Origin of the sequence: Streptomyces sp. NPDC096048 (genome assembly GCF_044763415.1) — a bacterium.
Taxonomy (GTDB): Bacteria; Actinomycetota; Actinomycetes; order Streptomycetales; family Streptomycetaceae; genus Streptomyces.
Window position 1 is genome coordinate 444547 of the sequence record NZ_JBIWGG010000004.1, and the last position, 54215, is coordinate 498761.

The following is a 54215-nucleotide window of genomic DNA, read 5'->3' on the forward strand; positions in this document are numbered from 1 at the left end:
GACGGCCGAACTCGCCGAGCGGTGCGGGCCGGCCTGCTCGGAGATGCACACGGAGACCGGGCGCTGCGTGATCGCGAGGAACCGATGAGGAACGGGCACAGCATGGACGCGCTCCTCGATGCCTACGCCGCGCGCGGAGTCGCCCTCGCTCGCGTGAAGGCCCTCGTCGACGCAGCGCTGGACGGCCCGCCCACCCCCGACCATGAGCGTCGACTCGTCCGGGGCCTCGCTCACCGGATCAGCGTGGCGATCAAGCCCAGCACGGCCGAGCGTCAGTGCACCTTCGACGAGGAACACGACGCGCACACCTACCCGTACGGCCCGGGTGAGAGCGCCGTCTACTGCCCGGGGCTTTCGCGGACCTGAGCATGACGACGGGGCGCGCCCACAGACCTCCCCAGGCCAGGCACGCCCCATCCGGTGGCCATCACGATACGCCGCCCCACCAGCACCATGGAGCCCCGATGACCACCACCTCCACCCACCTCCGCACTGTGGCCCTGCACTGGGGCGACCTCCGCGAAGCCCTCGGCCAGCCCGCCATCGTCAACGGCTTCGGCCAAGGCCTCCGCGGCTACCTTGCCGCCCTCGAAGAAGCCGAGCCCGTGATCCTCGCCCTGGACCACTACCAGAAGCTCACCACCGTCCGTGACGACCTCGGCCGCACCATCAGCTACCGATGCGAGCACTGCGGCGACGTCGACCCCGGCCACAACCACCCGATCGGCGAAGACCGCGACCCCACCCAGATCGGCCAGCGGCCCGTGCCGATCCGCCTCGTCATCGCCGACACCATGCGCGCCGTCGAGGCCGCCCTCGTCGCCTGCGCAGACGACATCGCCCACGCGGCACAGCGCGCCCCCATCGCCGGGCCCACCGCCCGCCGGACGGCCACGCACCCGTACCTCACCCAGCGCGAAGCCGACATCGCCGCCGCCGACCGGGCCCGCCGCGCCGAGCTGGCCCACGCGGACCTCGTCGACCCGAGGCGCTGGCGGTGGACCGGCCGGCGGACCGCATCCCACGCCGCGCTGTGGCTCCTCGCCCGGATCGAGCGGAAGCCGGGCCCGTGCCGCAGGATCACCGAGCAGGAGGAACAGCGGATCGGGACCGTCGCGGCCGGCGCCGCCGCCCGGGTCGAGCGGGCCCTGGACATCGCGGCACAGCAGAGGACCCTGGAACAGCGGTGCGCGTGCGGCGGCGCGATCGACGTCCACGGCGGGGAAGGCCGGGTGCCGGTCGCGCACTGCACCGGGTGCGGACAGATCTGGACGGAGGGCGGGGTGACTGCGGCATGACCCGCGAGCAGCGGCGCCTCCTCGCGAGGCTGACCGGGTGAGCGCTGCTCGTCGCGACGCTGGCGGTCGTGGCATGGGTGGCCATCACGGCCTGAACGCCAAGCGGCCCTCCGACCCCAGGGGTACAGGGGCCGGAGGGCCAAGCCTCCCCGGGTGGACCACCGACCGTACGCCCCGTCCGGTCAGTGCGTCCAGACGTCCGGCCCGCCCCCACGCCACTCGATCAACGCCGAGCGGACCACGTCCATCTCGTCGAACTCCTGCAACCCGGCCTCCTGCATAAACCGGGCCACATCCTGCACCCCATACGCCAGGCCCAGGATGGACCCGTCGACCCGCACGCGCCGGCCGCCCTGCTCATCGGGCGGGTACACGATCACGGGGCGGTCGGTGGCCATGCTCTTCATCGTCCGCGCGCCGAGCGGCGAGGGCACGGCGGGCGGAGCATCCTGGTGACGTGCCCCAGCAGCGCTACCACCTCGTCCTCCTCCTCGACGGCCAGCCGACCATGCACGGCTGGTGGGCGGACGAGACCGTGGCACGCCGGAAGTTCACCGCGTGGGTTGGTGCGTACGGCCAGGCCGGCGCCCACGTCACCCTCACGGACGAGGAGACCGGCGCCAGGTTGACGGAGTGGCCGGACCCGGGGTGATCGTCTGCCATCCTGTCCGGCATGGCCCACCGCCCGTACCCCGTCGCCGCCCGCGCCTGGCGGCAGATCCTGCGCCGCTACCGCTACGAGCGGCCCGCGCACTCGCCGGCCGCGCCCGCGCGGGGCCCGGTCGGCGAGTACAGGCTGTCGACCCGTCGGGGCCGGTAGCCCGGGCATGACGAAGCCCCCGCCTTGCAGGAGGACGGGGGCTGCGGTGCGGGCGGGCTACGGCCGCCATGCCTTACGGCGGACGATGTTATGCACCTGCGACTTCCCCAAGCCGTACTTGGCGGCCAGGGCTGCCTGCGTTGTGTTGCCGCTGTCCCACTCTGTACGCATGGCTTCAACGATGGCCCAGGTCACCTGAGCGTTCCCGTTCTCTTCTCCCCGACCTCCAGGTACCAGAGTGCTTGTCCCATGTCGAACAGCATCCGCCGAGTTCTCTGAAGGCGTGGCCCACCGGAGGTTCGCTGCCCGGTTGTTCGTCGGGTCACCGTCCCCATGAGCAACCTGGTGGGTGGCACTGGGACGAGGCCCATGGAACGCGGTGCACACGAGAAGATGAATCGGCTTACGCACGCCGCCCAACAGCATCACGGACGGGTAGCCCTTTCCCATGAGGGCAGGCACCAGGACGCGGCCACGGTGCCCTTGGCGTTGGCCGTCCTCCCGGGTGAATACACGATCAAGCGATCGGACGCGTCCCTCGTCGGACACCTCATAGACGCCTACGAATCCGGGTACCGGGCACCATTCTTCAGCCGAGGTAACCTCTGACATGTTCGACTCCTTCGCAGTCGGACCACGCCCCGGGACGGTTGCCGCCGTCGCCGGGGCTTCTAATTATCGCAGGTCAGCGACCCATTCGGGGCGGAATCCGGGCCGGTCCGCGTACGGCAGCGCGAGCAGGCGCACGGTCGCGCACGGGTACCGCGCAGGGAAGTGGCTGCACACCTGGCAGTCTGTGGCGACGCCCCCGCCGCTCCCCGTTGACCGCTGCTCCACGGGCTGGTGAAGCGCGAGCAGCTGCCGCTTGGCGTCGATCTCGCGCAGCACCCGCGCCGGTTCCCACGCCATCATGTGGTTCGCGATCGTCCGGTCGCCGACGTAGAACTCGTCGCCGCCCACGTCGATCGTGGCGGACGCGATCAGCTCCCACTCCAGCTTGTTCCCGGAGCCTTCCCACACGGTCGCCCGCACAGTGCGCTCGTCCTCGTCGAACTGCGCGCGCAGCCACACCACCAGGTCATCCATCCTGCGCCTCCAGCTTCCGCCGCTTCAGCTTCCGCGCCACGTCGGCCGCCTCGTGCCAGACCTGCGCCTTCTCCTCCAGGTCGCTGCGCATCTCCGCCTCGGCCTGCGTCGACAGCTCGCCGGCCTTCGCCTGGAGCGCCTCCACCACCTCGGCGACGACAGACGCCCGGTAGGCGTCGAGCATCTTCTCCGCCTCGTCCCACGGGACGCAGCGCTTCTCCGCGACCTCGTTGTACGGCGGCTCGTTCAGGTCGGACAGGATCGCGATCCGGGGATCGGTCGTCGTGGTCACTGGCGCTCCTTGCTGCTTGGGCGGGGAACCGCGCTTCTTGCCCGGCTGCGGCGGATTCGCCGCGAAGTAGGCGGCCACCTCGTCCTCACGGAACCGGGGCCGCGTGCTGCCCTCGCCCTCAACAGGCTGAGGGAAGGCACCCGCCCGCCGATACGCATGGATCGACTGCCGGCTGACCCCGTGCTCCGCCGCGATCTCGGTGGTGGTCATCAAGCGCGGGCTCCCCTCTGTGTCAGGGCTCTTGGGCACGGCAACATCCTTCCCGAACCCCTTGACCTTGTAAAGAGGTTCCTGCCAGTCTGGCACTGCACAACGAGAACGGCCCCGGTCGGTGTGTGAGAGCCCGGCCGGGGCCAGCCGAATCCCCTGAGCGACCAGGAGAAACGACCGTGGAACACGGTATCCGCACCACCCAGGCCCCGCCCAGCCCGGCGCACACCGCAGCCGAGCCGCTCGGTGATCTCGTCTCCGGCGACGCCCTCCACACCAACCCGGCCGCCGTGCATGCCCGCGGCCGGGTGGCGGTCGACGTCGCCGCCGAGGTCGCAGCGTCCGCCGACGCCCGCGCCGTTCACCCCACGACGGTGACCGCATGAGCGAGCAGCAGCGGGACCTCACCCCGCAGCCCAACCAGATCCTCGCCGAGCCCGCCACCCCGCAGGCCTGCGCCGCCGACCTCCGCACCGCCACCGAGCAGCAGACCGCCGCCGGCGCCGCCCGCGACCAGGCCGTGTTCGCCCGGATCAACGCCGCTCGCTGACCACCAGACCGGCCGCCTTCGCCACGTCCCCCGTCGCGGAGGCGGCCACCCTGCACGCTCCCGGAGGAGCACCGTGAAGACCCGCACCATCGAACGGACCCGCCTCGTCCCCCACACCGTCGACGGCGTCACCGAGATGGTCCTCGACCGCGAACTCGTCGAGGTCCCCCTCCCGCCCCGCGACTGGGACCAGCTGGTGCGCACCGCCGTCACCATCGGCGCCATCGTCCTCGTCACCGCGTCCCTGGTCTGGACGACCGCCAGCATCGGCGACCTCCTCGCAGCCGTCACCCTCCCAGTGGTCGCCTACGCCGCAGCCGTCGCCTTCGACGCCTCCTGGATCATGTGCATGGCCGTCGAGTGGCTCCTGCGCTACGACCCCAAGCGGGCCCAGGTCGCACAGCGCGCCGGATGGTGGGCGCTCGCCGTGTCCATGGCCGCGGTCTTCGCCCACGGCAACATCGTCGCCGACGAGTGGGTCATCGGCGCGGTCGGCGCGCTCGTCTCCGGCCTCGCCAAGGGCGGCTGGACGATGGCCATGCGCATTCACGCCCGCCCCCTCGACCCGCGCACTCAGCAGTGGGTCGAGGCGCGCCGCGCGAAGGTCGACGGGCAGCTCGCCATGATCCCGATCCGGCGCGACCTCCAGCGCGGCGAGCACCTCGTCGAGGCCGAACGGGCGGCCCTCACCACGGATTCCGGATCCGCCGGATCCACGGATCCGGACCAGTCCGGACCGTCCGCCGCCGATCCGGACCGGACCGTCACCCCGATCGACCGCAAGACGCTGACCACGAAGGACGCGGTCCGGATCGCATGGCAGGACGGAATCCGCGACCGGACAGACGTGATCCGCGAGGTGACCCGGCAGCTCGGCCGCCCGGCCTCACCGGACACCGTCGACCGCTACCTCCGCGACCACCAGCGGACCGCGTGATGAGCGCGCAGCCGGGCCCCGACGGGCAAGAGCTGCGCGCCCGCCACTATCTCCGCCGCCTCGGCGCCCGCCCCTTCGGCCACCAGGAGCCACCCATGCACGAGCCCGACCGCCGCCCCGTCACACCCACCCGGATCATCCCCGCCGGCACCCCGCTGCCCGCTCGGCCGCCCGAGCGCGGCGAACTCCCGCCCTGGCGGGAGAAACCCGCACCACCACCGCCCGCGACCCCACCCGCACCGGTCCGCAACGATCCGGATCCCGGTCTGGTCGAGGTCCGCCACACCCACGAAATCACCCTGACCTGGGCGGACCCCGATCCGGAGCCGGATCCGCCGCTGTGGGCGCGCGTCTGGGACTGGCTGTGGGAGCGGCTGTTCACCTGGCGGATGATCGTCGCGATCCTCGCCGCGCTCGCCCCATGGGCAGGCGGGCAGAGCCCGGTCGGCCTGTGGTCCGGCACCGTCCACCAGGCGCGCACCGAGGCCGGGATCCTCGCCGCGTACGTCATCGCGGGCGTGGCCATCGCCGCCACCTGGGCCCTGGACCGGCGTACCGGCCGCGCGCTCCCGCGGTTCCTCCTCGTCACCGCCAGCCTGGGCGCCGTCGGCGTCCTGCACTGGTGGGACCCGATCCTGTTCCTCACCGGAGTTCCCCGATGACCGGCACGACCACCCTCACCCTCGGCGGCCTCCTCGCCGCCCTCCTCATCCTGGTCGCCAACCTGCACCCCTGGTGGACCGGCAGCCGCGAGATGAAGCAGCTCGCCGCGTTCGGCAAGGGCTTCTCGGCTGCGGCCTGCGCCGCCGCCTGCCCTGGAGGCCTCCTCGGCTGGGCGCACTCCCGCGCGGGCACCGTCGGTAACGGCGCTGGCGAACGGGTCAGCGCCACGGCGGCCGGGTCGACGTCCGGCAGCACGGTCACCAGTGGCCAGCTCGTCGGCCTCGGCACCACCGGCGCGATCATCGCCGTCACGGTCGTGTTCCTCGTGGGCCTCTCCTACAAGGCCGCCGGGAAGAAGGACAAGAAGCGGATCATCGGCGGAGCCTTCGTCGGCTCCACGCTCCTGCTCACCGCCGGAGTGGCCGGCGCCCTGGAGTGGCTGCCCGGTGCACTCGACACCGTCGGCGAGGCGCTGAAGGACGCGGTTCAGGGGGCGGGCATCCTGTGACCCGCCTCTCCCGCACCGCCGACCGGATCGCTACCGGCTCCCGAACCCTGGCCCGACGCCTCGCCGCGCGCGTGGCCGCCTGGTGTGCGCGCGGCCGCCGCCACGACCTCACCGGCTGGCGGGCCGCCCTCGGCATCGTGGCCCGGTGCGCGCTGCTCCTCGTCGGCGCGTACCTCCTCGCCCGGATCGTGCGTGCCCTGCCCGCCCTGATGTGGCTGCTCACCACCGGCTGGACGATCGCCGCGTGGAGGGCCGGCCGACCCGCCACCGAAGCCCCCGCGGAGGCACCCGGGGAAGGGGCGCCGCCGCCCGACCGGGAGGCCGTCCACGCCCTCCTGCTGGAGGCCATGGGGGACGCCGACGCAGTGCACCTCCGCACGGTCCTCGCCCACCTCCAGCAGAAGGGCCACGGAGAGGGCTGGACGGTAGGCGACCTGAGGGCCCGTCTGGAGGCCCTCCACATCCCCGTCCACGCCAAGGTCAAGGCCCCCGGCTCCAAGAGCCCCACTCGGGGTGTCCGGCGGGCGGATCTGGCCCCTTCCCCGGCTGCCGCCGAGGAGGCGTCTACCGCCCCGTCTACCGCCGCCTGACCTGCACGTCTACCGGCGTATCTACCGCCGTCTACCGCCGGATCTACCGGCCCATCTACCCCGGGGCGACCGCCCGCCTGCCAGCTAGCCGGCCGCCCCGGTCCCATCCCGAACACACGAGACAGGAGCACCATCATGGGCATCCTCAGCCGCAAGAGCGAGACCGCCAAGCTCGACGAGACCGTGGACCAGCTGCCCGCGCAGGTCGCCGACTGGACCCCGCAGCAACGCGCCGCGTACGCCGCCCAGTCCGACCGGGCCATGCGCGAGCAGGCCGAGCAGCAGACGCGGAAGTAGCGTGGCTGCCACACTGAAGGCGCGCGCCAGGTAACGCCCGGCATCTGAGGCCCCGCCAGGCCCCCCGTCCTGGCGGGGCCACCTTTGTGCACCTAGTTGCAAAACCGGCGATCATGGCGCACCATGGGCCGCAGATCTGGCATGCCCGGAACCGGAACCCACCGGTGAGGCATCATTCCCCCCGTATCTCACATCCGTCCCAGGGGGGACCATGAACACCCGCACCGCCGCCGCAGCCCTCGCCGCCGGCGCACTCCTCGCCCTCACCGCCTGCTCCAGCAGCGACGACGGGACCGAGAACAAGCCGACACCCAAAGCCTCCGCCAGCCAGAAGCAGAAAGACGACGCCGCCACGAGCGGCGGCCTCCCGCCCAGGCCGACGGGCGAGAAGCGGCAGCAGCTCCTCGATGCGCTAGCGAAAGCCGCCCCGGACGTCGTCCGCTACGAGGACAAGGCCGTCGACGCCGCCCGCAACCAGTGCAGCGCCTTTGGCGAGGGCGTCGAGCGCCCGGACTGGCTCGCCTCGCAGCGCTTCACGTACAAGGACGTCACGACTACCGAGGCGCAGGGCAAGCAGATCAACGATGCCCTGAAGAGCATCGGCTTCTGCAACGCCTGAACCGACACTCACCTGACTGGCCCGGCCGCACCGTCCCGCGGTCGGGCCTTCGCACGTCCCGAGGAGGTGGCCCCGTGGCGGTACGCAAGGACATGCGCCAGGTCACCGACGCCGAACGCGCCGAGATCCTCCGCCTCCACGGCGAAGGCAAGGGCCGCAACGAGATCGCCCGGCTCATCGGCCGCGCCCAGCGCACCGTCTCCCTGATCTGCGCCGAAGAAGGGCTCGTCTTCGACGTCACCATGACCGAGGACGCCACCCGCGCCCGCGTCGCCCAGCTCGCCGCGCTGCGCACCGAGACCGCCATGGATCTGCACCTCGACGCCATGCGCCTCACCCAGCAGATGTGGGAACCCGGCAAGATCTTCAACTTCGGCGGCAAGGACAACACCTACCGCGAGGAGCCGGTCGACGAGCCGCCGGCCATCGACAAGAAGAACCTCATGGCCGCTGCCGGGATCGCGCTGGAGAAGTCGATGCGGCTCGTGCCCCCGGTCACGGAGACCGGCGAGGACGACGCCCGCTCGATGCTCGGCAAGATGATGAACGGCCTTCAGCAGGTCTGGAACGAGCAGCAGGCGGCCCCGCGCGGAGACGAGGGGGACGATGCTTCGTGATCTCCCCGTCCCTCTGTCGCTGAAGCAGCTCGACTACGTCGTCAACTCCACGGCCTTCGTGAACCTGGCCGAGGGGTCGATCCGGTCCGGGAAGACCGCCTCCTCGCTGCTGCGCTGGCTGATGTACGTTGCCACCGCGCCCCGCGGCGGCGAACTGGTCGTCGTCGGCCGCACCCGCGACTCCCTGAACCGCAACGTCTTCGGCCCGCTCATGGACCCCGCGCTCATGGGCCCGCTGGCGAAGTTCACGAAGTACACCAACGGCGCGTCCACCGCCACGATCCTCGGCCGTACGATCCACGTCCTCGGCGCCTCCGACGCCAAGGCGGAGAAGGTGCTGCGCGGCCTCACCTGCGCGGGCGCCTACGTGGACGAGCTGACCGTCATCTCGGAGGAGTTCTTCCAACAGCTGATGGGCCGCTGCTCCGTCGACGGCGCGCAAATCTTCTGCACCACGAACCCGGACTCGCCGGCGCACTGGGTGCGGACTCGGTTCCTCGACCGGCTCGGCCGCCTTCCGGACTGGCGAGTGTGGCATTTCCAGCTGGACGACAACCCGGTCCTCTCGCAGACCGTCAAGGAGCGCTACCGGCGGACCTACACCGGGCTCTGGTACCGGCGGTTCATCCTCGGCGAGTGGGTCGCGGCCGAGGGCGCCGTCTTCGACATGTGGGACCCGGCCCGGCACGTCATGCCGTGGGCGCAGCTCCCGGCGATGGACCGGCTCCTCGCACTCGGCATCGACTACGGCACCACGAACGCCACCGCCGGCCTGATGCTCGGCGTCGGCCGGGACCAGCGCCTGTACCTGGTGGACGAGTGGCGGCATGACCCGAAGCACGACCAGCAGCGCATGACGGACGGGCAGTTGTCCAACGGGCTGCGAACGTGGGCCCGCGAGCGGCACCTGCCGGCCGGGGGCCCGGACCGGCCGGAGTGGTGGGTTGTCGACCCGTCGGCCGCCTCGCTCAGGTTGCAGCTGTACCGGGACGGCGTGACGCCGCAGGCCGCCGACAACGACGTGTCTCGCGGCATCAGCCTGATGGCGACGCTCCTGTCGGAGGGCCAACTCGTGGTGTCGGACCGGTGCGCCGGCTTCATCCGGGAGGCCCCGGGCTACTCGTGGGACCCGAAGGCGACTGAGGCTGGCGAGGACAAGCCCATCAAGGTCGCGGACCACTCTCTCGACGGCGGCCGGTACGCGGTCGTGACCACGGAGCCGCTGTGGCGGCCTCTCGTTCGTAGCGCTCTGGAGGTGGCCGCCTGATGGCTCGACTCGGCCCGGTCCCGGGCTTCCCACGGTGGACTGGCGTCCGTGCCGACGCCTGCGGCCCGACCGCCGTCCGTGACGGCGCCCTCGTCGTGAACGTCGACGTCCGGATCACGCGTCGCGCCCGCTGGTGGGCGCGCTGGCGCATGCTCACAGGGAGGTGGCCCAGCGATGCCTCTGCCGACGGGTGACATGGCCTGGCCGCCCCCGTACCTCGGCCCCGCCCTCGACTCGATGAGCACCTGGGACACCTGGTGGTCCGGCGACCCCGACCGCCTGGAGACCCTCTACGGCGGCAGTACCGGCGGCGGCCCCGACCCCAAGCGATTGCAGTACGCCGGCGGAGTCGTCGGCCGGATGGCCCGCTGGTGGTGGGGTACACCGACCGCCCCGGGCGAGCGGCGCACGAAGATGCACGTGCCGATCGCTGGCGACCTCTGTGGCGGCAGCGCCGACCTGCTCTTCAGCGAGCCACCGGCGTTCACTGTCGACGACGACACGACGCAGAAGCGCCTCGACGTCCTCACCGACGACGGCATGCTCGCCACCCTCCAGACCGCCGCCGAAGTCGGTGCCGCGCTCGGCGGGATCTACCTGCGGCCGGTGTACGACAAGGACGTCGCCGACCGGGCCTGGATCACCGCGGAGCACGCCGACCGGGCCATCCCCGAGTTCACCTGGGGACGGCTCAGCGCGGTCACGTTCTGGAAGACGGTCCGCGAGGACGACGGCCAGGTCTGGCGGTGGCTTCAGCGTCACGAGCGCGGCGTCGTCCTCCATGGGCTTTACCAGGGCACCAAGGACAAGCTCGGCCGACCGGTCCCGCTGGAAGACTCTGAAGCGACGGCCGGCTTTGCGCCGCTGGTCAACGCCGAGGGCGCCATCGCCACCGGCTACGACAACGGTCTCGACGTCGTCTACGTGCCGAACCAGGCGTCCCGCCGCTGGCGGTGCAAGCCGAAGTTGCAGGAGTTCGGCCGCTCCGACTTGGACGGCGTCGAGCCACTCATGGATGCCCTCGACGAGACCTACTCCAGCTGGATGCGGGACATCCGACTCGGCAAGGGCCGCCTCGTCGTCCCTGAGAGCTACCTTCAGTCCAATGGGCCCGGTCGCGGCGCCTCGTGGAATCCCGATCAGGAAGCTTTCGCCGGGGTCAACGTCCTGGGCGATATGCAGCTCACGGTCGCGCAGTTCGCGATCCGGGTGCAGGAGCACAGGGACACGGCGGAAGACCTCGTCAACCAGATTCTGCGCTCTGCCGGGTACAGCGGGCAGACGTTCGGGATTGGCGGCGACGTCGCTGTCACCGCGACGGAGGTCACCGCGCGGGAGCGCCGGTCGATGACGACGCGCGGCCGGAAGATCTTGCGGTGGCGGCCGGCGCTCGCGCAGCTGGTGGAGGCGCTCCTCGCCGTCGACCAGTACGCGTTCGGTGGCGGGCTCACCCCGCAGCGGCCGACGGTCGAGTTCGAGGACAGCGTGCAGGAGGATCCGCTGTCGCTGGCGAACACGGCGGACGTGCTGCGGCGGGCGCAGGCCGCGAGCACGGACACGCTGGTGCGGATGGCGCATCCGGAGTGGGACGACATGCAGGTGGCTGCCGAGGTGGAGCTGATCCAGCAGGAGGCCGGTACTGCGGTGCCGGATCCGATGCAGACCGGTGCCCTGCCGTAAGGAGGCAACGTTGAGCAGCACCTACCGTCTCCTCTGCCTCTCTCACGATCCGGCGATCGTCGAGGGCGATTACTCCTCCAGCGCGGACGCCGAGCAGGCCCTCGCTGAAGGCATCGAAGGACACTCACGCTGCGACATGCTGGTCGGGCGGTTCTCGTACCCGCTGGTCGAGGTCGGCTGCCCTTCTTCAGGGGACCAGCCAGCGAAGCTCCGTTGCTATCACGGTGCCACGGTGTGGGCTGACGCTGGGTGGCTCCTGCTGTTGGCGTCCGCCTATCAGTCGACTGACGAGAACGTCACCGGCACCGTGGAACGGCTTCGGTTGCACTGCTGGCCGTGGGAGCGGCTTCGGCGGCTGCGCGAGGAACTCGGGTTTGCAGCGCAACGGGGGTGATCGGCTGTGCCCGTGTCACCGGCCATGGCCGAAGACCTCGCGGTCGCCGTCGCCGACCTGTACGAGACGGCCGAGGGCGTGCTGATCGAGAAGATCCGGCGGGCCCTCGTCGAGGGCATCAACTCTCCGGTGTGGGTGCAGCTCAAGCTCGCGGCCGTCGGCAACCTCCAGGCCGCGATCGACGAGGTGATCGCAGCCCTCCAGCTCGACGCGAACGGAGCGATCGGGCAGGCCCTCGCCGAGGCGTACGACCGCGGGCAGCAGGCGGCCGTCGCCGAACTGGGGGCGCTCGGTGTCGGCCAGGCCGCCGCGGCTGCGGTCGCGCTGCCGACGGCTCCGGTCGTGGACCGGCTCGCGCAGGCCGTCATCGCCGACACCGGCCCGGTGTATCTGCGGATGCTCCGCGCTTCGATGGACGCCTACCGTGACGTCGTCTCCCGGGCCGCCGCAGCACCCGTGCTCGGCGCGCAGATCCGACGGCAGGCCGCCCAGTCGGCGCTGGACGACTTCGCCGCCCGCGGGGTGAAGGGCTTCGTCGACTCCCGGGGACGCTCGTGGGAGCTGCGCTCGTATGTGGAGATGGCGATGCGCTCCGCTGTCGGCCGGGCCGCTGTGGAGGCGCACACGGACCGGCTCGGCGCGGCCGGCGTGGAGCTGGTGATCGTGTCGCAGGCGCCGGAGGAGTGCGATCTGTGCCGCCCGTGGGAGCGGAAGATCCTCTCCCGCACTGGGCAGCCTGGGAAGCGGACGGTGCAGATGGAACACGCGACGGAGGACGGCGAGATGGTCACCGTGCGGGTGGCCGGGTCGCTGCCGGAAGCCAGGTCTGCGGGGCTGATGCACCCGAACTGCCGCCACACCGTGTCCGCGTACCTGCCGGGTGTCTCTCGGATCCCGAAGGCGCAGGCGTCGCGGGGGACGTACGAGGACTCGCAGAAGCAGCGGTACCTGGAGCGGCAGGTCCGGAAGTGGAAGCGGCTGGAGGAAGCCGCGATGGACGATGCTCGGCGCAGGCTGGCGCGGGCGCGGGTGCGCGCGTATCAGACGCGGGTGCGTGAGCTGGTCGCGGAGACGGGCCTGCCCCGCAAGCGTCACCGCGAGCAGCTCACGACTGCGCGGTAACTAGCGGCGCCCAGCCAAGGGCGACCCACCAGCGATGGACGGGCCGGGCTTCGCCTCGGTCGGCGCGTTCGAGGTGACGATCGCGTACGCCTCGGCGAGGTAGCGCGCGTTCTCGCCACGGCCAGCTTCCGCAGCGCTACCGATGGCGTTGAGCAGTTCGATACGGACCTGGTCTGCGAGCTGAGCCTCGCTCTTGTTCTCAGTCATGAGCAGACCGTACGGCCAATCGGCAGGACGTGTTCCCCCTACCTCCTTTGTCGCAGGTCAACGGCACCAAATTCTTCCGCCCGCCAGGCGCGGGCCGGATCGCACAACCCCCGCCAGGCGCGGGGCCGAACATCCCGACGCGCACCAGGAGTGCACGCATGCAGAAGCGAACCCTCCCCAGGCTGGCCGGTGCTGGCTGGGCACACCCCTACGGCCACGGCCCTTTCGCGCCGTACCTGTACGCCGACGGCGGGGACGGAGACGACTCCGGATCCGACAGCGACGACAGCGGTGACGACGGCGCGGACGATGACCAGGACGACGACGCCGGCGGGACCGGCGACGACGACGCCTCGGACGACGCGGCCAAGGGTGAGAAGCCCAAGCCGAAGGCGCCCGCCAAGAAGGACGAGGACCCGGCGGCCGAGCTGGAGCGGCTCCGCAAGGAGCTGAGGCAGGCGAACGGTGAGGCGGCGAAGGCCCGCACGTCCGCGAAGAAGGCGGCGGCCGACGAGGCCCGCACCGAGATCATGAAGGAACTCGGGAAGGTCCTCGGCCTGGTCGAGGACGACGACAAGACGCCGCCGGACCCGGCCGCGCTCAAGGCGCAGATCGAGTCCGCCACGGCGGCGCACCGGGAGACCGCGGTCGAGCTGGCCGTGTACCGGGGGGCGTCGAAGCACGGCGCCGACCCGGACGCGCTCACCGACAGCCGGGCGTTCCTGAAGTCCATCGCCGACCTTGACCCGAACGACGAAGGGTTCGCGAAGGCCGTGAACGCCGCCATCAAGGCCGCGGTCACGGACAACCCCAAGCTCAAGGCCGCGAGCCAGGCGCCCGCGCGCACCTCCGGCGACTTCTCCGGCAGCTCCGGAGGCCGCCCCAAGAACGACGACTCCATCGACGCTCACCGCGAGGCACGCCGGAAGGCGCGCGGCGGCTGACCTCCGCAGAAGAGAGGGCCCCATGGCCAACACCTTCCTGACCCCCGACACCATCGCCCGCCGGGCCCTGGCCACGCTGTACGAGACCACGCACATGGCGCAGCTCGTCCACCGCGACTACGAGGCCGACTTCGCGGGCCGCGTCGGTGACACCATCACCGTCCGCAAGCCCGCGACGTTCGTCGCCAACGAGTTCAACCGGACCACCGGCATCGTGCCGCAGAACGCGACCGAGTCTGGGTTCCCGGTCGTCCTCAACCACCTCCCGGACGTGTCCTTCACGGTCACCACCGAGCAGCTCAACCTGGAGATCAACGACTTCGGCGAGCAGCTCCTCGACCCGGCCATGGAAGCCATCGCCCAGAAGATTGACCGCGACCTGCTGGCGCTGCGCGACGACATCACGCAGACCGTCGGCGCGGTCGCCGAGGACCCGCTCGGCGAGGACCACAACTACACCGACGGCGCGTACCCGTGGTCCGACTCGCGGGTCCTCATCGAGGCCGGCGCGGTCCTGGACACGAAGAACGTGCCGCAGGCGGACCGCAACGTCGTCGTCGGTCCGCGCACGAAGGCGCGGTGGATGGCCGAGAAGATCTGGCGCGCGGCCAACGAGCGCGGCAGCACGGTCGGCCTGACCGAGGCCCAGTTCGGCGCGCGGGCGTCCGGCTTCATGCCGTACATGACGCAGAACATCGCGGGCCCGGCCGAGACCCCGACCACGGGCGAGCCGACGACCGAGGTCGACGTCGCCTTTCACAAGACGGCGTTCGCGCTGGTGACCCGCACGCTGGAGGTTCCGCCCGGTGCGCAGGACGCCACGATCATGAACTACAAGGGGTTCGCCCTGCGCGTGGTCTACGACTACGACATCAAGTACAAGCAGACCGTGGTCAGCGTCGACTGCCTGTACGGCACCAAGACCCTCGACGCCAACCGTGCCGTGCTCATCCAGGGAGCTGCTGCCGCATGATCCGCTACCACAACACCAACACGGGTGACGTTGTCGAGCGCGAGCACGCCGACACCCGCCTGGACATGCTCCCGAACTGGGAGCGCCTGGACGCCGACGAGACCCCGGAAGCGCCCACCCCGGACAGCGTCCTCAAGCGCCCGCAGACCTCCCCGGGCGTTGCGCTCACCTCCACCGAGGGACCGCGCGCCACCGCCGAGGAGGAGCACCACGAGCAGCAGGAGGACGCCGGGGAGGCCCCGGACCGGTCCGCGTCCAAGGAGACGTGGGTGGAGTACGCGCTGAAGCGTGCCGTGTCCGACGAGGAGCGGGCGGAGATCCCCTCCCTGACCAAGGCCGTACTCATCGCGAAGTACGGCGAGAACCCGGTCACCTGACCGGTTCGTCGCGAGCGAGGGAGGCCCGACGGTGGCCTCCCTCTCGCATGTCCATAGGAGGGAGGCCGCATGGCTGATCTCGTGACGAACATCGGCAAGGGCCGACACGTGTACTACGCCGGCGTCGCGGAGGCCGGAACTGGTGGTGCGGTGCTGCGGGCGGTGGTGCTGGAGGCGACAGGCCTGGAGGGTGACGACGCGCTCCAGGACTACGACACGCTGGCAGCGCTGCTAGCGGGCGCCAGCAACGAGCAGGTGACGATGGGCCGCAAGGCCCTGACCGCGGTCGCCGTGACGGTGGACGACGTCGGCAACAAGGCGTCGTGGACGGCCGGGGACCTGGTGTGGGCGGACGCGACGGGCAACCCCACGGGGAAGATCGTCATCTGTTTCGACCCGGACGGCACCAACGCGGACGCCGGGATGATCCCGCTGACTGTGCACGACTTCGCGGTCACCCCGGACGGTACGTCGATCACCGCGTCGGTGGGTGCGGGCGGCATCGCCGTCTCGGAGAACGCCGCGTAGGAAGGGGGCGGTGCCATGAGGCTGTGGGCCGAAAGCTTCGACACGCAGTCGGCGGCCGGGTGGGACGTCACCAACGGCACCGTCACCTTCGACACGACCACGCCCAGGCAGGGCGCCGCGTCGCTGTCCTGCACCACAGCCACCGCCGTGCAGGCCAGCATCACGAAGCAGATCTACCCGACGGACACCCCGACAGCTCGCGTGCACCTGCGCGCATGGGTGCGGGTGAACGCGGCCCCGTCGGCGACGACCGCGATCATGGCGTGGAGCTTCAACGCCACCACGGTCAGCGGCTTCTACTGCATCAAGCTCCAGCCCAACCTGGCCCTGATCCCGACCCTGTCCGGTGGCACCACCGGTACCGCGTCCGCGCCGCTCACCCTGGGCCAGTGGCACTACGTCGAGATGTACTACGACGACACGGCAGGCATCATCAAGGCCCGCCTCGACGGCGTCCTGTGGGCCACCCGCACCAGCTCGGTCCTCGGCGGTGGTCGGTACGCCCGCTTCGGCATCATCAACCCGGCCATCGCGGACATCGACTTCGACGACGTCGTGGTCGACGACCGCACCCTCGGCCCCGCCCGCGCGCGGGACTCGGCCGGCCCCCTGGCCGGACGTATCGCCACGCCTACGGGCGAGCTGGTCGACGACTTCGACGACGGCATCGTCGACCCGGTCCTGTGGCCCGACTCGTACGGCGGCGTCACCGAGGCCGGCGGCCGGGCGCAGGTGCCGTGCGGCCTGGACTACGCCGCGTACGCCTCCGCGAAGGTCTACACCCTGCGCAACTCGCAGCTGGCGTGCCGCATGTACCCGGCGCCGGTCGGCGACTCGCTCGTGGCGTGCTGGTCGCAGGTCCTCATCCAGACCACCACCCCCGGCACGGACGTCGTCATCGAGCACAACGCGATCGCTGACACCCTCGGCATGGCCCTCCGCGTCGGATACGCCGACCCGGAGTACACCGCCATCCCCTACGACCCGGTCGCCCACGCCTACCTCCGTATCCGGCAGACCGGGGCGGATCTGCTGTGGGAGACCAGCCCAGACGACGCCACCTGGACGACCCGCCGCACGGTGGCCGCGCCCGCGTGGGTGTCCGACCCGAACCTTCAGGTTCAGCTCATCGCCCACCGAGACGACGGCACACCCGAGATCGCGGAGTTCGACGACGTCAACATGGCTCCGGCCGCCGTGGTGGTGCCGCTCGGCACAGCCTCCGAGGAGACCGGAGCCACCCCGTACGGCGCTTCGAAGGCCAGGGCGCTGACGAACGCCACCGACACCCAGGCGGCCGTGCCGCTGACCGGAGCCAAGGCCCGCACACTGGCCGACGCCCGAACGACGGACCAGGCCCGCGGGCTCACGGTCGCCAGGCGTTCCGAGCTTGGCGCAGCCACCGAGCAGTCGTCGGCCGGGCCCGTGGGGCACGCTCGTACGGCCGTGGTCGGCCAGGCCTTGGAGGTCACGGCGGCCGGAACCGTCGGGTACGCGAGCGCTCTGGTGCTCGGCACTGCGTGGGAGCATGCGACGGCGGCACCGGCCACTGTGGCCAAGACCGGGCCGGCCGGTGCGGCCAGCACCAGCGACAGGGCTCTGGCCCTGACCGCGGCGAAGCGGGCCGTACTCGGTACGGCGGGCACCGCCGAGGAGGCCCGCCCGTTCACGACCGCTGGGGAGACCCGGCTCGAAGACGCCCGCGCCACAGAGCGCGGGCTCCCGGTGACCGGCAGCAAGACGGCTCCCTGGCTCCTGGCGGCGGCCGGGGACACCGCGCTGCCGGTCACCGCGGCCAAGCATCAGCCCACCAGTGCGGCAACCTCGGCGGACTCCGCTGCCCCGCTGGCCGCTGGCCGCCGGGTCCCGCTCGTCGAGGCTCACGACCGTGAGCGCACCGGCCGCCTGACGGCGGGCAAGCAGCTGACGCTGGGCACGGCCACGGACGGCAGCCGGGCCCGGATGCTGCACCTGCGGTCGTCCGGTGACCTCGGCGCAGCCTGGGCGATGGAGAACGCAGGCAGGCTGCGGACCGCGAAGCAGCTGCTCCTCGGCACCGCCCGTACGGCGGAGACCGGGGGCGGGCTCGCTGCGGACCGTGAGGTGCCGCTCGGCGCCGCGTCGGCCACGGATTGGGCCGCCGAGGTGACGCGCGGCAAGGAGCACCGGCTCGGCGTGGCCCGCTGCACTGACCGGGCAACCGCCGCCACCAGCGGCAAGCACCACACCTTGGGCGCAGCGTCGGCCGCCGAGCGCGCCGGCACCATCCGGCAGCCGTTCCAGACCCGGCGCCTGCGCCCCGCCCGCGCGCACGACACCGCGGCCCCGATCGAGGGCCGCAAGCAGCAGCCCGCCGACACGCTCACCCCGTCGGTGACCGGGCCGACGCTGACCCCGTCGACGTCCGGCCCGCAGCTGGCCGCGTCCGTATCCGGGCCGTCCCTGACGCCCTCGACTTCTGGAGGTGGCTGATGCCCGATGTCGGAGACGTGGTCACCGCACGCCTGGTCGTCGCCCCGTACGACGACTCCACGACCGCCGCCCTGGTCGTGACCGCGCCGGACGGCACGCTGTCCACACCGGTAACGTCAACTGGGGACGGCGGACAGACGTGGACAGCACCGCTCGTCTACACCCTGGCAGGAGTGTGGCGCCTGTCGTGGACCGTGGCCGGCACGGGGGCGAGCGTCGAGCACGAGCTCGTGGCCGTCGCCCCCACCCCCGGCGCGAGCGCGGGCGGGCGCGTGTATGCGACGACGACCGACCTCGCGAACTACCTGCGGGCAGCGCCGCCGCTGGACAGCCAGCAACTCCTCGACGCCGCGTCGCAGATGCTCGACTCGCGGGTCCTGGCGTACTGCCGCTACGACGTCACCGGCCTGGGCATGCCCTCCGACTCAGACGTTGCTACGGCGATCAGTCGCGCGGTATGCGCTCAGGTCGCCTGGTGGGACGAGGTCGGCGACCACATCGGCGCGGCCGGAGCCGGGTACGGCAGCGTGTCTATCGGCTCCGTATCCCTCGGCCGCACCACCGGCAGCGCATCGTCGTCGGCCTCGGGCGGGGACGCTGCGGCCCGGCAGATCGCCCCGCAGGTATGGGACGAACTCCGGGCCCCAGCCCTGCACGACAAGCTGGCCCTCGGCGCTGTGGCGGTGCCCTGGTGAGCCGCGTTCCCGGCTGGCTGCTGCGCCACCGCATCACGATCGAGCCCTATAAAGGCGACTCCAGCACAGGCCCGGTGTACGGGCCGCCGGTCGAGGTCCGCGCGTTCGTCGACGAGCAGACCCGCGCCGTCGTCTCGGCCGGCGGCGAACAGGTCACCTCCTCGTCGACCGCCTATGCCCGGCCGGGTACCAAGGCGCCGCCACTGTCCCGGGTCACCCTGCCCTCCGGCCGTACGACGAAGGTCATCGCCGCTCTGCCCCGCGACGGCGGCGGCTTGCCGACCCCGGACCACGTGGAGATCCAACTCCAGTAGAAGGAGGCCCGCTGTGGCGCAGCGTTTCCGGCTCGACTTCAACGGGGCAGGCGTCGAGCGGAACGTCCGCGACGCTGCCGCCCGCGGCCTGCTCCTCTCCGCCGAGCACGTCCTGACCGAGGCACAGGAAGTCGTGCCGCTCGACGAGGGATACCTCCAGTCCACCGGTACCGCATCGGTCGACGAGGGCGACCTCACCGCCGCCGTGAGTTTTGACGGGCCGTACGCCGTCCGGCAGCACGAGGAGCTGGATTGGCGGCATGCCCCCGGCAGGCAGGCCAAGTACCTGGAGCAGCCGCTCAACGCCAACAGGGGCCCGGTGCAGCGGATCATCGCGGCCGAGGTCAGGCGGGCCCTGCGATGAGCCACGACGCGGACCTGTTCCAGGGCGTCGCCGAGCTGCTCGACACTGAGGGCATCGGCACCTACGACCCGGACGCGGTCCTGCCGGCCGACGTCACCGGCATCGTCCTCGGCAAGGTCCCGGACGGCCCGGACCGGGTGCTGGGCCTCACCCCGTATCCCGTCGCCGACGACGACAGCACCGACTCGGTCACCGGCATCCAGGCCCGCATGCGCTGGGGCACGGACGCGGCCGGGCTGGTGCAGCTCGCCGACGACGTCTTCAACGTCCTCCACAACCGCCGCTCCTACCGGCTGCGCGGGGTGTGGGTGGAGATCTCCTGGCGGAACTCCCAGGCCTGGATCGGCCAGGACACGCGCGGCCGCATGGAGCTGGTCGGCAACTACTACTTCCGGACCGTGCGGACCGGACCCCACCTGATCGACTGAGGAGAGAGCCATGTCGACACCCGTCGAGACCACCGAGACCGAGCTCGCCCGCGAGTGGCGCCTCGAAGTGAACATCGGCACGGCCGAACTGCCGGACTGGCAACTCTGCCCCGGCGTCCGCGAGTTCCAGCCGTCCGCCGAGCCGAACATCGAGGACAGCTCCGACTACGACAGCGACGGCTGGGCCGGGAACACGAAGACCGCGCAGGCCTGGGAGCTCGCGGTCACGATCCGCCGCAAGGCCAACAAGACCAGCAAGGTGTACAACGACGTCCACGAGGCGATCCGCCTCGCCGCCGACGCGTACGGCGAAGCCAACCTCGTACACCTGCGCTGGATGAACCGCAACGGCCTTCCCGAGGCGTACGAAGGCAAGGCCATCCCGACGTGGGCGCCGGCCGGAGGCGAGTACTCCGCCCTGGGAGAGGTCGAGATCACCTTCACCGGCGACGGCCCGCGCACGGCCATCGAGAACCCGCTCGTGGTGACCCCCTGATATGGCCACACAGTTCGAAGCGCTCGGGGACTTCCTCGACGACTACCTGGAACTGCCCGTCTCCGTCGGGGACGGGCAGACACGCGTCTACCGGATTCCCTCGCCGACCGCCGAGGCAGGCCTGCGTGTCGAGGCGATCACGAAGGCCGCAGCGCAGCTCTTCCTCGGCGGCGTCGCCCCGGACGAGGAACTCCTCAACGACGACGAGGAACGCGACCTGTTCCGCCTCGTCCTCGGCCCGGTCCACGACGAAATCGCCGCCGACCTGTCCTGGACCCGCTTCCGGCACGTCGCCATGACCACCATGGTGTGGGTCCTCAACGACCGCGACACCGCCGCCAAGTACTGGTCCTCGGGCGGCGACCCTTCTCTCTTGGCCCCGAACCGGGAAACCCGTCGGCAGCAGAAGTCTCAGCGCTCGGCGTCGGCTGCGGCGAATACGACCCGGTCACGGGGCTCTACGAGTGGTACGAGGGCGGGCTCCCGCCAGCGTCGCAAGCGCGGTCCCAAGGCAAACGGGTAACCCGCACCGACCTGCTGGAGCAGTGGCCGCTCGTCGAGGCGGACTTCCAGGACACCTACGGCCTCGACCTCGACGACGACCAGCTCCTCGCACGCCGGTCCTGGCGCTGGTTCCAGACCCGCCTCTACGGCCTCGTCTCGGCCGACTCCCGCGTAGCACGCCACTTCGCACCTCCACTCCCCAAGCACCCCCGTAGGAGGTAGCCGTGGCCCTCGTCGTTGGCGAACTGACCGGTGTCATCAGCCTCGACGCAGACGGGGTCAACCGCGGCCTGACACAGGCCGAACGCGCGATGCGCACGGCCGGGCAGGCAATGGGCGACGACGCCGAACGGGCCGGACAGCGTGCCGGGCAACAGCTCGGCGACGGCGTCACCGACGGACTCGACGGCATCCAGGACGACGCCGCCCGCGCGGGACGGCAGGCCGGGGAAGAACTCGGCGACGGCATCGTCCGCGGCGCCGACGGCCGCCTCCGCAACGCCCGCGGCCGGTTCGTCGCGGCCGGACGCGCTGCGGGGGACGCCGTCGGCGACGGCCTCCAGGACGGCGGCGAGGAGGGCGCCGACCAGGCCGCCGAGAGCATGGGCGACCGCATGAAGGGCCGCATGACGATGGCCGCGGCCGGTATCGGGGCCGCAGCCGGCGCGCTGCTGATGCAGTCCTTCGCTGAGGCGCTGAGCCAGGGTGAGATCACCGCCCGCCTTGGCGCGCAGCTCGGCACGACGCCCGCGGAGGCGCAGCGCTACGGCAAGCTCGCCGGCCAGCTGTACACGGGCGCCATCGTCGACACCTTCCAGGACGGCGCGGACACGATCAAGGCGGTGGCGTCGGCTGGGCTCATCCCGCCCGGGGCGACCAACAGCCAGATCAAGAGCATCGCGGCGAACGCTTCCGACCTGGCGGACCTGATCGGTGTGGACGTCACACAGGCTGCGTCCGCGGCCGGGACGATGATCCGTAACGGGCTCGCGAAGGACGGACGAGAAGCGTTCGACCTGCTGGTGAAGGGCTCCCGAGGCCTTGGGATCGCCAGCGAGGACGTGCTGGAGACGTTCACCGAGTACGGGCCCGTCTTCAAGTCCGCGGGCCTGTCCGGGCAGACCGCGATGGGCCTGATGCGGCAGGCCGTACAGGGCGGCTGGGGCAAGGACACCGACAAGATCGCCGACGCCTTCAAAGAGCTGAGCCTCCGGGTCACCTCGGGGTCGAAGGCGTCCCAGGACGCGCTCAAGGCGCTCGGCCTGGACTCGCAGCAGGTCATGGACGACCTCGCGGCCGGCGGCGCCAAGGGCGAGAAGGCCATGGACGACATCATCGACTCGATGGTGGAGCTGGGCCCGGAGACGGCAGGCGTGAAGCAGGCCGTCCAGGAGCTCTTCGGCGGGCCGGGCGAAGACCTGGGCGCTGCACTGTTCGCTCTGGACGTCGACAAGGCGGGCAAGTCCATGGGCACCGCGGCCGGGGAGGCGGACAAGCTCGGCAACGCGATGCGGGACAACGCGGGCACGAAGGTCAAGCAGTTCCAGCGGGGAATCCAGCAGGGTGTCGTCGACTTCCTCGGCGGCACGGTCATCCCGGGGATGGACAAGTTCCGGCAGTACGTGAGCGGCCGCTTCAACAGCATGTGGGCTGAAGCGGGGCGGGCGGCGGACGGCAACGAGTTCGCCGACAAGCTGGTCGCGTTCTTCCCGATCCTGGGCCAGCGGCTGGCGACCAAAGCCCGCGAACTGGCCCCGAAGATCATCGGCGGGATCGTAGACGCGGGCCAGGCCGTAGCCGAGTGGGTCATGGCCAACCCGACGCAGGTACTGAAGATCGCGGCGATCGCTGGGGCCATCACGCTGGCCCTGGTCGCCCTCCCTGCTCTTGCTGCGGCCGCGATCAGCACGGCCGCGATCTCCCTCATGGTGGGCTTCGTCGGCCGCCTGCTCACTGCCCTGGACGAGAACCTCCCGCGCTGGTGGGCGAGCTTCACAGGCTGGGTCACGGCGAAGGCCGGCCAGGCCGGGGCCGTGATGTCCGTGCTCGGTACGGCGATCAGCAACTGGTTCTCCGGGCTGTGGTCTCGATACGTGTCCGGGCCCGTCAGCCGGGCCTGGGCCTCGTTCATCGCCTCCGTGCAGGCCCTGCCGGGACGGGCGAGTAACGCCCTGTCCGGGCTGGGCTCGTCGATCACCGCCCGCGCGTCCAGCGCCTGGCGCTCCTTCCGCGACTCGACGGTCCAGCGTGCTCTCGGCGTGGTCTCGTGGGTGCGGGGACTGCCGGGCAGGATCGCGGGCGCCTTCGGGAACGTGGCCGGCCTGCTGTACGGCAAGGGCCAGGACGTTGTACGCGGCCTGCTGAACGGCGTCCGCTCGATGGGCGGCTACCTGCGCTCCCAGCTCATGAGCTTCGCCCGGTCCATGATCCCGGGGCCGATCGCCAAGGCCCTCGGTATCGCTTCGCCGTCGAAGGTCATGGCCAAGAGCGTCGGCCGGTGGATCCCGCGGGGCATCGTCGCTGGTATCGAGTCCTCGTCGGGGGAGCTCGACCGGACGATGGCGAACCTGGTGAACACGCCCACACCGTCCGCGTCGTACGCCGGCGCGGTGGGCTCTGCGATGGGCACGAGCGGCAGCGGCGGCGGTGGATCCGTTCGGACGGCGACGCTTACCGCCGGGGACGCACTCACCGATCAGATCCTCACCCTCATCCGCACCCAAGTCGGCATCAACGGCGGCGACGTTCAGGTCGTGCTCGGCAACACCAGGAGGTAGCAGTGGCGTTCCCGGAGACCCCGCTCGGGCTGCGAGTCGAGTTGCTGATCGACGGAGTCTGGACGGACATCACTGCGGACATTTACACCAGGTCCCCGATCACTCACCAGCGGGGGATCCGCAACAACGGAGCGGTCGCCGATCCCGCGTCAGTCCCGATGATGATCAACAACAAGTCCGGCAAGTACAGCAATCGCAACCCCATGTCGCCGTACTACGGACTGATCGGCAGGAACACGCGCGTACGCCTGTCCCTCCCCGGCGAGCAACGCTACCTTCAACTCGACGGCGACCCGGGCAGCGCCGCTTCCACCCCCGACCATGCCAGCCTCGACATCACCGGCGACCTTGACCTGCGCTGGGAGGGCGAGGTCGACTGGTACAAGCCCGGCTCCCAGATGCTCATGGGCAAATGGACCTCAGCCCCAGGCAACCGCAGCTACAACCTGCGCGTGCAGGACGGCCGCCTCTACATGCACGTCAGCACAACCGGCACGAACGGCCTATGGGGCGTGTGGACGATGCCCGCCCTGCCCCGGCATGCGGCACTGCGCGGCACGTGGGACGCCGATAACGGCGCCGGAGGGTGGACGGCCCGCGTGTATTGGGCCGAGACGCTGGACGGGCCGTGGACCCAGATCGGCGGGGACGTCGTGACCACCAGCGGCACCGCCCCTGTCTTCAGTGGCACGGCGCCCCTGTCCGTTGCTCCGTCCCAGCTCGACGTCACACCGCCGCGCGAGCCGATGGCGGGCCGCGTCTACAAGGCGGAGGTGCGCAGCGGAATCGGCGGTCCGATCGTCGCGAACCCGGATTTCACCGCGCAGGCCGCAGGCACCACCGCCTTCACGGACGGGACCGGCCGGCCCTGGACGCTGTCCGGCGCGGCAGAGATCCGGGACCGCGTGGACCGGTTCATCGGCGAGATCAGCGAGTGGCCGCAAAAATGGGTCCCCAGCGAGGCAGATGCGTGGGTACCCGTGCAGGCGGCCGGGATCCTGCGCCGCCTGGGCCGCGGCACCAAGCCGCTCGATTCTGCGCTGCGCCGCCGCATCCCCAGCTTCAAGCCGATGGCGTACTGGCCCATGGAAGAAGGCGAGCACGCCACCAAGGCGTACTCACCGGTCGCTGGCATCGACCCGCTTCGCTTCACGCAAGCCGAGTGGGCCGCCGACAACACCCTGCCCTCGTCGGGGCCGCTGCCCGCGGTCAACTCCCAGTCTGGGAACCTTTCCCACCTCGGTGGCGCCGTCCGCAACTACTCGTGGGCCTCGCTGCCCGGCTGGTCCGTGCACTGGCTGTACCGCATGCCGCAGGTACCACCCACCCGCCGCACGTTCCTGCTGATCCACTCCACGGGCACCGTCCGCGACTGGTACATCCAGTCAGGCCCCGACAACTCCCGCATCCTCGGCCTCGGCTACGAGGGCGAAACCCTCGTCGACCGGATCATCGCCACCTCGACGGATATCTTCGGCGACTGGGTCAAGGTCACCTTCTCCGTGGAGCAGGTCGGAAGCAACGTCCGCTACACGATCACCTGGTCCGACATCGGCGGCGACGCAGGCCAGTACAACAACACCGTCACCGGCGTCACCGGCCGCCCCACCGGCGTCTACTCCCCGCCCGGCGGCTACTCCGCCGACATCAACGGCATGGCCATCGGACACATCTCGGTGTGGGACACAGTCGAAACCCCCGCCTACGACAACGCCCTCGACGCCTGGTCCGGCGAGACCGCGGGCGCCCGCATGCTGCGCCTGGCCGGAGAGGAAGGCTTCCCCATCACGCTGACCGGGGCACCTTCTGACACGGATCCGGTCGGCTACCAGGGCCTGGCCCCGGTCCTCGACCTGATCCGGACGGCAGCCGACTCGGACAGTGGTCTGCTGACCGAGGACCAGACCGCACTGCGGCTGCTGTACCGGCCCCGATCGACGCTGTACTCGCAGGAGCCCGCGCTAGTCCTGGACTACGCGCAGGGGCAGATCGCCGGGCCGCTGGAGCCCGTGGACGACGACACGGCCATCCGCAATGACGTCACGGTGACTCGCGAGGCCGGGTCGTCCACACGTGTCGTCCTCGGATCCGGCCCGCTGTCGGTCTTGGACCCACCGGACGGCGTCGGCGTCTACAACGACTCCATCACCTTGTCGCTGGCCACGGATGACCAGACCGAGGGCAAAACGTACTGGGAGCTGCACCTGGGGACGTGGGACGAGCCCCGCTACCCGGCCGTCACCGTGAACCTGCACCGGCACCCAGAGCTGATCCCTGCAGTGCTCGCCCTGCGCGAGGGCGACGTCATCCGGCTGACGAACATGCCGAAGTGGGTGGCCCCGGACGACGTGGACCTCATGTACTTGGGGTTGAAAGAGCAGCTGCTACCCCGCACGTGGACGGCAACGTTCAACTGCGTCCCGGCGGGACCGTGGCGGGTCGGCGTGGTCGGTGACGCGGTCCTCGGCGTCGTCGACACGGACGGCAGCGAGCTGGCCGCAGCGGTCGACGCGAACGACACGATCCTGCCGGTGACAACGGCTGGTCCGCTCTGGATGTGGGAGACCGCGTTCGACGTCCGCGTCGGCGGCGAAGTCGTCACCGTCACGGACGTGACTGGCGCCGTCGAGGACCGCTACGACCGTATCGTCAGCGACGGCTGGGGCACGGCAACCACGGGCGAGACGTGGACCACGACGGGCGGCAGCGCCTCGGACTACAGCGTGCAGGGAGGATGACCACGTGGCTGACCTATACGCCTCGTACTCCGAGCTCGCGGCCGCGGAGACGGAGGGCGTCGACTACGAACGCCGCTCCGTCCCCCTGGCCCGGGCAACGTGGTGCTCGATCGCGATTCATGGCGGCGGCATCGAGGGCGGCTCCGGCGAGCTTGCCCGCGCGGTGGCACCGGGACTGATGTCGCACTACGAGTTCGCCGGCCTGAAGAACACCGGCAACGGTGACCTACACGTCACGTCGACGAACTTCGACGAACCGCAGTGCGAAGCCATCGTCCACACCGCCCGCCGCTGCCTGTCCTTCCACGGCTACAGCGGCACCCCGGGCGTGGCAGAGACAGCGATCGGTGGCCTCGACGAGCAGCTGGTCGCCAAGGTCACGCAGTATCTGGTGGCCGCCGGGTTCACGGTCATCGACGCACCGTCGGAGATCGCGGGGGACAACCCGGCGAACATCTGCAACGAGACCACGACGGGCGCCGGCGTCCAGCTGGAGTTGTCGCGGGCGCAGCGGGAGGCGTTCTTTCCCGGCGGGGACCTGTCCCGGGCCATGCGCGACTCCGGGCAGCGCACCCCGGCCTTCGACGCCTACGTGGCCGCCGTACGCCGCGCTTACCTAGGGCACGGCGTCATCACCCTGGGCAGCATCAACAACTCGCGCTACGCCACGGTCCCGTATCCGTCACCGGACGTCGACCTCACGGCCGCCATGGCTACGGATAAACTCGCCACCGGCGGCTCCCACTTCCTGCACCTGGTCGCCCGCTACGCGGACACGAACAACTCGTACCTGGCCAGGCTCGCCCTCAACACCGACCAGTCGATCACTCTCACCCTCCGCAAACGTGTCGGAGGCACGGAGACGCTCCTCGCTACGGCAGCCGGCACCGGCGGACTGACCCACGCCGCGGGCCGCCGGTTTCGCGTCCGGTTCCGAGTAACAGGCGGCACCCTCCGCGCCAAGGTGTGGCGCGACGGCGGAACGGAGCCGGACGCCTGGTCGGTGACGACGTCGGACAGCAGCCTGTCGGCCGCCGGCGCGGTCGGTATCCGGGCGATCCTGTCCGTCACGAACACGAACTCGCTGCCAGTGACTGCGAAGTTCGCCGGTTTTCAGCAGCTCACCCCGCAGCGGATGCATGTGGTCCGCTCGGCCAACGGCATCGTCAAGGCTCACGCGGCTGGGGCGGATGTGCGGCTGGCCAACCCGATGCGACTCGCCCTGTAGGAGGCAACCGTGCCGTATGAACCGTGGCATCCGGGCATGGTGGTGTCCGCCAGTCGCCTGCGGTCGATTTCACCGACGTGGCAGGACTGGGCACCGTCGTGGACGACGTCTGGGGCGTCCACACCCAGCTTCGGGGACGCGTCGGTGAGCGCACGGTGGGCGCAGTCCGCGCTCACTGTGTGGTTTCGGGTGGACATCGTGTTCGGGTCGACGACCACCTTCGGGTCGGGCACGGACAACTGGAGGATCTCCACCCCGGTGGCGGCCGCGTCGACGATCGGAGGGTGCGGGTCCGGGGAGATCCAGACCGCTCCTGGCTCGCCGGGCACGAGGCAGCCGATCCGGGTGCGGCTCACGACGACGCAGACGTTCGAGTTCGAGATGTCCGGCGGCAACGTCTCCGGTGCTGACACCAGCGCGGGCGCGGGCCTGATCGACGCGTCGACTCCGACCGCGTGGGTTGCCGGGGCGGCACTGCGGTTCTGGGGCACTTACGAGGCCGCCGCCTGACCTGCGATCCACTGACCGCCCCGCGCCACCAGGCCGGGGCTTTTCTCATGTCTGGAGGCCTGATGGCCGCACCGATGGGAGCACGCAGCTTCCTGCAAGCCCTCAGGGACGAGGGCCTCACCGTCGTGGAGGTCGGCGATTGGGAGGACCACAACCGCAACCACAAGGGTGCTTGGGGGCCCGTCCACGGAGTAATGATCCACCACACCGTGACGAAGGGCTCCGCCCGCACGGTGGAGATCTGCCGCAAGGGCTACGCGGGTCTGCCCGGGCCGCTCTGTCACGGCGTCATCACCAAGGACGGCAAGGTCCACCTCGTCGGCTACGGCCGCGCCAACCACGCCGGGAGCGGAGACGACGACGTCCTCCAGGCCGTCATCGGCGAACGCACGCTGCCCACCGACAACGAGGCGAACACCGACGGCAACCGGCACTTCTACGGCTTCGAGTGCGAGAACCTCGGCGACGGCGAAGACCCCTGGCCCGAGGTCCAGCTGGAGGCGATCGAGCGAGCCGCGGCCGCCGTCTGCCGGCACCACGGCTGGGACGAAGAGTCCGTGATTGGTCACCTCGAATGGCAGCCCGGGAAGGTCGACCCGCGCGGTTTCACCATGGCGTCGATGCGCGCCCGCGTCCACGACCGCCTCAAGCGCCCCGCTGGCGCAGACACCACCCCACCCAAGGAGGCCCTCGTGGCTGACAAGAACGACGTCAAGGTACTGGCCAAGACGGACGGCGTCTTCGACTCGCCGGACAAGACCAAGGACAACCCCCACTGGACGCTGGAGTCCTACCAGCGCTACGACTACCTGCAGAACCGCGAGACCCTCAAGCTCGTACGCGGCTTCAACACCAAGCTCGACGCCCAACAGAAGGTCCTCGACAAGCTCGTGGACGCGGTCGCGGCCGGAGCGAACGCCAACCTGGACGAGCTGAAGCAGGAGATCCGCGACACGCTCGCCGAGGCCGTCGTGAAGGTCGACGTCGAGGTCACCGGCGGAACCCCGGGCACCGAGTGATCGTCAACCTCACCCCGCACCCGATCCGCGTCTACATCGACGACCGGCCCGACGGCCTCGACGACTTGGAGCCCGGCCTCCGTTACGTCATCGAGCCCGAGGAGAAGCCCGCCAGGCTCGGCGTCATGCCCATCAAGTCCGAGCTGCGCGACGGGATTCAGGTGGAGCTCGTCCAGTACGGGCACGCCCTGGGTCTGCCCCGCCGCCGCGCGGGCGTCTCCTACGTGGTGTCGCTGCCCGTGGCGCTGGCGCTGGCTCCGCGCCGATCAGACCTGCTCGTCCCCTACCGCGAGGTACGCAACTCCGCGGGCACTGTCATCGGCTGCCGCCAACTCGCGCAGCCCGTCTGAGAGGAACATCCCATGGCATCTCCCTCCGCGCCCATCGAGAAGAAGGTCAAGGCGTCCAGCGCGCTCGCCTACCTGGCCAGCCTCGCCGGACTTGCGATCCTCGGTGGCGTCACCGACGACCCTTCCCTGATCTCCGGCATGCCCGACGTACTGGAGCCGTTCGTCCTGGCTCTCGTCCCAGCCGCTGGGTCCTGGATCGCCGGGTGGGCGGCACCGCATACCCCGCGTGCGGACGTCTGAGTCGGCCGCCTGGCCGCACTCCATCCCACTGCACCATCGGAGGACGCCCGTGGACGCTGCGACGCTCGCCGCCGTCGGAACGATCGTCGTCGGGCTCGCAGCGGCTGGCGCCGCGCTGATCGGACACCGCGGAGCCAACGCGGCAAGCCAGTCAGGGGCGGTGCTCGGTGGCTACAGCACGCTCGTGGACAACCTCCAGGAGGAGCGGGCGCAGTTGCGCGACCGCGTCGCTGAGGTCGAGAGGCTCCTCGCTGCGGCGTACGCCGAACTCGCCGCCGAGCGGGCGGACAAGGCCGCACTCCAGGCCCGGATCGCGGAACTCACCAACGAGAGCCAGCAGCTGCGCGAGCGGATCGCCGAGCTAGGGGGACAGACCACGTGAGTCGTCATGGGCAGCCGGTCCTCGTGCAACGGTGGCGGTCCCTCGCGGTCACGGCCGTCCTGCTGGTGCTGTCCGGGGCGGTCGTCCTGGTGTGGCTGCGTATCGACGCCGAGGCCCGCCGCGCGGATGCTCTCGCGGACGAGGCGAACCGGCGCGGCGACGCCGTTAGCACCTTGGCCGGTGACGTGCGGGTACTGCGCGAGCAGGTGAAAGCCGAGGGGCAGACGCCGGCGGTGCCGGATCCGGCCCGGGCGGTCGAGGATCTCCCCGACCGTGCGGAGGTGCCGGTGCCGATCCCAGGGCCGAAGGGAGACCCCGGGAGACCCGGCAAGGACGGTAAGCCGGGGGAAGCGGGAGAGGACGGGCCGCCCGGAGAAGACGGCCCGGAAGGAGCACCTGGCGAGAACGGCGAGCCTGGCACCCCGGGAGAAGACGGCATGGACGGAACGGACGGAGTGCAGGGCCCGCAGGGCGAGCCCGGCCCCGCAGGACCGGCAGGCCCCGCGGGCCCGGCCGGGCCGCAGGGAGAGCAGGGGCCGCGCGGCGAACAAGGGCCTGCGGGACCGTCGTGCCCGGCCGGGTACAGCCTCCAGCCGCCGGCCGATGACCCTGACGCCCTCGTGTGCCGCCGCGATGGGGCACCAGACGGCGACGGCTCAGAGGCACCGACGAGCCCTCTCGCATTGGCCCTGGACCCGCAGCGACGCCAGTACCCATGACCTTGGCCCCCATCGCCTTCGGGCGGTGGGGGCCCTTTCGTTATGCCCGGGTACCCTGCCCGCATGATTCGCGCTGTGATCTTCGACGTCGGCGAGACCCTCGTCCGCGACGACCGGTACTGGGCCGCCTGGGCCGACTGGCTCGGCGCCCCACGCCACACCGTCTCCGCGCTAGTCGGCGCCGTCGTCGCCCAGGGCCGAGACAACGCCGACGCCCTGCGCCTCATCCGACCGGACATCGACATCCCGACCGAGTACGCCGCGCGCGAGACCGCCGGCTGCGGTGAAGACCTGGACGAGACGGACCTGTACGACGACGTCCGGCCCGCCCTCGCCGCGCTGCGCGACCTGGGCCTGCGCGTCGTCATCGCCGGGAACCAGACCGCCCGCGCGGGCGAACTCCTCCGCGCCCTCGATCTGCCCGCGGACGTGGTCGCGACGTCCGGGGAATGGGGCGTCGCCAAGCCGCGGCCGGAGTTCTTCCAGCGGGCGACCGAGGCCGGGCAGGCACCGCCGGGCGAGACGGTGTACGTCGGCGACCACCCTGCCAATGACACCCTGCCTGCGGCAGCGGCCGGGCTCCGCACCGCGCACCTCCGGCGCGGGCCGTGGGGGCATCTCTGGGCGGACACGCCGGAGGTCGTCGGGACTGCGGACTGGCGGATCGACAGTCTCACCGACCTTGTGCCACTGCTGACCTAGCTCCAATGCCGGTGACTTAGGGGCCTGTGCCTCGTTGTCCTTCGTGTGGCGAGGGTGGGGCAGGTTGGAGTGCCTGCAGGTGAGCGGTTGTCGGACCGGATCGCGGTTGGGGTGCTGACGCAGGCATTTCCGCCTCATCTGGTGGATGAGGTGATCGCCGAGACCGGCCGGGCCGAGCAGCGCAGTCGCCTGCTGCCGGCGCGGGTGGTGGTCTACTTCGTCCTCGCGATGTGCCTGTTCTTCGGGCAGGGATACGAAGAGGTCGCCCGGCTCCTGGGCGAAGGGCTCGGTGGTCCGGGGCGGTCGTGGCGGGTGCCGACGACCGCTGCGATCGGCCGGGCACGTCGGCGTCTGGGCACAGAACCGTTGAGGGCATTGTTCGCCCGGGTCTGCCGGCCGGTGGCCGTGCCCGAGACGGCCGGCGCCTGGTACCGGCACTGGCGTCTGGTCGCGGTGGACGGCACGACCTTGGATGTAGCGGACACCGCGGCCAACGAGGAGTTCTTCGGCCGCCACGTCTCGCAGCGCGGAGCGGGCGCGTTCCCACAGGCACGGTTGGTCGCACTGGCCGAATGCGGCACGCACGCGGTGTTCGGGGCAGTCGTCGGCTCCCAGTCGATGAGCGAGCAGAAACTCTCCCGGCAGCTGTTCCCCCAGCTTGAGAAAGGGATGCTCCTGCTCGCCGACCGGGGCTTTTACGGCTTCGAACTATGGCAAGCCGCCCGCGCTTCCGGCGCCGACCTGTTGTGGCGGGTACGCAAGAGCGCGGCGCTGCCCGTGACACAAGTCCTCGGCGACGGCTCATACCTCAGCACGGTCCATGCCGAAAGAGACCGCAGGAGCCGCCGCGACCCGATGGTGGTCCGGGTGATCGAGTACACCCTTGCGCGCAGCGGCGACGCCACTGTCTACCGCCTGCTGACCACCCTGCTCGATCCAGAGGAGGCACCAGCGCGGGAGCTGGCCGCGCTCTACGCCCAGCGGTGGGAGATCGAGACCACGCTGGACGAAATCAAGACCCACCAGCGCGGCCCGAAACTCGTCCTGCGCTCGAAGTACCCGTGGGGCGTGGAACAGGAGATCTACGGCTTCCTCCTGGTGCACCACGCCATCCGGCAGCTGATGCACCAGGCCGCCACCTCCCAGGGTCTTGATCCCGACCGGCTCTCCTTCACCCGGTCCCTGCGGATCGTGCGCCGCCAGGTCCCGGCCCAGGCGGCGTTTTCCCCCCGGCCGACTCACCCGCGCACTGACCCGCACCCTGGCTGAGATCACCGAACGCCTGCTGCCTCCACGCCGTCACCGGGCCTGCCCCCGAGTGATCAAACGCAAGATGTCCAACTGGCCACTCAAACGGGCCGAGCACCGCGACTGGTCACCACCCGCACCAGACACCGTCACCATCACCCGGCAAGCCAGAACCTAAGTCACCGGCATTGGACCTAGCTCGTTCACGTCCCCGTAGCACGGACAAATCGGTACGGTGCCAGCATGCCCACCGCCAGCAGGCGCGAAGTAGGCCAGCACATCGCCACCATCCGCCGCGCACGCCGGATGACCCAGGCCGACCTCGCCCGCACCGCCTACGTCTCCCTCGCCACCATCAAGGGCATCGAACGCGGCGCACGCTCACCCAGCGACGACACCCTCGACTCGATCGCCGCCGCCCTCAACGTCGACCCGAGCCGCATCATCACCGGCAGCACCCGCACCGACAGCCGCGTCCACGCCGCCCTCCCCGGCATCTCCGCCGCGATCAGCGCCTACGACATCCCCACCGACACCCCACCCCGCCCGCTCGACGAACTTCGCACGGCCGCCGACGCGTTGGTGCAGTGGCGCCTCGCCGCCCAGTACGCCCGCATCGCCGAACGAGCCCCGCAGCTCCTCACCGACACCCTGACCGCGCTACACCACGCGACCGGCGCCGAGCAGCTGCACGCCGCCCGCCTCCTCGCCACCACCGCCCGCTCAGCCGACGCCGTGGCCTACAAATTCGGCGCCCGGGACCTCTCCGCCCGCCTGGTCGAGCTGATGCGCTGGGCCGCCGCACAAACCGACAACCCGCTCGCCGAGGCGACCGCCGCCTACGTCCGCACCGAAACGTTCTTCGCCGCCCGCGCGCACGCCCCCGGGCTCCGCGCCCTGGAGCAGGCCATCGACGCCAGCCCTGCCCCGATCGGCCGCGCCTCGACCGCCGCCCGCGGCGCGCTGCACATGCGCGCGGCCGTCATCGCCGGACGATGCGGAAATGAGGACGCCGCCACAATGCACCTGGACGAAGCCCGAGGCCTCGGCGACGCGGTCCCGGAAGCCGCCTACGACGGCACCCAGTTCGGGCCGGACTCTGTGCGCGCGCACGAGGTGTCCGTCGCGGTCAGCCTCGGGCAGGACCACGTGCAGCGGGCCCTCGACATCGCCGACGAGTGGACACCCCCTGACTCGCTGCCCCAGGAACGGCAGTCTGGATTCTGGATCGAGCTGGCCCGCGCGCAGGTGTGGGCCGGCCGCCCGGACGACGCGTTCGAGTCGCTGAAGGTCGCCCGGTTCATCGCCCCGCAGCACACGCGGGAGCATCCGTGGGCACGGAAGGCTGCGGCGACGATCCGCCGTCTGAAGCGTGCGGACGCCGAGAGCCTGACCAGCTTCGCCGAGTGGATCGGCGCCGTCTGACGGGGATACACGCTGTATCCCTTGCACCCCTTGTAGCGGCCCATGATCTGTCTGTCCGCAGCAAACAGGCAGATGGGAGACGGGGATGAGTCGCAGGTGTGCGGAGTTACTGCGGGTGGACGGCCCGGTGAGTATCGCTCGGCTTCACGGGCGGGCGTGCTGGTACTGCGGTGCCGTGGCACGGGGCCTGTCCGTCGTGGGGCGCGTCCAGCGGGCGGGCCGCACCCGGGTGTGGGACGTCGTCTCGTGCGGCTGCCACGCGAAGGCGGGGGCCGCCCGGTGACTTCTCCTTCGCAGCACCTTCCAGTCAGTGTGTCGGACGACGAGTGGGACGTCATCCGCGTCCCCCGGCAGCTCGGCCTCGCCGCGATGAGCATCCTCGGGGCCCGCGCCGGCGCGGTCGTTGAAGACCCGCAGCCGGGCGCCTTGTACTTCTTCGTGCCGGTGGGCACCGCCGCCAGCTGGCAGGCGGAGAACACCCGCGCGATCACTGGCGGAGAGCGGGTGCCGATCCCGCCGGAGCGGCGGACGTCCGGCCCGGGCCCGCACTGGCGGATGTGCCCGGGCGACCGCAGCTGGCTCACTGACCCGGTCGCCCTCCTCGCGGCGATCGGTGACGCCTTCGGCCCCAAGGTTGGCACGGAGATCGCATCGTGAGCAGCCCTCCAGCTCTCGACCCCGTCCAGAGCGGCACGGCGATGCTGGCCCTTCCGAAGACATCCACCCTCACCGCAGGACAGCTCGACGGTGAGGAGTGTCCGTGGTGCGGCACCGAGCTGACGATCAGGGCCCGGGTCGACCTAGGCGAACGCCCCGGTCCCCAGGGCGTCACGATCCACCCGTGGGCCTGCGGGCCCTGCGTCACCACGCAGGCCCGGGAGACCTACAACCGACACCCCAGTTACTGCACCCGCTGTGCCAAGGACCCGTACAGCTGCGGCGTCCGCAGAGTGTGGCGCCGCCTCGCCCTGGAGACACGACGATGACCGCCCCCCGGAAGACCATGGACGAACCGGTGTACCTGGGCATGCCACTCGACGAGCCGACGCCTGTCGTCCACTGCCGGACGTGCAACCAGGCGGCTCGACAGCGAGAGGCTGCACGGGAGCGGGACGACCCCTCCGCGGTGACGGACGCCAACGTGATCATCCGCCAGCACCCGCATGACCGGATGGACGCCCGATGACCGGCTACCGGTGCACGGCCACGTCCGAAGTCCACGCCGAAGTTCGGGCCATGGGAGAGACGATCAGCTCGCCTCACGGCAAAATCGAGTGGACCCCGTACTCGACCCTTCAGTGTCTCCTCGAAGACGTGCCCCACGACTTCCACGCGGCGTTCCTTCGCACCGGGACGCGTGCGGACCCGGCCTCGGACGTCTACCTGTGCTGGAGAGACGGATCCCTGGACCAGTGCCTGGCGGATCTCGACTGCTGCATGGCCCGGCCCGAACCGCGCGACGCTGGATGCACGATCTTCGAGCACCACCCGGGGCGGTGTCAGTGGGAGTACATCGACCCCGAGCAGGTGGCTGCGCAGGCGCAGGCCGACCAGCTGGTCGAGGAGCTGGGCTTGTCGCACTGCCCTCACAGCGCATGGGACGCGCCGCCCTTATGAGCTCCCGCTGGTGTCACAGGGCGAACGGGGCACCAGCGGGTTCTACTCCACCGGCGTGTACGTGTGTCGCCGATCGCGCCGGTGGAACTGGGCGGCCCGTCTTCGTCCCCCGTCGGGGGCGGGCCGCTCATCTCACGAGGTCGGCGAGGGGCACGTCGAGGACCCGCGCGATGCGGAGCAGCGTGAAGAGCGTCGGGTTGTGGCGGCCGGATTCGATGAGCTGGAGGACGTTGCGGCTGATGCCGGCGCCGAGGAAGAGACGCTCTTGCGTGATCTTCTTCCGCTCGCGTTCGACGCGAATGCGCTCGCCGAGGACGTGGCTGTGCTCGTAGAGCCAGGCGTCGTCGTCAGGAGCGTGCACTCGACAAACGCTCCGACGAAGATCACCCTAAGTCAGCACGATAAATGAGGCATCTTCGCCTGCGGCATACAAGCACGATTCAATTAAGACACTCGTTCGAGTGACGTGACGTTCGACTTATTGCAACATGCAAGCTTTTGCCTAACGATTACCCAGGCCCCCCACGCGTCCCCACATCCCCAGCACGACAGATCAGCAGGTGGCACCACATGACCGATGAGCAGTCCCACCCCACCGGGACCCTCACCGACCTCCAGTACGCACGCATCGACTACGCGCGCCGCGACCTCGACTCCGCCCGCGCCGAAGACCTCGCCCAGCTGGACGCCGCCGGCCTCATCCTCATGGTCGAACGCCTCCGGGGACGCCTTGGCGACGTGCTCGACCTCGTAGACGAACTTACAGACCTACATCAGTAAAGCCATTTGTGGAGTCACACCAGACTGATCGTGGACGTCGTCGCGGGCCGGGGCGGCGGCTTCTCTCTGGAGGCACCCGAAGGGGTGCGCTTCCTCATCCGCTCCCGCGTCATCGGCGCGTAGCGACATCCGGTGGCCACCGCCCCCCTCCCGCCCGTCGCGGTCCCGCCGACTACGGTCTGCGGCTGCGGCTGCGGCTGCGGCTGCGGCCCGAGACTACGGTCTGAGGCTGCTCACGATGTCCGCCGTCGCGGTCAGTCCGCTGCTGATGGTCGGGGCGATGCTCGTGCTCGCCAGATAGAAGCCGAGCAGCAGGCACACCAGCGCGTGCGAGACCTTCAGCCCGCCGTTGCGCAGGAAGATCACCGCCAGGATGGACAGCAACAGCACCACAGAGATGGAAACGGCCATCGTCAACCTCCTCCGCCACGTCCACTTCGCGGCGTTCGGCCGTAAGTGTGGCGTAGCGGAGGGTTCGTCCGGGCGGCTGACCTGTCCTCCGAACGAGTGGTGTTCCGCCGGTGCCCTACGCGCCCCGGTGGGCGTCGAGGAACGCCTCGAGACCGGCGAGGTCGTCGGTGTTGAGGTGGTCGACGCCGGCGGCGAGCAGTTCGGACCAGACGGCGTCCCGCGCGGGGCCCGCCACGTCGGGCGTGGCCCAGAACCGCACCCGCTGTCCGCGGGAGTGCGCCGCGTCGACGATGTCCCGCAGCCTGCGCCGCTCGGCCGCCGGGAAGGCGCCCACGCCCCGCCAGGTGAAGTTGAGCGTCCAGTTGTCGCTGATCAGGGGGACGAAGGAGGCCGGGGCCGCGCTGCCGAGGTCGCTGAGGCGGCCGTCGTAGAAGGCGCGGCGGGTGTGCTGGGCCTCCATGGGCGCGCGGGCCGCCCGGTCACCGGAGACCACCGCGGTGACCGCGCCGGGGAACACCCGTCCGTGGGCGTACGTGGTGAACAGGTGCTGGTAGCGGCGCAGATGGCGGTCGAGTTCGAGGTACGTCGCCGAGCCCTCGGTCTTGATGTCGATCAGGAGCTGAAGCGCCCGGCGGTCCCGCCGGTACACCCGCCCGTGGTGGGCGCGGACGCGGGCGGCGAGAGGGTCCAGGTAGAGGGACTCCAGGGTGCGGGACGGGTCGAGGTCCTCGGGGTCGTGGGCGACGAGGAGTTGACCGCCGACCAGGTAGATGTCGGCCTCGACGCTGCCGAAGCGGTGGTCCAGGGCGTCGAGGAGGGGGCGGGGGTGCTCGTAGTCGTTGTGGGCGTGGGCGCGCCACAACGGGCGCGGCCCGTGCCTGCCCTCGCTCGCCAGCGCGGTGCCGGCGGGCACGGCGACCGCGCCCGCGAGGGCGGCGCCGAGTGTGGTGAGGGCTCTGCGTCGGGTGGTGAGGGCCATGCTCTGCCTCCCTGGAGGTGCCGTACGGGACGCCTGTGAGTATGCGGTCCCGAGACCCCCAGGAAGCAGAGCCGGGAGCGGAGTTGGCCGACGCGCCGCCGGCCGTTCATGTCGTCTCGGCGGCGGGCACGGAAAATGCCCGCCCCTGGTGGGACGGGCATCGCCCGGACAGGAGGGGCGGACGTCAGGGCGCTCGGAGGTCGACCAGTTCGGCCAGCGCCTCCCGATGGGTGCCCGTCGCGCCGTAGGCGATCGAGTCGGCCTTGGCCCGCTTCAGGTACAGGTGGACCGGGTGCTCCCACGTCATGCCGATGCCGCCGTGCAGTTGCAGCGCCTCCTCGGCGGCGTGGACGGCGACCTGGCCGGCGTACGCCTGGGCCACGGCGACGGCCACCTCGGTGTCCTCGCCGGTCGCCAGCGCGTCGGCCGCGTTGCGGGCGGCGGCGCGCAGGCCCGCGACCTCCAGCCACAGTCCGGCGAGCCGGTGCTTGAGCGCCTGGAATCCGCCGACCTGGCGGTTGAACTGCTTGCGCTCCTTGAGATAGCGGACCGTCTCGGTCAGCAGCCAGTCGGCGAGGCCCAGTTGCTCGGAGGCGAGCAGCCCTGCACCGGCCCGCAGGGCGCGTCGTACGGCGGCTTCGGAGTCACCCAGCCGGCGCCCGGTGACGCCGTCGAGGCTGACGCGCGCGACCGGCCGGGTCAGGTCGAGGGCCACCTGCGGGGTGACGGTCGCGTCGGCGGCACGGACCGCGTACAGTCCCCCGTCGTCCGCGGGCACCAGCAGCACGTCGGCGACGGCCGCGTCGGCGATGCCCGTCAACTCGCCGTGCAGGCGCCCCCCTTCGAGGCGCACGAGCGGGACGACGCCGCCCGGCGCGACGTGCAGGCCGACGGCGAGGGCGGCGATGGTGGTCGCGGACGCCAGCTCGGTGAGCAGGTCGTCGGCCCCGCAGGCCAGCAGCGCCTCGGTGGCGACGACGGCGCTCGTCAGGTAGGGCACCGGCGCGACCGCGCGGCCCAGCTCCTCCAGCACGACCGCGGTTTCCCGGTGCGTGGCGCCCTGACCGCCCAGTTCCTCGGGGATCAGCAGGCCCGCGAGGCCCATCGAGCCGGCGAGCGCTTTCCACAGCGACACGTCGTGCGGGGTGGCCGACTCGGTGCGGGTGATGACGCCCGCCGGGTCACAGTGGTCGGTGAGCAGGTCCCGGACGGCGGCGCGCAGCGCCTCTTCCTCTTCCGAGTAGAGAAGACCGGGTTCCGACTGTGTACTCATCGGGCGAGGTCCTTCCATGCGACGTCCTTGTCGGTGCGCGGTTCGGCGGGCAGGCCAAGGACGCGCTCGGCGACGATGTTCAGCAGGACCTCGCTGGTCCCGCCCTCGATGCTGTTGCCCTTGGAACGCAGGTAGCGGTATCCGGCGTCGCGGCCGGTGAAGTCCACGTGCTCGGGGCGGCGCATGGACCAGTCGTCGTAGAGCAGGCCCTCCTCGCCGAGGAGTTCGACCTCCAGGCCGCTGATCTCCTGGTTGAGGCGAGCGAAGTTCAGCTTCATGCCGGCGCCCTCGGGGCCGGGCTGGCCGGCCACCAGTTGCTGGCGCAGGCGCACACCGGTGAGGCGGGCGACCTCGGCCTCGACCCACAGGCCCAGCAGCCGCTGGTGCAGGTCGTGGGTGCGCAGTTCGGGGCGTTCCCGCCAGGTCGCGGCGATCTTGCCGATCATGCCGCCCTCGCGGGGGATCGGGGTTCCGCCGATGGCGACGCGCTCGTTGTTCAGCGTGGTCTGGGCGACCCGCCAGCCGTCACCGACCTCGCCCAGGCGGCGGGAGTCGGGGACGCGGACGTCGGTGAGGAACACCTCGTTGAACTCGGCCTCACCGGTGACCTGCCGCAGCGGCCGGACCTCCACGCCGGGGTCGGTCATGTCGCACACGAAGTACGTGATGCCCCGGTGCTTGGGCACGTCCGGGTCGGTACGGGCGATGAGGATGGCCCAGCGGGCGAGGTGCGCGCTGGACGTCCACACCTTCTGCCCGTTGACGACCCAGTCCTCGCCTTCCCTGACCGCCCGGGTGCCGAGGGCGGCGAGGTCGGATCCGGCGCCCGGCTCGCTGAACAGCTGGCACCAGACCTCCTCGCCGGTCCACAGCGGGCGCAGGAGACGCCGCTTCTGCTCCTCCGTGCCGTACTGGAGGATGGTCGGGGCGGCCATGCCGAGGCCGATGCCGATGCGCCGGGGGTCGTTGTCGGGGGCGCCCGCGGCCGTCAGTTCGGCGTCCACGACCGCCTGGAGGGAGCGGGGGGCGGCGAGTCCGCCGAGACCCTCCGGATAGTGCACCCAGGCCAGTCCGGCGTCGAAGCGCGCCCGGAGGAAGTCCAGGCGTCCGGTGGTGGCCGGTGGATGCGCGGCCAGCAACTCCTCGGTACGGCGGCGCAGTTCCGCTGCGTCGGTCATGCGGCGGCTCCCTTCTCCAGCTTCTCCGGTACGACGGCCACCCGGCCGGTCGTCCTGCCGTCGGCGACGCGCTGCACGGCGTCGGCGGCCCCGCCGAGCGGCACCCGCTCGCTCACCAGCGGCTTGATGGCGCCCCGTGCGGCCAGCCCGGTGAGCTGCTCGTGGCAGTGCTGGACCAGCCCCGGGTTCTTGGTGTTGTACAGGCCCCAGTGCAGGCCGAGGATCGCGTAGTTCTTCACCAGGGCGTGGTTCAGTGCCGGGCTGGGGATCGTGCCGCTCGCGAAGCCGACGACGACGATCCGGCCCTCGAAGGCGACGACCTTGGCGGACTGGGCGTAGGCCTGGCCGCCCACCGGGTCGTAGATCACGTCGGCGCCCCGGCCGCCGGTGGCTTCCTTGACGGCGGCGACGACGTCCTCGCCGTGCCGGTCGACGACCACGTCGCAGCCCAGCTCGCGGGCGACGGCCGCCTTCTCGGGGCCGCCGACGACACCGATGACGGTGGCGCCGGCGGCCTTGCCGAGCTGCACGGCCGCGCTGCCGACCCCTCCGGCGGCAGCGTGGACGAGCAGCGTCTCGCCGGCCTCCAGCCGGGCCCGGCGGTGCAGGCCGAACCAGCCGGTCTGGTAGCCGATGTGCAGGGCGGCGGCCTCGGCGTCGTCCAGGGCGTCCGGCGCCGGCAGCAGGGCTCGGGCGTCCGCGACGGCGTACTCCGCGAAGCCGCCGTGCGGCAGCGCGGGGTTGGCGATGACGCGGCGCCCGTCCTCGGTCTCGCCGCAGATCTCCACGCCCGGCGTGAACGGCAACGGCGGCCTGACCTGGTACTGGCCCCGGCACAGCAGCGCGTCCGGGAAGTTGATGTTCGCGGCGCGGACCCTCAGCAGGACCTGGCCCTCGCCGGGTGTCGGCGGCGCCACGTCCGCGAGGCGCATCACCTCGCCCGGCTCGCCGTTCTCGTGCACCTGCCATGCCTGCATGCGGGGCCTCCACCGACTGCGTCGTCCGACCGGGTCATCCGCATACTAAGCGGTCGCTTGCCGATCAGGGAACAGCTTGACGGCAGTCGTCGAGTCACGACCGGCGAGCCGGTCACAACGGGCGTGCGACGCGACCGGGCAGGCCGTCACGCCTGCGCGGTGGGCCGCGCCCGTACGTGCATGCGCTCCCCCTGCGGGCCGAACAGGCTGAGGAACTCCACCGGCCCCTCCCCCGTCGACCCGAACCAGTGCGGAACCCGGGTGTCGAACTCGGCCGCCTCCCCCGCCGACAGCACCACGTCGTGGTCGCCGAGCACGAGCCGCAGCCGGCCGGAGAGGACGTAGAGCCACTCGTACCCCTCGTGGGTCCGCGGATCCGGGTGGCCCTCCTCGCGCTGGGGCACCAGCACCTTGAACGCCTGGAGCCCGCCCGGCTGGCGGGTGAGCGGCCAGTGGGTACGGCCGTGACGCACGATCGGCTTGGCGCGTACCCGCGGGTCGCCGACCGGCGGGGCGCCGACCAGCTCGTCCAGCGGCACCTGGTGGGCCTGGGCGATGGGGAGCAGCAGTTCGAGACTCGGCTTGCGCAGGCCCGACTCCAGCCGCGACAGGGTGCTCACCGAGATGCCGGTCGCCTCGGAAAGCGCCGCCAGGGTCACCTCGCGCTCCTTGCGCACCTGGCGGAGCCTCGGTCCGACACCGGCGAGAACATCGTCTGCAGTCATGCCTTTATTGCAGAACCGGCAAATGTATTTGTCAATCCCGTCCTGTCCGAGCGACCTTCTAGGTGGAGGTGGTCACCGTGACCCGGAACAAGGAGAACAAGGACCTGACCGAGACGTACGACGTGGTGGTGGTCGGCGGCGGTGCGGCCGGACTCTCCGCCGCGCTCGTCCTGGGCCGCGCACGGCTGCGCACCCTGGTCGTCGACGCCGGTGAGCCGCGCAACGCGCCCTCGGACCACATGCAGGGCTACCTGACCCGGGACGGCATGCCGCCGGCCGAGTTCCTGGCGCTCGGCCGGGAGGAGATCGCGCGGTACGGCGTGGAACTCGTCCGTGACCGGGCGGTGGGCGTGACGCGGGGCGGGGACTTCGCCGTGGAGCTGGCCGGCGGACGGACCGTGCGCGCTCGGCGGCTGATCGTCACGACCGGGCTCAAGGACGAACTGCCGGCGGTGCCCGGTGTCGCCGAGAGGTTCGGCCGGGATGTGCTGCACTGCCCGTTCTGCCACGGCTGGGAGGTGCGCGACGAGCCCTTCGGCGTCCTCGCCACCGGCCCGCTCAGCGTGCACCAGGCGCTGATGGTGTCCCGCTGGTCGGACGACGTGACCCTCTTCCTGCACACGGTCGCCGAGGAGGAACTGTCCGACGACGACCTGCGCCGGCTCGCCGCGGCCGGGGTCAAGGTGGTGCCCGGCGAGGTCGCGGGCCTGCGGGTCGAGGACGACCGGCTCACCGGGGTCCGGCTGGCGGACGGCACGGCCCACGACCGCTCGGTCGTCTTCGTCGGCCCCAAGGCGGTACCGCGGACGGGGCTGATGGAGCGGCTGGGCGCCGAGCTGCAGGAGACCCCGTTCGGCGCGTACCCCGTGGTGGACCCGACGGGCCGGACCACCGTGCCCGGCGTGTGGACCGCGGGCAACGCGATGGGCTTCGCCGAGCAGGTCGTCCACGCGGCGAGCGGCGGCTACCGCGCGGCGGCGGCGATCGTCGGCGACCTGATCATGTCGGACCTGGACGCGGCGATCTCGGCCTAGGGACCGCCGACCGACAGGGCCACGGGCGTGCTGCGGTGCCGGATCGGCCTGGGGAGCGGGGGCGAACCCGCCCCCGCTCCCCAGGCCGATCCGGCACGGGAGCAGACACGCCGGACACGGTGGCGGTGGCCGTAGCGGTGGTCGTGGCGGTGGCGGTGGTCGTGGCGGTGGCGGTGGTCGTGGCCGTCGTCGCCCCCGCCCGGCGAGGCGGACCGGCGAGGTGAGGCCCCTGCGGGGTGTGGCCCCGCGCTCTCCGGTGCACCATGGCTGCATGCTGCTTGCCCGGTTGGCCCACGTGTCCCGGGAGGTCGCCGCCACCTCGGCGCGGTCCCGGAAGACCGCCCTGCTCGCGGAGCTGTTCCGGGAGGTGGAGGCGGCGGACGTGCCGGTAGTCATCCCGTATCTGGCGGGACGGCTCCCCCAGGGCCGGATCGGCGTCGGCTGGAAGGTGCTCGGCCGCCCGGTCACACCGGCCTCCGAGCCGACCCTGACCGTGCGTGAGGTGGACGCCCGGCTCACGCGGCTCGGTTCGGTGTCCGGCGCCGGTTCGCAGGCCGAGCGGACGCGTCTGGTCGGCGAGCTGATGGGCGCGGCCACCGAGGACGAGCAGCGCTTCCTGATCGGGCTGCTCACCGGAGAGGTCCGGCAGGGCGCCCTGGACGCGGCCGCCGTCGAGGGCCTGGCGGCGGCGACCGACACGCCGCCCGCGGACGTACGGCGGGCGGTGATGCTCGCGGGCTCGCTGCAGACGGTGGCCGAGGGCCTGCTCGCCGACGGGCCCGGCGCCCTGGAACGGTTCCGGCTCACCGTCGGCCGACCGGTCCTGCCGATGCTCGCCCACAGCGCCTCCTCGGTCGCCGAGGCGGTCGGCAAGCTGGGCGCCTCGGCCGTCGAGGAGAAACTGGACGGCATCCGCGTCCAGGTACACCGGGACGGCGACGCCGTACGGCTCTACACCCGCACCCTGGACGACATCACCGACCGGCTCCCCGAGGTCACCGCCGCGGCCCTGGCCCTGCCCGGCGAGCGGTTCATCCTGGACGGCGAGGTGATCTCCTTCGACGAGGGCGGACGCCCCCGCTCCTTCCAGGAGACCGCCGGGCGGGTCGGCTCCCGCACGGACGTGGCCACGGCCGCGCGGGCGGTGCCCGTCTCCGTCGTGTTCTTCGACGCGCTGTCCGTCGACGGCCACGACCTGCTCGACCTGCCACTGACCGAGCGGCACGCGCGGCTGGCCCGGCTGGTTCCCGAACCGACCCGGGTGCGGCGCACGCTGGTGCCAGGCCCCGAGGAGACGGAGGCCGCCGAGAGGTTCCTCGCCGAGACGCTGGCACGCGGCCACGAGGGCGTCGTGGTCAAAGGGCTCGACGCCGCGTACAGCGCGGGCCGGCGCGGCGCGTCGTGGCTGAAGGTCAAGCCCGTCCACACCCTCGACCTGGTCGTACTGGCCGCCGAGTGGGGCCACGGCCGCCGCACCGGCAAACTCTCCAACCTCCACCTCGGCGCCCGCACCGCCGACGGCTCCTTCGCCATGCTGGGCAAGACCTTCAAGGGCATGACCGACGCGCTGCTGGCCTGGCAGACCGAGCGGCTCCAGGGTCTGGCCGTCCAGGAGCACCCGTGGGGAGTGACCGTACGCCCCGAACTCGTCGTCGAGATCGCCTACGACGGTCTCCAGCGCTCCACCCGCTATCCGGCCGGCGTCACCCTCCGCTTCGCCCGTGTGGTCCGCTACCGCGAGGACAAGCGCCCCGAGGAGGCGGACACGGTGGAAACCCTGCTCGCCGCGCACCCAGAGGTGGCCCCGTGAGGCGCAGCGCGGGCCTGCTGCTGCACCGGCCCGGCGACCGGGGCACCGAGGTGCTGCTCGGTCACATGGGCGGCCCCTTCTACTCCCGCCGTCACGCCGGGGCGTGGACGATCCCGAAGGGCGAGTACGACCCGGTCGAGCCCGCCTGGGACGCGGCCCGGCGCGAGTTCGAGGAGGAACTGGGGCTGCCGCCGCCCGACGGCGCGGCCGTTCCGCTCGGCGAGGTCCGACAGGCCGGCGGGAAGGTCGTCACGGCGTGGGCCGTCGAGGCGGACCTCGATCCGGCGACGGTGGTCCCCGGCACGTTCCGCATGGAGTGGCCGCCGAGGTCGGGGCGGATCGAGGAGTTTCCCGAGCTGGACCGGGTGGCGTGGTTCCCGGTGGACCGGGCGCGTGAGGTGATCGTCAAGGCGCAGGGCGCGTTTCTCGACCGGCTGGCTGAGCACTCGCACTGACGAGAGTCGACCGCCGGCGGCGACGGGGCCCGCACGCGTTGCGGCCCTGCGCGCCACACGCCAAGGTCGAAGCACGAAAGCGCACCCAGGAGGTCGGCCATGCCCATCGCGACGGTGAACCCGGCGAACGGCGAGACGCTCAGGACGTACGAGGCCATGGGCGAGGAGGAGATCGAGCGCCGGCTCCAGCTCGCGGAGGCCACCTTCCGCACCTACCGGACGACGGCGTTCGACGAGCGGGCGCGGCTCATGCACCGTGCCGCCGACCTCCTGGAGGAGGATCAGGAGGCGATCGGCAAGGTCATCACCACCGAGATGGGCAAGCCGGTCAAGCAGGCCCGCGCGGAGGCCGCCAAGTGCGCCAAGGCGATGCGCTGGTACGCCGACCACGCGGCCGAGCTGCTCGCCGACGAGGAACCCGCGGAGTCCGACGTGAAGGACTCCGGCGCCTCCAGGGCCCTGGTCCACTACCGGCCACTCGGCCCGGTGCTCGCGGTGATGCCGTGGAACTTCCCGCTCTGGCAGGTGATCCGGTTCGCGGCGCCGGCGCTGATGGCGGGCAACGTCGGACTGCTCAAGCACGCCTCGAACGTGCCGCAGACCGCCCTGTACCTGGAGGATCTGTTCCACCGGGCGGGCTTCCCCGAAGGCTGCTTCCAGACCCTGCTCATCGGCTCCGCCGCGGTCGACGACATCCTGCGCGACGAGCGCGTGCGGGCCGCCACCCTCACCGGCAGCGAGCCCGCCGGCCGCGCGGTCGCCTCCACCGCCGGGGAGATGATCAAGAAGACGGTGCTGGAACTGGGCGGCAGCGACCCGTTCGTCGTGATGCCGTCCGCCGACGTCGACCGGGCCGCCCGGGTGGCGGTGACCGCGCGCACCCAGAACGCCGGGCAGTCCTGCATCGCCGCCAAGCGGTTCATCGTGCACACGGACGTGTACGACGCCTTCGTCGAGCGCTTCACCGAGGGCATGAAGGCGCTGACGGTCGGCGACCCGATGGACGAGGACACCGAGGTCGGCCCGCTCTCCAGCGAGCAGGGCGTGGACGACCTCGTCGAACTGGTCGACGACGCGGTGCGCGGCGGCGCGCACGTGCTGTGCGGGGGCGAACGCCCGGACGGCCCCGGCTGGTACTACCCGCCGACCGTGCTGGCCGGCGTCACCCGTGACATGCGCATCCACCGCGAGGAGGCCTTCGGCCCGGTCGCCACGCTGTACCGCGCGGCCGACCTGGACGAGGCGGTGCTGATCGCGAACGACACGGACTTCGGGCTCAGTTCCAACGTCTGGACCCGCGACGACGCCGACGTGGACCGCTTCGTACGGGATCTGGAGGCGGGCGGCGTGTACGTCAACGGCATGACGGCGTCCCACCCGGCGTTCCCGTTCGGCGGGGTCAAGCGGTCGGGCTACGGGCGTGAGCTGTCCGGGCACGGAATCCGGGAGTTCTGCAACATCACCACCGTATGGCACGGAGCGTGAGCCTTCCGCGACTACGATCCCCTTTGTGAACCGCGAAGTGACCCTGCCTCTGATCGTCGACGACCGCGGTACTCTGCAGGTCGCCGCGGCCGACGTGAGCAAACTGCTGCGTACGGTGGGCGGGCGATGGCTGCGGCTGGTGGAGGCCGGCGAGGAGAGCCTGGACGAGGACACGGTCGCGGCCCTCACCATCGAGCTCGCCAAGCTGGCCGACCGGATCGACGTGGCGTGCATCGCCCACAGCAGCGGCCAGTCCTCCTGACCCGACGCCCCTGTCGCTTGTCCCCGCCTCCCCCGGTCCCCGAGACGGCCTAGTCCGGCGAGAGATCGCCGCCGCCGTGAGTGATCGTGGACGAGCGCCCCCGAAAAGGGCGCACCACTTTCCGGCCGGGGGGCGAGAGCCTCCCGCGAGGCGAAAGCAGGCACGGTTCATGGCGACTTTGTGCAGACCCTCGGTGTCCGTTCCAGAGCACGTGATCACCATGGAGGAGACGCTGGAGCTGGCGCGCGAGCGCCACACCGACCATCCCCAACTGCCTCTCGCCCTCCGGCTGATAGAGAACACCGGGGTGCGCACCCGGCACATCGTGCAGCCCATCGAGGAGACGCTGAAGCACCCCGGCTTCGAGGACCGCAACCGGCTCTACGAGCGGGAGGCGAAGGCCCGGGTCCCCGCGGTGATCCAGCGGGCCCTCGACGACGCGGAGCTGCTCACCACCGACATCGACGTGATCATCTACGTCTCGTGCACGGGCTTCATGATGCCCTCCCTGACGGCCTGGCTGATCAACGAGATGGGCTTCGACAGCACCACGCGGCAGATACCCATCGCCCAGCTGGGGTGCGCGGCCGGCGGTGCGGCGATCAACCGGGCCCACGACTTCTGCACCGCCTACCCCGAGGCCAACGCGCTGATCGTGGCCTGCGAGTTCTGCTCGCTGTGCTACCAGCCGACCGACATCGGCGTGGGCTCCCTGCTCTCCAACGGCCTCTTCGGCGACGGCATCGCCGCCGCGGTGGTCCGCGGACAGGGCGGCACCGGCGTCCGCCTGGAGCGCAACGGCTCGTACCTGATCCCCAAGACCGAGGACTGGATCATGTACGACGTGAAGGCGACCGGCTTCCACTTCCTGCTGGACAAGCGGGTGCCGGCCACCATGGAGCCGCTCGCACCGGCCTTGCAGGACCTGGCAGGCACCCACGGCTGGGACGCCTCCGACCTGGACTTCTACATCGTCCACGCCGGCGGGCCGCGGATTCTGGACGACCTCAGCAAGTTCCTCCAGGTCGACCGGCACGCGTTCCGGTTCAGCCGGGCCACGCTCACCGAGTACGGCAACATCGCCAGCGCCGTCGTCCTGGACGCGCTGCGCAGACTCTTCGACGAAGGCGGCGTCCACGACCGGGCGCGCGGGCTGCTGGCGGGTTTCGGCCCCGGCATCACCGCGGAGATGTCCCTGGGCCGCTGGCAGACCGCGGACGAGACGCAGGGCGTGAGGCAAGCGTGAGTGAAGAGACGATCGACCGGGCCGACACCGCTCCGCCCGTTCGGGACTGGCCGGCCGTCGATCTGCCCGGCACCGACTTCGACCCCGTCCTGACCGAGCTGATGCGTGAAGGGCCCGTCACCCGTATCTCGCTGCCCAACGGCGAGGGCTGGGCGTGGCTGGTGACCCGGCACGACGACGTCCGCCTGGTCACCAACGACCCCCGGTTCGGCCGCGAGGCCGTCATGGACCGGCAGGTCACCCGGCTCGCCCCGCACTTCATCCCGGCGCGCGGCGCGGTCGGCTTCCTCGATCCGCCCGACCACACCCGGCTGCGGCGCTCGGTGGCCGCCGCGTTCACGGCCCGGGGCGTGGAGCGCGTGCGCGAGCAGTCCCGCGGCATGCTCGACGAACTCGTCGACGCCATGCTGAAGGCCGGCCCGCCCGCCGATCTCACCGAGGCCGTGCTGAGCCCCTTCCCCATCGCGGTGATCTGCGAGCTGATGGGCGTCCCGGCCGCCGACCGGCACAGCATGCACACCTGGACCCAGCTGATCCTTTCCTCGTCGCACGGCGCGGAGGTCAGCGAGCGGGCCAAGCACGAGATGAGCGCCTACTTCGCCGATCTCATCGGGCTACGGTCGGACAGCGCCGGCGAGGACGTCGCCTCGCTGCTGGGCGCCGCGGTGGGCCGGGACGAGATCACCCTGGAGGAGGCCGTCGGGCTCGCCGTCCTGCTGCAGATCGGCGGTGAGGCGGTCACGAACAACAGCGGGCAGATGTTCTACCTGCTGCTGACCCGTCCCGAACTCGCCGAACGTCTGCGCTCCGAGCCGGAGATCCGCCCCCGGGCCATCGACGAGCTGCTGCGCTGGATTCCCCATCGCAACGCGGTCGGGCTGTCCCGGATCGTCCTGGAGGACGTGGAGGTCAGAGGGGTGCGGATGCGGGCGGGGGACGCGGTCTACGTGTCGTACCTGGCCGCGAACCGCGACCCGGAGGTCTTCCCGGACCCGGACACGATCGACTTCGACCGCAGCCCCAACCCGCACGTGTCCTTCGGTTTCGGGCCGCACTACTGCCCCGGCGGCATGCTGGCCCGGCTGGAGTCCGAGCTGCTGGTCGAGACGGTCCTGGACCGGGTGCCGGGGCTGAAGCTCGCGGTGCCGCCCGCGGACGTGCCCTTCAAGAAGGGGGCGCTCATCCGCGGGCCCGAGGCCCTGCCGGTGACCTGGTGAGCGGCCTCGCGGCGGTGTCGGAGGGGCTGCTGGTGCCGCCCGGGCACGGCAGGGTCGTGCAGGCACCCGCCCAGCACGTGACCTTCAAGGTGACCGGTTCGCACTCGCGTATGGCCTCCACCTTCGAGGTGATCGTGCCGCCGGGCTTCGACGTCGGCGCCCACGTGCACACCCGCAGCGAGGAGCTGTTCTACGTGCTCGAAGGCGAGCTGGACGTGCTCGCCTTCGAGCCGAGGGTCCGTACCCCCGACAACTGGCGGAAGTGGGAGTCGGCTTCGGGCAACCGGGTGGTACGCGCCACCCCGGGCACGGTCATCGTCGTACCCCCGGGCTGCCCCCACGCCTTCGCGAACCCGACGGGCGAGCCCGCCAAGATGTTCTTCCAGGCGAGCCCGCCCCCGGACCACGAACGCTACTTCGAGGAACTCCTGGAGATCCTCGGCGAGGGCGGCCCCCCGGACCACGAGGCCATCGAGGCGCTGAGGGCCAAGTACGACATCGAGCAGCTGACACCGCTCAGGCACCGGCCGGACCCGCCCACGGGGGTGCCGGACGACACCCCCTAGCCCTTCCTGGAGCCCTTCCTGGAGCCCTTCCTAACGGATCGGCATCCCCGCCAGGGTCCGCGCGATCACCAGCCGCTGGATCTCGCTGGTGCCCTCGAAGATGGTGTAGATCGCGGAGTCGCGGTGCATCCGCTCCACCGGGTACTCCCGCGTGTAGCCGTTGCCGCCCAGGATCTGGATCGCCTGGGCGGTCACCTTCTTCGCCGTCTCACTCGCGAACAGCTTGGACATCGATCCCTCGGCCGCCGTGAACGGCTTGCCGTTGATCGCCATCCAGGAGGCCCGCCACACCAGCAGCCGCGCCGCGTCGATGGACGTCCGCATGTCCGCGAGCTGGAAGGCGACGCCCTGATTGTCGATGATCGGCCGCCCGAACTGCTCACGGGTCTGGGCGTACTCCAGGGCGACCTCGTACGCGGCCCGCGCGGTGCCGACCGCCATGGCGCCGACCGCCGGGCGGGACGCCTCGAAGGTGGCCATCGCGGCGTTCTTGACGCGCTCGCCCCCCTTCCTGGCCTTCTCCCGGGCGCGGGCCAGGCGTGCGTCCAGCTTCTCCTTGCCGCCGAGCAGGCAGGAGCCGGGGACGCGCACGTTGTCCAGGATCACCTCGGCGGTGTGCGAGGCCCGGATGCCGTGCTTCTTGAACTTCTGGCCCTGCGACAGCCCCGGGGTGTTCGGTGGGATGATGAACGAGGCGTGCCCCTTGGAGCCCAGCTCCGCGTCGACGACCGCGACCACGACGTGGACGTTGGCGATGCCGCCGTTGGTCGCCCAGGTCTTGGTGCCGTTGAGCACCCACTCGTCCTTGGCCTCGTCGTACACGGCACGCGTGCGCATGGAGGCCACGTCGGAGCCGGCGTCGGGCTCGGAGGAGCAGAACGCGGCGACCTTGACGTCGTTGGCGTCGCCGTACATCTGGGGGATCCAGGTGCCGATCTGCTCCTCGGTGCCGTTGGCGAGGACGCCGACGGCGGCGAGGCCGGTGCCCACGATGGACAGCGCGATGCCGGCGTCACCCCAGAACAGTTCCTCCATCGCCATGGGGATGCCGAGGCCGGTGGAGTCGAAGTACTGCTGGGCGTAGAAGTCGAGGGAGTAGATGCCGACCTTGGCGGCCTCCTGGATGACCGGCCAGGGAGTCTCCTCACGCTCGTCCCATTCGGCGGCCGCGGGGCGGATGACATCGGCCGCGAAGCCGTGCAGCCAGTCCCGGACCTCCTTCTGTTCGTCGTTGAGCTCCATGGTGAACTCGGCCATGTCCCCTCCAGTGACGCACGTGCGTGTTACTTGCGGTAACCCGAGTCTGTTACCGGTGGGTAGGAAAAGTCAACTCCCGAGGCCCCGTCGCCCTCCCGTTCGATGTCCGGTGCCCGCCGGGTGTTAGTTTGCGCAGGCGTCACCGAACCAGGCACGGGTGGGGAGAGCACATGGACACCACGCAGCGGACCGATCAGCAGCGGTCCGCCGACCGCAGACGACGCGAGCTGCTGGAGGCCGCCGACCGGGTGGTGCTGCGCGACGGCCCACAGGCCTCGATGAACGCCATCGCCGCCGAGGCCGGCATCACCAAGCCCATCCTCTACCGCCACTTCGGCGACAAGAGCGGACTGTACGCCGCCCTGGCCATGCGGCACACGGACGCCCTCCTCGCCTCACTGCGGGCGGCCCTGGACGCTCCGGCGGAGCGGCGGCAACGCGTCGAGGCCACCCTGGACACCTATCTGGCGGCCATCGAGGCACGCCCGCAGGTGTACCGCTTCCTGATGCATCCGGCGGAGGGCGCCACCACCCCGGGCGACCAGGCCGACCAGGGCTTCGACGTCGGCAAGCACTCGGCGCCGCTGCTGCGCCGCATGGGCGAGGAACTGGCCCAGGTCATCGAGGAGCGCCTCGACGTCGGACCGGGCACCCAGCAACTGGCCCGCGTCTGGGGGCACGGAATCGTCGGCATGATGCACGCCGCCGGGGACTGGTGGCTGGGCGAACGCCCGTGCTCGCGCGCGGAGTTGGTCCGCAGCCTGGCCGACCTGCTGTGGGGCCGCCTGGCCGCGGCCGGGGACAAGGCGGGCGGCCCGGGGTTCTGACGCGCACGGAGCGCCTCGGGCGGCGGCCCGGAGGGACCCTCAGCGGTGCCAGGACGCCCGCGCCACCTGCCGCATCAGCTTCCTCCGACGCCGGCCGGCCAGACGGTCGGCGTACACCCGGCCCTCCAGGTGATCGCACTCGTGCTGGAGGCACCGGGCGAAGAACCCCGTCCCGTGCACGGTGACCGGCTCCCCCGTCACCGTGAAGCCCTCCACCACCGCGTGGTCGTGGCGCTCCGTCCCCGCCTCCAGTCCCGGCAGCGACAGACAGCCCTCCGGCCCGCGCACCACCACGCCGTCCGTCTCGACGAGTCGCGGGTTCACCACGTGGCCGAGGTGGCGCTCGTCCTCGTCGTCCGGGCAGTCGTACACGAAGACGCGTACCGGCTCGCCGACCTGGTTCGCGGCCAGGCCCACACCGTGGGCGGCGTACATGGTCGCGAACAAGTCCTCCACGAGCGCCGCGAGTTCCGGACCGAAGTCCGTCACCTCGTCGCAGGGTGCGTGCAGGACGGGGTCGCCGAGGAGGCTGAGGGGGCGGACGCGCCCGTGGGCGCCCGGGATGGAGCCGTGTCGCATGGCGGCAAGAGTAAGGTCCCTGTGTCCCCCGGCGGCTCGCGCCCACCGTCGGAACCCCGTGGCCGGTGCCGCGATTCGGGAGTGCGAACGGATCTCGATAGGCTGAGGTCCACACCACGTGGCCGGCAGGCTTCAGGCGCGGCGCGTACGCAAGGAGGATCGAGAACTGATGACAGGCAACTCGGACCCGCTCACGCCCCGGGCCAAGATCGCCGTGACCGCGGGCAAGGCGGTCGCGGCGGCATCTCGTGCCGCGGGGCGCGGCAGCGGTTCGGTGATCGGCGGCAAGGTCGCGCTGCGGCTCGATCCCGACCTCCTCGCCAGGCTCGCCCAGCACCTGGACGTGACCCTGGTCTCGGCGACCAACGGCAAGACCACCACCACCCGGCTCATCGCGGAGGCGCTCAAGGCGGCCGGACCGGTCGTCTCCAACGCGCTCGGCGCCAACATGCCGGCCGGCATCACCTCGGCGCTCGCGGCCGGCTCGGACTCCCGGTACGGCGTCATCGAGGTCGACGAGAAGTACCTCGTCGGCGTCGCCCAGGCCACCGAGCCGAAGTGCATCGCCCTGCTGAACCTCTCCCGGGACCAGCTCGACCGCGCCGCCGAGACCCGGATGCTCGCCGAGAACTGGCGTGAGGGTCTGACCGGTTCCAAGGCCGTGATCGTCGCGAACGCCGACGACCCGCTGGTGGTGTGGGCCGCGTCCTCCTCCCCCAACGTGATCTGGGTCGCCGCCGGGCAGATGTGGAAGGACGACGCCTGGTCCTGCCCGGCCTGTGGCGGTGTGATGCAGCGTCCGGGCGACGACTGGTTCTGCGGCGAGTGCGGCTTCCGCCGCCCGACGCCGAGCTGGGCGCTGTCCGGCGACCACGTCCTCGACCCGCACGGCTCGGCCTGGCCGATCCACCTCCAGCTGCCGGGGCGCGCCAACAAGGCCAACGCCG

General features: G+C 71.3%; 68 protein-coding genes and 2 pseudogenes (2 of these 70 only partly in view). 56 read left to right on the forward strand and 14 right to left on the reverse strand.

Translation table 11 applies throughout. The annotated features are described in order from the left end of the window. From ACIQ6R_RS13180 to ACIQ6R_RS13190, 3 genes are all read left to right on the forward strand, one after another. Positions 1-88, forward strand: partial view of a hypothetical protein gene (locus ACIQ6R_RS13180; RefSeq protein ID WP_404220951.1) — the end only. Its footprint begins 353 nt before the window's first position; only the last 88 of its 441 coding nucleotides appear in the window; its start codon lies off the left edge, out of view; the stop codon is at positions 86-88. A gap of 14 nt (positions 89-102) precedes the next feature. Continuing rightward, on the forward strand, positions 103-366 hold the full coding sequence (locus ACIQ6R_RS13185; protein ID WP_404220953.1) for a hypothetical protein: 264 nt from the start codon (positions 103-105) through the stop codon (positions 364-366). Positions 367-464: 98 nt separating this feature from the next. Beyond that, the gene (locus ACIQ6R_RS13190; RefSeq protein WP_404220955.1) at positions 465-1298 is read left to right on the forward strand and encodes a hypothetical protein; all 834 of its coding nucleotides are present in this window, start codon (positions 465-467) and stop codon (positions 1296-1298) included. 182 nt (positions 1299-1480) lie between these two features. Here the strand turns inward: ACIQ6R_RS13190 and ACIQ6R_RS13195 are convergent, their stop codons facing one another. Beyond that, positions 1481-1696 (reverse strand): hypothetical protein, encoded by a 216-nt coding sequence (locus ACIQ6R_RS13195; RefSeq protein WP_404220957.1) that lies wholly within the window; start codon positions 1694-1696, stop codon positions 1481-1483. Positions 1697-1755: 59 nt separating this feature from the next. Between ACIQ6R_RS13195 and ACIQ6R_RS13200 the strand changes: the two genes are divergently transcribed. Then, positions 1756-1950: a hypothetical protein gene (locus tag ACIQ6R_RS13200; RefSeq protein ID WP_404220959.1), complete on the forward strand. Its 195-nt coding sequence runs from the start codon at positions 1756-1758 to the stop codon at positions 1948-1950. Between the two features lie 21 nt (positions 1951-1971). Continuing rightward, positions 1972-2118, forward strand: coding sequence for a hypothetical protein (locus tag ACIQ6R_RS13205; RefSeq protein WP_404220961.1), 147 nt, complete (start codon positions 1972-1974; stop codon positions 2116-2118). Between the two features lie 57 nt (positions 2119-2175). Here the strand turns inward: ACIQ6R_RS13205 and ACIQ6R_RS13210 are convergent, their stop codons facing one another. From ACIQ6R_RS13210 to ACIQ6R_RS13220, 3 genes are all read right to left on the reverse strand, one after another. Then, the gene (locus ACIQ6R_RS13210) at positions 2176-2730 is read right to left on the reverse strand and encodes an NUMOD4 motif-containing HNH endonuclease (protein WP_404220963.1); all 555 of its coding nucleotides are present in this window, start codon (positions 2728-2730) and stop codon (positions 2176-2178) included. A 63-nt stretch (positions 2731-2793) separates the two neighbouring features. After that, a complete protein-coding gene (locus ACIQ6R_RS13215; protein WP_404220965.1) occupies positions 2794-3204 on the reverse strand; it encodes a DUF6221 family protein in 411 nt (136 codons plus the stop codon). Further along, positions 3197-3706, reverse strand: coding sequence for a helix-turn-helix transcriptional regulator (locus ACIQ6R_RS13220; protein WP_404220967.1), 510 nt, complete (start codon positions 3704-3706; stop codon positions 3197-3199). The genes ACIQ6R_RS13215 and ACIQ6R_RS13220 overlap by 8 nt, the downstream gene beginning before the upstream one ends. 179 nt (positions 3707-3885) lie before the next feature. On the opposite strand from ACIQ6R_RS13220, the gene ACIQ6R_RS13225 reads away from it, so the two are divergent. From ACIQ6R_RS13225 to ACIQ6R_RS13285, 13 genes are all read left to right on the forward strand, one after another. Beyond that, on the forward strand, positions 3886-4092 hold the full coding sequence (locus ACIQ6R_RS13225) for a hypothetical protein (protein WP_404220969.1): 207 nt from the start codon (positions 3886-3888) through the stop codon (positions 4090-4092). Then, the gene (locus ACIQ6R_RS13230; RefSeq protein ID WP_404220972.1) at positions 4089-4256 is read left to right on the forward strand and encodes a hypothetical protein; all 168 of its coding nucleotides are present in this window, start codon (positions 4089-4091) and stop codon (positions 4254-4256) included. Before ACIQ6R_RS13225 ends, ACIQ6R_RS13230 begins: the two co-directional genes overlap by 4 nt. Before the next feature lie 73 nt (positions 4257-4329). Further along, entirely contained in the window at positions 4330-5193 is an 864-nt protein-coding gene (locus ACIQ6R_RS13235; RefSeq protein WP_404220974.1) for a protein transporter Sec31, read from the forward strand. Beyond that, a complete protein-coding gene (locus ACIQ6R_RS13240; RefSeq protein WP_404220976.1) occupies positions 5193-5855 on the forward strand; it encodes a hypothetical protein in 663 nt (220 codons plus the stop codon). The genes ACIQ6R_RS13235 and ACIQ6R_RS13240 overlap by 1 nt, the downstream gene beginning before the upstream one ends. Then, complete coding sequence (locus ACIQ6R_RS13245) at positions 5852-6364, forward strand: hypothetical protein (protein ID WP_404220978.1); 513 nt, start codon at positions 5852-5854, stop codon at positions 6362-6364. Before ACIQ6R_RS13240 ends, ACIQ6R_RS13245 begins: the two co-directional genes overlap by 4 nt. Beyond that, positions 6361-6954, forward strand: coding sequence for a hypothetical protein (locus ACIQ6R_RS13250; RefSeq protein WP_404220980.1), 594 nt, complete (start codon positions 6361-6363; stop codon positions 6952-6954). Before ACIQ6R_RS13245 ends, ACIQ6R_RS13250 begins: the two co-directional genes overlap by 4 nt. A 135-nt stretch (positions 6955-7089) precedes the next feature. Beyond that, positions 7090-7251, forward strand: a complete 162-nt coding sequence (locus ACIQ6R_RS13255) for a hypothetical protein (protein ID WP_404220983.1) — start codon at positions 7090-7092, stop codon at positions 7249-7251. Between the two features lie 211 nt (positions 7252-7462). Next, positions 7463-7870, forward strand: coding sequence for a hypothetical protein (locus tag ACIQ6R_RS13260; RefSeq protein ID WP_404220985.1), 408 nt, complete (start codon positions 7463-7465; stop codon positions 7868-7870). 74 nt (positions 7871-7944) lie between these two features. After that, positions 7945-8487 (forward strand): helix-turn-helix domain-containing protein, encoded by a 543-nt coding sequence (locus tag ACIQ6R_RS13265; protein ID WP_404220987.1) that lies wholly within the window; start codon positions 7945-7947, stop codon positions 8485-8487. After that, positions 8477-9754 carry a PBSX family phage terminase large subunit gene (locus ACIQ6R_RS13270; protein ID WP_404220989.1) on the forward strand — a complete coding sequence of 426 codons (1278 nt, stop codon included), beginning with the start codon at positions 8477-8479 and terminating at the stop codon, positions 9752-9754. The genes ACIQ6R_RS13265 and ACIQ6R_RS13270 overlap by 11 nt, the downstream gene beginning before the upstream one ends. A 174-nt stretch (positions 9755-9928) precedes the next feature. Next, complete coding sequence (locus tag ACIQ6R_RS13275; RefSeq protein ID WP_404220991.1) at positions 9929-11434, forward strand: phage portal protein; 1506 nt, start codon at positions 9929-9931, stop codon at positions 11432-11434. Between the two features lie 10 nt (positions 11435-11444). After that, complete coding sequence (locus ACIQ6R_RS13280) at positions 11445-11828, forward strand: hypothetical protein (protein WP_404220993.1); 384 nt, start codon at positions 11445-11447, stop codon at positions 11826-11828. Between the two features lie 6 nt (positions 11829-11834). Continuing rightward, positions 11835-12950, forward strand: a complete 1116-nt coding sequence (locus ACIQ6R_RS13285) for a phage minor capsid protein (RefSeq protein ID WP_404220996.1) — start codon at positions 11835-11837, stop codon at positions 12948-12950. Here the strand turns inward: ACIQ6R_RS13285 and ACIQ6R_RS13290 are convergent, their stop codons facing one another. Then, complete coding sequence (locus ACIQ6R_RS13290; protein ID WP_404220998.1) at positions 12951-13157, reverse strand: hypothetical protein; 207 nt, start codon at positions 13155-13157, stop codon at positions 12951-12953. 158 nt (positions 13158-13315) lie between these two features. Between ACIQ6R_RS13290 and ACIQ6R_RS13295 the strand changes: the two genes are divergently transcribed. The 26 genes and pseudogenes from ACIQ6R_RS13295 (at position 13316) to ACIQ6R_RS13420 (ending at position 36207) form a co-directional block, all read left to right on the forward strand. Beyond that, positions 13316-14101, forward strand: coding sequence for a hypothetical protein (locus ACIQ6R_RS13295; protein WP_404221000.1), 786 nt, complete (start codon positions 13316-13318; stop codon positions 14099-14101). A gap of 22 nt (positions 14102-14123) precedes the next feature. Next, positions 14124-15074 (forward strand): P22 phage major capsid protein family protein, encoded by a 951-nt coding sequence (locus ACIQ6R_RS13300; protein WP_404221001.1) that lies wholly within the window; start codon positions 14124-14126, stop codon positions 15072-15074. Beyond that, positions 15071-15451, forward strand: coding sequence for a hypothetical protein (locus ACIQ6R_RS13305; protein WP_404221004.1), 381 nt, complete (start codon positions 15071-15073; stop codon positions 15449-15451). The genes ACIQ6R_RS13300 and ACIQ6R_RS13305 overlap by 4 nt, the downstream gene beginning before the upstream one ends. A 69-nt stretch (positions 15452-15520) precedes the next feature. After that, positions 15521-15979 carry a hypothetical protein gene (locus ACIQ6R_RS13310; protein WP_404221006.1) on the forward strand — a complete coding sequence of 153 codons (459 nt, stop codon included), beginning with the start codon at positions 15521-15523 and terminating at the stop codon, positions 15977-15979. Positions 15980-15994: 15 nt separating this feature from the next. Beyond that, the gene (locus ACIQ6R_RS13315) at positions 15995-18451 is read left to right on the forward strand and encodes a hypothetical protein (RefSeq protein ID WP_404221009.1); all 2457 of its coding nucleotides are present in this window, start codon (positions 15995-15997) and stop codon (positions 18449-18451) included. Further along, entirely contained in the window at positions 18451-19146 is a 696-nt protein-coding gene (locus ACIQ6R_RS13320) for a hypothetical protein (protein ID WP_404221011.1), read from the forward strand. Before ACIQ6R_RS13315 ends, ACIQ6R_RS13320 begins: the two co-directional genes overlap by 1 nt. Beyond that, positions 19143-19460 (forward strand): hypothetical protein, encoded by a 318-nt coding sequence (locus ACIQ6R_RS13325; RefSeq protein ID WP_404221013.1) that lies wholly within the window; start codon positions 19143-19145, stop codon positions 19458-19460. The genes ACIQ6R_RS13320 and ACIQ6R_RS13325 overlap by 4 nt, the downstream gene beginning before the upstream one ends. A gap of 13 nt (positions 19461-19473) precedes the next feature. Further along, on the forward strand, positions 19474-19824 hold the full coding sequence (locus ACIQ6R_RS13330) for a hypothetical protein (RefSeq protein ID WP_404221015.1): 351 nt from the start codon (positions 19474-19476) through the stop codon (positions 19822-19824). Continuing rightward, complete coding sequence (locus tag ACIQ6R_RS13335) at positions 19821-20252, forward strand: minor capsid protein (protein WP_404221017.1); 432 nt, start codon at positions 19821-19823, stop codon at positions 20250-20252. The genes ACIQ6R_RS13330 and ACIQ6R_RS13335 overlap by 4 nt, the downstream gene beginning before the upstream one ends. A gap of 10 nt (positions 20253-20262) precedes the next feature. Next, positions 20263-20748, forward strand: a complete 486-nt coding sequence (locus ACIQ6R_RS13340) for a phage tail tube protein (protein ID WP_404221019.1) — start codon at positions 20263-20265, stop codon at positions 20746-20748. 1 nt (position 20749) lies between these two features. Next, complete coding sequence (locus tag ACIQ6R_RS13345; protein ID WP_404221021.1) at positions 20750-21271, forward strand: hypothetical protein; 522 nt, start codon at positions 20750-20752, stop codon at positions 21269-21271. Positions 21272-21476: 205 nt separating this feature from the next. Continuing rightward, positions 21477-24029 (forward strand): phage tail tape measure protein, encoded by a 2553-nt coding sequence (locus ACIQ6R_RS13350; RefSeq protein ID WP_404221023.1) that lies wholly within the window; start codon positions 21477-21479, stop codon positions 24027-24029. Between the two features lie 2 nt (positions 24030-24031). Further along, complete coding sequence (locus ACIQ6R_RS13355) at positions 24032-26767, forward strand: hypothetical protein (RefSeq protein ID WP_404221025.1); 2736 nt, start codon at positions 24032-24034, stop codon at positions 26765-26767. A 4-nt stretch (positions 26768-26771) separates the two neighbouring features. After that, positions 26772-27995: a poly-gamma-glutamate hydrolase family protein gene (locus ACIQ6R_RS13360; protein WP_404221027.1), complete on the forward strand. Its 1224-nt coding sequence runs from the start codon at positions 26772-26774 to the stop codon at positions 27993-27995. Positions 27996-28184: 189 nt separating this feature from the next. Next, on the forward strand, positions 28185-28505 hold the full coding sequence (locus tag ACIQ6R_RS13365) for a hypothetical protein (protein ID WP_404221029.1): 321 nt from the start codon (positions 28185-28187) through the stop codon (positions 28503-28505). A 62-nt stretch (positions 28506-28567) separates the two neighbouring features. Continuing rightward, positions 28568-29155: pseudogene (locus tag ACIQ6R_RS13370) on the forward strand (N-acetylmuramoyl-L-alanine amidase); the annotation flags it as partial. 365 nt (positions 29156-29520) lie between these two features. Next, a complete protein-coding gene (locus tag ACIQ6R_RS13375; protein ID WP_404221031.1) occupies positions 29521-29874 on the forward strand; it encodes a hypothetical protein in 354 nt (117 codons plus the stop codon). A 12-nt stretch (positions 29875-29886) separates the two neighbouring features. Further along, positions 29887-30114 (forward strand): holin, encoded by a 228-nt coding sequence (locus ACIQ6R_RS13380; RefSeq protein ID WP_404221033.1) that lies wholly within the window; start codon positions 29887-29889, stop codon positions 30112-30114. Positions 30115-30163: 49 nt separating this feature from the next. After that, the gene (locus ACIQ6R_RS13385) at positions 30164-30496 is read left to right on the forward strand and encodes a hypothetical protein (RefSeq protein WP_404221035.1); all 333 of its coding nucleotides are present in this window, start codon (positions 30164-30166) and stop codon (positions 30494-30496) included. 782 nt (positions 30497-31278) lie between these two features. Beyond that, positions 31279-31917: an HAD family hydrolase gene (locus ACIQ6R_RS13390; RefSeq protein WP_404221037.1), complete on the forward strand. Its 639-nt coding sequence runs from the start codon at positions 31279-31281 to the stop codon at positions 31915-31917. A 45-nt stretch (positions 31918-31962) separates the two neighbouring features. After that, the gene (locus ACIQ6R_RS13395; RefSeq protein WP_404221039.1) at positions 31963-33186 is read left to right on the forward strand and encodes an IS4 family transposase; all 1224 of its coding nucleotides are present in this window, start codon (positions 31963-31965) and stop codon (positions 33184-33186) included. 222 nt (positions 33187-33408) lie between these two features. Continuing rightward, positions 33409-34590 carry a helix-turn-helix domain-containing protein gene (locus ACIQ6R_RS13400; RefSeq protein WP_404221041.1) on the forward strand — a complete coding sequence of 394 codons (1182 nt, stop codon included), beginning with the start codon at positions 33409-33411 and terminating at the stop codon, positions 34588-34590. Positions 34591-34902: 312 nt separating this feature from the next. Beyond that, a complete protein-coding gene (locus ACIQ6R_RS13405; RefSeq protein WP_404221043.1) occupies positions 34903-35247 on the forward strand; it encodes a hypothetical protein in 345 nt (114 codons plus the stop codon). Continuing rightward, positions 35244-35576 carry a hypothetical protein gene (locus ACIQ6R_RS13410; RefSeq protein ID WP_404221045.1) on the forward strand — a complete coding sequence of 111 codons (333 nt, stop codon included), beginning with the start codon at positions 35244-35246 and terminating at the stop codon, positions 35574-35576. The genes ACIQ6R_RS13405 and ACIQ6R_RS13410 overlap by 4 nt, the downstream gene beginning before the upstream one ends. Beyond that, on the forward strand, positions 35573-35776 hold the full coding sequence (locus ACIQ6R_RS13415; protein WP_404221047.1) for a hypothetical protein: 204 nt from the start codon (positions 35573-35575) through the stop codon (positions 35774-35776). The genes ACIQ6R_RS13410 and ACIQ6R_RS13415 overlap by 4 nt, the downstream gene beginning before the upstream one ends. Further along, positions 35773-36207 (forward strand): hypothetical protein, encoded by a 435-nt coding sequence (locus ACIQ6R_RS13420; RefSeq protein ID WP_404221049.1) that lies wholly within the window; start codon positions 35773-35775, stop codon positions 36205-36207. Before ACIQ6R_RS13415 ends, ACIQ6R_RS13420 begins: the two co-directional genes overlap by 4 nt. A gap of 127 nt (positions 36208-36334) precedes the next feature. On the opposite strand, the gene ACIQ6R_RS13425 is transcribed toward ACIQ6R_RS13420, so the two are convergent. Further along, a complete protein-coding gene (locus ACIQ6R_RS13425; RefSeq protein ID WP_404221051.1) occupies positions 36335-36568 on the reverse strand; it encodes a helix-turn-helix domain-containing protein in 234 nt (77 codons plus the stop codon). 209 nt (positions 36569-36777) lie between these two features. Here ACIQ6R_RS13425 and ACIQ6R_RS13430 point away from each other — a divergent pair, with 209 nt between their 5' ends. Together ACIQ6R_RS13430 and ACIQ6R_RS13435 are read left to right on the forward strand one after the other, a co-directional pair. Then, positions 36778-36987: a hypothetical protein gene (locus ACIQ6R_RS13430; protein WP_055420705.1), complete on the forward strand. Its 210-nt coding sequence runs from the start codon at positions 36778-36780 to the stop codon at positions 36985-36987. A 6-nt stretch (positions 36988-36993) separates the two neighbouring features. Further along, positions 36994-37110, forward strand: a pseudogene (locus tag ACIQ6R_RS13435) (DUF779 domain-containing protein); the annotation flags it as partial. A gap of 93 nt (positions 37111-37203) precedes the next feature. On the opposite strand, the gene ACIQ6R_RS13440 reads toward ACIQ6R_RS13435, so the two are convergent. The 6 genes from ACIQ6R_RS13440 to ACIQ6R_RS13465 form a co-directional block, all read right to left on the reverse strand. Further along, the gene (locus ACIQ6R_RS13440) at positions 37204-37398 is read right to left on the reverse strand and encodes a hypothetical protein (RefSeq protein WP_404180692.1); all 195 of its coding nucleotides are present in this window, start codon (positions 37396-37398) and stop codon (positions 37204-37206) included. Between the two features lie 115 nt (positions 37399-37513). Further along, entirely contained in the window at positions 37514-38377 is an 864-nt protein-coding gene (locus ACIQ6R_RS13445; RefSeq protein ID WP_404221053.1) for a phosphatidylinositol-specific phospholipase C/glycerophosphodiester phosphodiesterase family protein, read from the reverse strand. Between the two features lie 184 nt (positions 38378-38561). After that, the gene (locus tag ACIQ6R_RS13450) at positions 38562-39650 is read right to left on the reverse strand and encodes an acyl-CoA dehydrogenase family protein (RefSeq protein WP_404221055.1); all 1089 of its coding nucleotides are present in this window, start codon (positions 39648-39650) and stop codon (positions 38562-38564) included. After that, a complete protein-coding gene (locus ACIQ6R_RS13455; RefSeq protein ID WP_404180700.1) occupies positions 39647-40828 on the reverse strand; it encodes an acyl-CoA dehydrogenase family protein in 1182 nt (393 codons plus the stop codon). Before ACIQ6R_RS13455 ends, ACIQ6R_RS13450 begins: the two co-directional genes overlap by 4 nt. Then, positions 40825-41805 (reverse strand): NADPH:quinone oxidoreductase family protein, encoded by a 981-nt coding sequence (locus ACIQ6R_RS13460; RefSeq protein ID WP_404221057.1) that lies wholly within the window; start codon positions 41803-41805, stop codon positions 40825-40827. Before ACIQ6R_RS13460 ends, ACIQ6R_RS13455 begins: the two co-directional genes overlap by 4 nt. A 146-nt stretch (positions 41806-41951) precedes the next feature. Continuing rightward, the gene (locus ACIQ6R_RS13465; protein WP_404221059.1) at positions 41952-42530 is read right to left on the reverse strand and encodes a helix-turn-helix domain-containing protein; all 579 of its coding nucleotides are present in this window, start codon (positions 42528-42530) and stop codon (positions 41952-41954) included. Between the two features lie 62 nt (positions 42531-42592). Between ACIQ6R_RS13465 and ACIQ6R_RS13470 the strand changes: the two genes are divergently transcribed. From ACIQ6R_RS13470 to ACIQ6R_RS13505, 8 genes are all read left to right on the forward strand, one after another. Continuing rightward, positions 42593-43564 carry an NAD(P)/FAD-dependent oxidoreductase gene (locus tag ACIQ6R_RS13470; RefSeq protein ID WP_404221061.1) on the forward strand — a complete coding sequence of 324 codons (972 nt, stop codon included), beginning with the start codon at positions 42593-42595 and terminating at the stop codon, positions 43562-43564. A 271-nt stretch (positions 43565-43835) separates the two neighbouring features. After that, a complete protein-coding gene (locus tag ACIQ6R_RS13475; RefSeq protein WP_404221063.1) occupies positions 43836-45374 on the forward strand; it encodes an ATP-dependent DNA ligase in 1539 nt (512 codons plus the stop codon). Beyond that, positions 45371-45829, forward strand: a complete 459-nt coding sequence (locus ACIQ6R_RS13480; protein ID WP_404180714.1) for an NUDIX domain-containing protein — start codon at positions 45371-45373, stop codon at positions 45827-45829. The genes ACIQ6R_RS13475 and ACIQ6R_RS13480 overlap by 4 nt, the downstream gene beginning before the upstream one ends. A 99-nt stretch (positions 45830-45928) precedes the next feature. After that, positions 45929-47314, forward strand: a complete 1386-nt coding sequence (locus ACIQ6R_RS13485; protein ID WP_404221065.1) for an NADP-dependent succinic semialdehyde dehydrogenase — start codon at positions 45929-45931, stop codon at positions 47312-47314. Positions 47315-47339: 25 nt separating this feature from the next. Continuing rightward, positions 47340-47576: a DUF6213 family protein gene (locus ACIQ6R_RS13490; RefSeq protein ID WP_404180720.1), complete on the forward strand. Its 237-nt coding sequence runs from the start codon at positions 47340-47342 to the stop codon at positions 47574-47576. Positions 47577-47652: 76 nt separating this feature from the next. Then, a complete protein-coding gene (locus tag ACIQ6R_RS13495; protein ID WP_404221067.1) occupies positions 47653-48822 on the forward strand; it encodes a type III polyketide synthase in 1170 nt (389 codons plus the stop codon). Continuing rightward, entirely contained in the window at positions 48819-50039 is a 1221-nt protein-coding gene (locus ACIQ6R_RS13500) for a cytochrome P450 (RefSeq protein ID WP_404221069.1), read from the forward strand. Before ACIQ6R_RS13495 ends, ACIQ6R_RS13500 begins: the two co-directional genes overlap by 4 nt. Beyond that, positions 50036-50605 carry a cupin domain-containing protein gene (locus ACIQ6R_RS13505; RefSeq protein ID WP_404221071.1) on the forward strand — a complete coding sequence of 190 codons (570 nt, stop codon included), beginning with the start codon at positions 50036-50038 and terminating at the stop codon, positions 50603-50605. Before ACIQ6R_RS13500 ends, ACIQ6R_RS13505 begins: the two co-directional genes overlap by 4 nt. A gap of 30 nt (positions 50606-50635) precedes the next feature. On the opposite strand, the gene ACIQ6R_RS13510 is transcribed toward ACIQ6R_RS13505, so the two are convergent. Continuing rightward, complete coding sequence (locus ACIQ6R_RS13510; protein ID WP_404180732.1) at positions 50636-51862, reverse strand: acyl-CoA dehydrogenase family protein; 1227 nt, start codon at positions 51860-51862, stop codon at positions 50636-50638. 170 nt (positions 51863-52032) lie between these two features. Here ACIQ6R_RS13510 and ACIQ6R_RS13515 point away from each other — a divergent pair, with 170 nt between their 5' ends. Continuing rightward, entirely contained in the window at positions 52033-52689 is a 657-nt protein-coding gene (locus tag ACIQ6R_RS13515) for a TetR family transcriptional regulator (protein ID WP_404221074.1), read from the forward strand. A gap of 39 nt (positions 52690-52728) precedes the next feature. On the opposite strand, the gene def is transcribed toward ACIQ6R_RS13515, so the two are convergent. Then, complete coding sequence (gene def, locus ACIQ6R_RS13520) at positions 52729-53268, reverse strand: peptide deformylase (RefSeq protein ID WP_404221076.1); 540 nt, start codon at positions 53266-53268, stop codon at positions 52729-52731. Between the two features lie 169 nt (positions 53269-53437). Here def and ACIQ6R_RS13525 point away from each other — a divergent pair, with 169 nt between their 5' ends. Next, positions 53438-54215 carry the 5' portion of a MurT ligase domain-containing protein gene (locus ACIQ6R_RS13525; RefSeq protein WP_404180741.1) on the forward strand. It continues 461 nt past the right edge of the window, so the window shows 778 of its 1239 coding nt (coding positions 1-778); the start codon lies at positions 53438-53440; its stop codon lies beyond the right edge, outside the window.

What these genes read in the sequence shown, in the direction of transcription:
- ACIQ6R_RS13515 (WP_404221074.1), top strand. Translation starts at nt 52,033, where the DNA reads ATGGACACCACGCAGCGGACCGATCAGCAGCGGTCCGCCGACCGCAGA.
- ACIQ6R_RS13290 (WP_404220998.1), bottom strand. Translation starts at nt 13,157, where the DNA reads ATGACTGAGAACAAGAGCGAGGCTCAGCTCGCAGACCAGGTCCGTATC.
- ACIQ6R_RS13460 (WP_404221057.1), bottom strand. Translation starts at nt 41,805, where the DNA reads ATGCAGGCATGGCAGGTGCACGAGAACGGCGAGCCGGGCGAGGTGATG.
- ACIQ6R_RS13390 (WP_404221037.1), top strand. Translation starts at nt 31,279, where the DNA reads ATGATTCGCGCTGTGATCTTCGACGTCGGCGAGACCCTCGTCCGCGAC.
- ACIQ6R_RS13510 (WP_404180732.1), bottom strand. Translation starts at nt 51,862, where the DNA reads ATGGCCGAGTTCACCATGGAGCTCAACGACGAACAGAAGGAGGTCCGG.
- ACIQ6R_RS13220 (WP_404220967.1), bottom strand. Translation starts at nt 3,706, where the DNA reads ATGACCACCACCGAGATCGCGGCGGAGCACGGGGTCAGCCGGCAGTCG.
- ACIQ6R_RS13430 (WP_055420705.1), top strand. Translation starts at nt 36,778, where the DNA reads ATGACCGATGAGCAGTCCCACCCCACCGGGACCCTCACCGACCTCCAG.
- ACIQ6R_RS13445 (WP_404221053.1), bottom strand. Translation starts at nt 38,377, where the DNA reads ATGGCCCTCACCACCCGACGCAGAGCCCTCACCACACTCGGCGCCGCC.
- ACIQ6R_RS13260 (WP_404220985.1), top strand. Translation starts at nt 7,463, where the DNA reads ATGAACACCCGCACCGCCGCCGCAGCCCTCGCCGCCGGCGCACTCCTC.
- ACIQ6R_RS13275 (WP_404220991.1), top strand. Translation starts at nt 9,929, where the DNA reads ATGCCTCTGCCGACGGGTGACATGGCCTGGCCGCCCCCGTACCTCGGC.
- ACIQ6R_RS13455 (WP_404180700.1), bottom strand. Translation starts at nt 40,828, where the DNA reads ATGACCGACGCAGCGGAACTGCGCCGCCGTACCGAGGAGTTGCTGGCC.
- ACIQ6R_RS13315 (WP_404221009.1), top strand. Translation starts at nt 15,995, where the DNA reads ATGAGGCTGTGGGCCGAAAGCTTCGACACGCAGTCGGCGGCCGGGTGG.
- ACIQ6R_RS13230 (WP_404220972.1), top strand. Translation starts at nt 4,089, where the DNA reads ATGAGCGAGCAGCAGCGGGACCTCACCCCGCAGCCCAACCAGATCCTC.
- ACIQ6R_RS13450 (WP_404221055.1), bottom strand. Translation starts at nt 39,650, where the DNA reads ATGAGTACACAGTCGGAACCCGGTCTTCTCTACTCGGAAGAGGAAGAG.
- ACIQ6R_RS13475 (WP_404221063.1), top strand. Translation starts at nt 43,836, where the DNA reads ATGCTGCTTGCCCGGTTGGCCCACGTGTCCCGGGAGGTCGCCGCCACC.
- ACIQ6R_RS13295 (WP_404221000.1), top strand. Translation starts at nt 13,316, where the DNA reads ATGCAGAAGCGAACCCTCCCCAGGCTGGCCGGTGCTGGCTGGGCACAC.
- ACIQ6R_RS13215 (WP_404220965.1), bottom strand. Translation starts at nt 3,204, where the DNA reads ATGGATGACCTGGTGGTGTGGCTGCGCGCGCAGTTCGACGAGGACGAG.
- ACIQ6R_RS13465 (WP_404221059.1), bottom strand. Translation starts at nt 42,530, where the DNA reads ATGACTGCAGACGATGTTCTCGCCGGTGTCGGACCGAGGCTCCGCCAG.
- ACIQ6R_RS13400 (WP_404221041.1), top strand. Translation starts at nt 33,409, where the DNA reads ATGCCCACCGCCAGCAGGCGCGAAGTAGGCCAGCACATCGCCACCATC.
- ACIQ6R_RS13270 (WP_404220989.1), top strand. Translation starts at nt 8,477, where the DNA reads ATGCTTCGTGATCTCCCCGTCCCTCTGTCGCTGAAGCAGCTCGACTAC.
- ACIQ6R_RS13185 (WP_404220953.1), top strand. Translation starts at nt 103, where the DNA reads ATGGACGCGCTCCTCGATGCCTACGCCGCGCGCGGAGTCGCCCTCGCT.
- ACIQ6R_RS13420 (WP_404221049.1), top strand. Translation starts at nt 35,773, where the DNA reads ATGACCGGCTACCGGTGCACGGCCACGTCCGAAGTCCACGCCGAAGTT.
- ACIQ6R_RS13255 (WP_404220983.1), top strand. Translation starts at nt 7,090, where the DNA reads ATGGGCATCCTCAGCCGCAAGAGCGAGACCGCCAAGCTCGACGAGACC.
- ACIQ6R_RS13190 (WP_404220955.1), top strand. Translation starts at nt 465, where the DNA reads ATGACCACCACCTCCACCCACCTCCGCACTGTGGCCCTGCACTGGGGC.
- ACIQ6R_RS13415 (WP_404221047.1), top strand. Translation starts at nt 35,573, where the DNA reads ATGACCGCCCCCCGGAAGACCATGGACGAACCGGTGTACCTGGGCATG.
- ACIQ6R_RS13210 (WP_404220963.1), bottom strand. Translation starts at nt 2,730, where the DNA reads ATGTCAGAGGTTACCTCGGCTGAAGAATGGTGCCCGGTACCCGGATTC.
- ACIQ6R_RS13485 (WP_404221065.1), top strand. Translation starts at nt 45,929, where the DNA reads ATGCCCATCGCGACGGTGAACCCGGCGAACGGCGAGACGCTCAGGACG.
- ACIQ6R_RS13380 (WP_404221033.1), top strand. Translation starts at nt 29,887, where the DNA reads ATGGCATCTCCCTCCGCGCCCATCGAGAAGAAGGTCAAGGCGTCCAGC.
- ACIQ6R_RS13205 (WP_404220961.1), top strand. Translation starts at nt 1,972, where the DNA reads ATGGCCCACCGCCCGTACCCCGTCGCCGCCCGCGCCTGGCGGCAGATC.
- ACIQ6R_RS13310 (WP_404221006.1), top strand. Translation starts at nt 15,521, where the DNA reads ATGGCTGATCTCGTGACGAACATCGGCAAGGGCCGACACGTGTACTAC.
- ACIQ6R_RS13300 (WP_404221001.1), top strand. Translation starts at nt 14,124, where the DNA reads ATGGCCAACACCTTCCTGACCCCCGACACCATCGCCCGCCGGGCCCTG.
- ACIQ6R_RS13320 (WP_404221011.1), top strand. Translation starts at nt 18,451, where the DNA reads ATGCCCGATGTCGGAGACGTGGTCACCGCACGCCTGGTCGTCGCCCCG.
- ACIQ6R_RS13440 (WP_404180692.1), bottom strand. Translation starts at nt 37,398, where the DNA reads ATGGCCGTTTCCATCTCTGTGGTGCTGTTGCTGTCCATCCTGGCGGTG.
- ACIQ6R_RS13305 (WP_404221004.1), top strand. Translation starts at nt 15,071, where the DNA reads ATGATCCGCTACCACAACACCAACACGGGTGACGTTGTCGAGCGCGAG.
- ACIQ6R_RS13245 (WP_404220978.1), top strand. Translation starts at nt 5,852, where the DNA reads ATGACCGGCACGACCACCCTCACCCTCGGCGGCCTCCTCGCCGCCCTC.
- def (WP_404221076.1), bottom strand. Translation starts at nt 53,268, where the DNA reads ATGCGACACGGCTCCATCCCGGGCGCCCACGGGCGCGTCCGCCCCCTC.
- ACIQ6R_RS13195 (WP_404220957.1), bottom strand. Translation starts at nt 1,696, where the DNA reads ATGGCCACCGACCGCCCCGTGATCGTGTACCCGCCCGATGAGCAGGGC.
- ACIQ6R_RS13340 (WP_404221019.1), top strand. Translation starts at nt 20,263, where the DNA reads ATGTCGACACCCGTCGAGACCACCGAGACCGAGCTCGCCCGCGAGTGG.
- ACIQ6R_RS13240 (WP_404220976.1), top strand. Translation starts at nt 5,193, where the DNA reads ATGAGCGCGCAGCCGGGCCCCGACGGGCAAGAGCTGCGCGCCCGCCAC.
- ACIQ6R_RS13345 (WP_404221021.1), top strand. Translation starts at nt 20,750, where the DNA reads ATGGCCACACAGTTCGAAGCGCTCGGGGACTTCCTCGACGACTACCTG.
- ACIQ6R_RS13335 (WP_404221017.1), top strand. Translation starts at nt 19,821, where the DNA reads ATGAGCCACGACGCGGACCTGTTCCAGGGCGTCGCCGAGCTGCTCGAC.